Annotated in this window: 37 protein-coding genes and 2 pseudogenes; 27 read left to right on the plus strand and 12 right to left on the minus strand. The window is 66.9% G+C overall.

The annotated features are described in order from the left end of the window. Positions 1-26: 26 nt before the first annotated feature. From GGC64_RS33795 to larB, 18 genes are all read left to right on the plus strand, one after another. Positions 27-1,502 carry a lipase maturation factor family protein gene (locus GGC64_RS33795; protein ID WP_192726952.1) on the plus strand — a complete coding sequence of 492 codons (1,476 nt, stop codon included), beginning with the start codon at positions 27-29 and terminating at the stop codon, positions 1,500-1,502. Between the two features lie 158 nt (positions 1,503-1,660). Beyond that, the gene (locus GGC64_RS33800) at positions 1,661-3,328 is read left to right on the plus strand and encodes a class I adenylate-forming enzyme family protein (RefSeq protein WP_192726953.1); all 1,668 of its coding nucleotides are present in this window, start codon (positions 1,661-1,663) and stop codon (positions 3,326-3,328) included. A 17-nt stretch (positions 3,329-3,345) separates the two neighbouring features. Then, positions 3,346-4,377: a 3-deoxy-7-phosphoheptulonate synthase gene (aroF, locus tag GGC64_RS33805; protein WP_192726954.1), complete on the plus strand. Its 1,032-nt coding sequence runs from the start codon at positions 3,346-3,348 to the stop codon at positions 4,375-4,377. 13 nt (positions 4,378-4,390) lie between these two features. After that, positions 4,391-6,367 carry an FAD/NAD(P)-binding protein gene (locus GGC64_RS33810; RefSeq protein WP_192726955.1) on the plus strand — a complete coding sequence of 659 codons (1,977 nt, stop codon included), beginning with the start codon at positions 4,391-4,393 and terminating at the stop codon, positions 6,365-6,367. Next, positions 6,364-7,755 carry an adenylosuccinate lyase family protein gene (locus GGC64_RS33815; protein WP_192726956.1) on the plus strand — a complete coding sequence of 464 codons (1,392 nt, stop codon included), beginning with the start codon at positions 6,364-6,366 and terminating at the stop codon, positions 7,753-7,755. The genes GGC64_RS33810 and GGC64_RS33815 overlap by 4 nt, the downstream gene beginning before the upstream one ends. Further along, positions 7,752-8,870, plus strand: coding sequence for a branched-chain amino acid aminotransferase (locus tag GGC64_RS33820; RefSeq protein ID WP_192726957.1), 1,119 nt, complete (start codon positions 7,752-7,754; stop codon positions 8,868-8,870). Before GGC64_RS33815 ends, GGC64_RS33820 begins: the two co-directional genes overlap by 4 nt. Next, the gene (locus tag GGC64_RS33825; protein WP_192726958.1) at positions 8,871-9,485 is read left to right on the plus strand and encodes a DsbA family protein; all 615 of its coding nucleotides are present in this window, start codon (positions 8,871-8,873) and stop codon (positions 9,483-9,485) included. A gap of 14 nt (positions 9,486-9,499) precedes the next feature. Next, the gene (locus GGC64_RS33830) at positions 9,500-10,765 is read left to right on the plus strand and encodes an ATP-grasp domain-containing protein (protein ID WP_192726959.1); all 1,266 of its coding nucleotides are present in this window, start codon (positions 9,500-9,502) and stop codon (positions 10,763-10,765) included. Next, a complete protein-coding gene (locus tag GGC64_RS33835) occupies positions 10,762-12,036 on the plus strand; it encodes an ATP-grasp domain-containing protein (protein ID WP_192726960.1) in 1,275 nt (424 codons plus the stop codon). Before GGC64_RS33830 ends, GGC64_RS33835 begins: the two co-directional genes overlap by 4 nt. Before the next feature lie 79 nt (positions 12,037-12,115). Continuing rightward, positions 12,116-12,277 (plus strand): hypothetical protein, encoded by a 162-nt coding sequence (locus GGC64_RS33840; protein ID WP_192726961.1) that lies wholly within the window; start codon positions 12,116-12,118, stop codon positions 12,275-12,277. Further along, positions 12,274-13,533 carry an MFS transporter gene (locus GGC64_RS33845; protein ID WP_192726962.1) on the plus strand — a complete coding sequence of 420 codons (1,260 nt, stop codon included), beginning with the start codon at positions 12,274-12,276 and terminating at the stop codon, positions 13,531-13,533. Before GGC64_RS33840 ends, GGC64_RS33845 begins: the two co-directional genes overlap by 4 nt. Before the next feature lie 23 nt (positions 13,534-13,556). After that, positions 13,557-14,900 carry a hypothetical protein gene (locus tag GGC64_RS33850; protein WP_192726963.1) on the plus strand — a complete coding sequence of 448 codons (1,344 nt, stop codon included), beginning with the start codon at positions 13,557-13,559 and terminating at the stop codon, positions 14,898-14,900. A 27-nt stretch (positions 14,901-14,927) separates the two neighbouring features. Further along, entirely contained in the window at positions 14,928-15,602 is a 675-nt protein-coding gene (locus GGC64_RS33855; RefSeq protein WP_192726964.1) for a cyclase family protein, read from the plus strand. After that, positions 15,595-16,776 carry a DUF362 domain-containing protein gene (locus tag GGC64_RS33860; protein WP_192726965.1) on the plus strand — a complete coding sequence of 394 codons (1,182 nt, stop codon included), beginning with the start codon at positions 15,595-15,597 and terminating at the stop codon, positions 16,774-16,776. Before GGC64_RS33855 ends, GGC64_RS33860 begins: the two co-directional genes overlap by 8 nt. Further along, a complete protein-coding gene (locus GGC64_RS33865; protein WP_192726966.1) occupies positions 16,773-18,146 on the plus strand; it encodes an anthranilate synthase component I family protein in 1,374 nt (457 codons plus the stop codon). Before GGC64_RS33860 ends, GGC64_RS33865 begins: the two co-directional genes overlap by 4 nt. Further along, the gene (locus GGC64_RS33870; RefSeq protein ID WP_192726967.1) at positions 18,143-18,745 is read left to right on the plus strand and encodes an aminodeoxychorismate/anthranilate synthase component II; all 603 of its coding nucleotides are present in this window, start codon (positions 18,143-18,145) and stop codon (positions 18,743-18,745) included. The genes GGC64_RS33865 and GGC64_RS33870 overlap by 4 nt, the downstream gene beginning before the upstream one ends. Next, positions 18,742-19,584, plus strand: coding sequence for an ATP-dependent sacrificial sulfur transferase LarE (gene larE / locus GGC64_RS33875; protein WP_192726968.1), 843 nt, complete (start codon positions 18,742-18,744; stop codon positions 19,582-19,584). Before GGC64_RS33870 ends, larE begins: the two co-directional genes overlap by 4 nt. A gap of 13 nt (positions 19,585-19,597) precedes the next feature. Further along, the gene (gene larB, locus GGC64_RS33880) at positions 19,598-20,278 is read left to right on the plus strand and encodes a nickel pincer cofactor biosynthesis protein LarB (RefSeq protein ID WP_192726969.1); all 681 of its coding nucleotides are present in this window, start codon (positions 19,598-19,600) and stop codon (positions 20,276-20,278) included. Here the strand turns inward: larB and larC are convergent. The 3 genes from larC to GGC64_RS33895 form a co-directional block, all read right to left on the minus strand. Continuing rightward, positions 20,257-21,501 carry a nickel pincer cofactor biosynthesis protein LarC gene (gene larC / locus GGC64_RS33885; protein ID WP_192726970.1) on the minus strand — a complete coding sequence of 415 codons (1,245 nt, stop codon included), beginning with the start codon at positions 21,499-21,501 and terminating at the stop codon, positions 20,257-20,259. The genes larB and larC overlap by 22 nt on opposite strands. Before the next feature lie 101 nt (positions 21,502-21,602). Further along, positions 21,603-23,237, minus strand: coding sequence for a fatty acyl-AMP ligase (locus GGC64_RS33890; RefSeq protein ID WP_192726971.1), 1,635 nt, complete (start codon positions 23,235-23,237; stop codon positions 21,603-21,605). 279 nt (positions 23,238-23,516) lie between these two features. After that, positions 23,517-24,491 carry a 4-(cytidine 5'-diphospho)-2-C-methyl-D-erythritol kinase gene (locus GGC64_RS33895; protein WP_192726972.1) on the minus strand — a complete coding sequence of 325 codons (975 nt, stop codon included), beginning with the start codon at positions 24,489-24,491 and terminating at the stop codon, positions 23,517-23,519. Between the two features lie 91 nt (positions 24,492-24,582). On the opposite strand from GGC64_RS33895, the gene GGC64_RS33900 reads away from it, so the two are divergent. Continuing rightward, positions 24,583-25,380, plus strand: coding sequence for a serine/threonine-protein kinase (locus GGC64_RS33900; RefSeq protein ID WP_192726973.1), 798 nt, complete (start codon positions 24,583-24,585; stop codon positions 25,378-25,380). Here the strand turns inward: GGC64_RS33900 and rsmA are convergent. The 3 genes from rsmA to GGC64_RS33915 all read right to left on the minus strand — a co-directional run bounded on the left by rsmA (position 25,377) and on the right by GGC64_RS33915 (position 28,394). Next, positions 25,377-26,345: a 16S rRNA (adenine(1518)-N(6)/adenine(1519)-N(6))-dimethyltransferase RsmA gene (rsmA, locus tag GGC64_RS33905; protein WP_192727029.1), complete on the minus strand. Its 969-nt coding sequence runs from the start codon at positions 26,343-26,345 to the stop codon at positions 25,377-25,379. The genes GGC64_RS33900 and rsmA overlap by 4 nt on opposite strands. After that, complete coding sequence (locus GGC64_RS33910; RefSeq protein ID WP_225952770.1) at positions 26,342-27,469, minus strand: resuscitation-promoting factor; 1,128 nt, start codon at positions 27,467-27,469, stop codon at positions 26,342-26,344. The genes rsmA and GGC64_RS33910 overlap by 4 nt, the downstream gene beginning before the upstream one ends. Positions 27,470-27,551: 82 nt before the next feature. Next, positions 27,552-28,394, minus strand: coding sequence for a TatD family hydrolase (locus tag GGC64_RS33915; protein ID WP_192726975.1), 843 nt, complete (start codon positions 28,392-28,394; stop codon positions 27,552-27,554). Between the two features lie 24 nt (positions 28,395-28,418). Between GGC64_RS33915 and metG the strand changes: the two genes are divergently transcribed. From metG to GGC64_RS33945, 6 genes are all read left to right on the plus strand, one after another. After that, positions 28,419-29,966 carry a methionine--tRNA ligase gene (gene metG, locus GGC64_RS33920; RefSeq protein WP_192726976.1) on the plus strand — a complete coding sequence of 516 codons (1,548 nt, stop codon included), beginning with the start codon at positions 28,419-28,421 and terminating at the stop codon, positions 29,964-29,966. A gap of 62 nt (positions 29,967-30,028) precedes the next feature. Continuing rightward, a complete protein-coding gene (locus GGC64_RS33925) occupies positions 30,029-31,330 on the plus strand; it encodes an NtaA/DmoA family FMN-dependent monooxygenase (RefSeq protein WP_192726977.1) in 1,302 nt (433 codons plus the stop codon). After that, positions 31,330-32,631: an NtaA/DmoA family FMN-dependent monooxygenase gene (locus tag GGC64_RS33930; protein ID WP_192726978.1), complete on the plus strand. Its 1,302-nt coding sequence runs from the start codon at positions 31,330-31,332 to the stop codon at positions 32,629-32,631. Before GGC64_RS33925 ends, GGC64_RS33930 begins: the two co-directional genes overlap by 1 nt. Positions 32,632-32,633: 2 nt before the next feature. After that, positions 32,634-33,773 (plus strand): 3,4-dihydroxy-2-butanone-4-phosphate synthase, encoded by a 1,140-nt coding sequence (gene ribB, locus GGC64_RS33935; protein WP_192726979.1) that lies wholly within the window; start codon positions 32,634-32,636, stop codon positions 33,771-33,773. Beyond that, positions 33,773-34,954 (plus strand): MFS transporter, encoded by a 1,182-nt coding sequence (locus tag GGC64_RS33940; RefSeq protein ID WP_192726980.1) that lies wholly within the window; start codon positions 33,773-33,775, stop codon positions 34,952-34,954. The genes ribB and GGC64_RS33940 overlap by 1 nt, the downstream gene beginning before the upstream one ends. 131 nt (positions 34,955-35,085) lie before the next feature. Further along, positions 35,086-35,820 (plus strand): GntR family transcriptional regulator, encoded by a 735-nt coding sequence (locus tag GGC64_RS33945; protein WP_370582488.1) that lies wholly within the window; start codon positions 35,086-35,088, stop codon positions 35,818-35,820. An 18-nt stretch (positions 35,821-35,838) separates the two neighbouring features. Here the strand turns inward: GGC64_RS33945 and GGC64_RS34965 are convergent. From GGC64_RS34965 to GGC64_RS33965, 5 genes and pseudogenes are all read right to left on the minus strand, one after another. Next, a pseudogene (locus GGC64_RS34965) lies at positions 35,839-36,927 on the minus strand (MFS transporter); the annotation flags it as partial. Positions 36,928-36,977: 50 nt separating this feature from the next. After that, a complete protein-coding gene (locus tag GGC64_RS33950) occupies positions 36,978-37,961 on the minus strand; it encodes an ABC transporter permease (RefSeq protein WP_255529025.1) in 984 nt (327 codons plus the stop codon). 11 nt (positions 37,962-37,972) lie between these two features. Beyond that, positions 37,973-38,851, minus strand: coding sequence for an ABC transporter permease (locus tag GGC64_RS33955; RefSeq protein ID WP_192726983.1), 879 nt, complete (start codon positions 38,849-38,851; stop codon positions 37,973-37,975). Between the two features lie 26 nt (positions 38,852-38,877). After that, positions 38,878-40,194 (minus strand): NtaA/DmoA family FMN-dependent monooxygenase, encoded by a 1,317-nt coding sequence (locus GGC64_RS33960; RefSeq protein ID WP_192726984.1) that lies wholly within the window; start codon positions 40,192-40,194, stop codon positions 38,878-38,880. Positions 40,195-40,256: 62 nt separating this feature from the next. Next, on the minus strand, positions 40,257-42,206 hold the full coding sequence (locus GGC64_RS33965) for an ABC transporter ATP-binding protein (RefSeq protein WP_192726985.1): 1,950 nt from the start codon (positions 42,204-42,206) through the stop codon (positions 40,257-40,259). A gap of 208 nt (positions 42,207-42,414) precedes the next feature. On the opposite strand from GGC64_RS33965, the gene GGC64_RS33970 reads away from it, so the two are divergent. Then, complete coding sequence (locus tag GGC64_RS33970) at positions 42,415-42,900, plus strand: NADPH-dependent FMN reductase (protein WP_192726986.1); 486 nt, start codon at positions 42,415-42,417, stop codon at positions 42,898-42,900. Then, a complete protein-coding gene (locus GGC64_RS33975) occupies positions 42,855-43,397 on the plus strand; it encodes a flavin reductase family protein (RefSeq protein WP_370582481.1) in 543 nt (180 codons plus the stop codon). Before GGC64_RS33970 ends, GGC64_RS33975 begins: the two co-directional genes overlap by 46 nt. A 1-nt stretch (position 43,398) precedes the next feature. On the opposite strand, the pseudogene GGC64_RS33980 reads toward GGC64_RS33975, so the two are convergent. Continuing rightward, positions 43,399-43,833, minus strand: a pseudogene (locus GGC64_RS33980) (hypothetical protein); the annotation flags it as partial.

Consider the following 43,833-nt stretch of genomic DNA (forward strand, 5'->3'; position numbering starts at 1 on the left):
GTACAACAGATCCAGGAGTATCCGAAATGCACGCGGAATGGTTCGTAGCGCCCGAGTATTGGCTGGCTAGAGAGATCCTGCAGCGCGGCGTTGCGGCGATCTACTTGATCGCCTTCGTCGCCGCTGCGCGACAATTCCGGGCGCTGATCGGTGAACAGGGGATGCTTCCGGTGCCGGCGTTTGTGGCGCGGGTGTCGTTCCGGGCCATGCCGAGCATCTTCCACCTGCACTACTCCGACCGCTTCTTCGCCGCGATCAGTTGGTTCGGCGCGGCGTTGTCGGCGGCCATCGTCGTCGGCCTCGTCGATGTGGTTCCGCTGTGGACGTCGATGGCGATGTGGCTGGTGCTCTGGGTGCTGTATCTGTCGATCGTCAACGTCGGTCAGCGCTGGTACGGATTCGGTTGGGAGTCTTTGCTTTTGGAAGCCGGCCTGATCGCGGTCTTCCTCGGCAACGACGAGACCGCGCCACCGCTGCCCACGATCCTGCTGGCGATCTGGCTGCTGTTCCGCGTGGAGTTCGGCGCGGGACTGATCAAGCTGCGCGGCGACCCGTGCTGGCGCGATCTGACCTGCCTGTACTACCACCACGAAACCCAACCGATGCCGGGGCCGCTGAGCTGGTTCTTCCATCACCTGCCCAAGCCGCTGCACCGGGTGGAGGTGGCAGGCAACCACTTCGCGCAGCTGATCGTGCCCTTCGCGCTGTTCGCCCCGCAGCCTGTGGCGAGTGTCGCCGCCGTGATCGTGATCGTCACTCAGCTGTGGCTGGTGCTGTCGGGCAATTTCGCGTGGCTGAACTGGGTGACGATCCTTCTGGCGTTCTGCGCGATCGATCATTCGTCGTTCGCGACGGTGCTGCCGGTCCCCGATCCACCCGCGCTGCACGACCCGCCGCTCTGGTTTGCCGCCTTGGTGATCGTGTTCACCGTCGTGAGCGTCGTGCTGAGCTACTGGCCGGTGCGCAACATGATCTCGAGCCATCAGCGAATGAACGCGGCGTTCAACCCCTATCACTTCATGAACACCTACGGCGCCTTCGGCAGCATCGGTCGCGAACGGCTCGAGGTGGTGATCGAAGGCACCGAGGAGTCGGAGATCACCGAGCACACCATGTGGAAGGAATACGGGTTCAAAGGCAAACCCGGTGACCCGCACCAGCTGCCACGCCAGTGGGCGCCCTATCATCTGCGCCTGGACTGGCTGATGTGGTTCGCCGCGCTGACCCCGGCTTATGCGCGGGATTGGCTGGGCCCGTTCGTGATTCGGCTGCTGCGCAACGATGGGCCGACGCTGCGGCTGCTTCGGCACAATCCGTTCCCCGAATCGCCACCGCAGTATGTGCGTGCGCAGTTGTATCAATACCGGTTCACCACGTGGCACGAGCTACGACAGGATCACGCATGGTGGCACCGCACGCTCGTCGGTGAGTATCTGCCACCGGTCGCGCTCGGCCGACCTCCGCGAGCAGACGCGAACACCCCCAAAACACCCACGAATTAAGGGATTTCGCGTTGGTCCGGCAGAACTAGCTGACCAGCGACTCTGCTCGCGTCGACGGCATTGCTTACCCGGCGGGTAGGAAAACCTTCCCCATCGACACGTGGAATGTGGCTTCCCGGCGATTACGCAGACACGACTTCACCACGACTATTCCACTCATGACGACGCACAACACAGTCCTCACCCCGGAGCTGCGGGCCAAGGTGGCCGCGGATTCCAGCATCGGCGGCGGAAACCTGCTTCCCTCGATGCTGGCCATCAACCCGTATCCGGACGAGCCGTTCATCCATTCGCTGACGCCGGTGCCCTACACCGACGGCGAGACGCGGACGGAGTTCAGCCTGCGCGACCTCGACCACCTGATCCAAAGCTGGTCGGTGTGGTACTCGGCGCAAGGTGTGCGACCGAAGGACCGTGTCGCGATCTTCCTTCCCGACTCCATCGCGTACTTCGTGCACTACTCGGCCATCGCCCAGATCGGCGCCATCGCCGTGCTCATCAACTGGCGCTCGCCGCGCGAGAGCGCGGTCGCGTTGTGCGAACGCACCGGCGCGATCGGCCTGTACACCGACCAGGAGCGGTTGGACCGGATGGCGCCCGATCTCGACAAGCTGTCGCTGCAGTGGATCAAGACCATGGAGGAGATGCCGAGCCCGGCTTCGGCCACGCTGAGCGACGAGGCACGGTTTCGGCACAGCCCCGACGACCCGGTGGGGATGATGCACTCGTCGGGCACGACGGGCCTGCCCAAGCCGGTCATTCACACGCACCGCACGATTCTCGAAGGCCCCAAGTTCCGTGCCGTCGACTACAAGGAGGAGCCCAACGCCCTGATCATGACTGCACTTCCGCAGTCACATCAGGGCACCATCTCCTTCACCTCCTATGCGGTGCTGACCGGACAGCCTCTGCTGGCCTGGCGGGACGTCAGCGGCGAGGAGCTGGCCGCGGCCATCCCGCAGCACAAACCGACGATGGTGATGGCATTCGGCCACGCCTACCCCGAGCTCGCCGCGCTGGAGACTCCACCTGGCGCCCTCGACTCGGTGAACATCTGGGTCTCGATGGGCGACGCGGTGCACGAGCGGCACCTGAAGAACGTGTTGGCACGTCGCTCGGCACATCTGCCCCCCGCTGCGTTCCTCGACCGCCTTGGCACGACCGAACTGGGCTGGGGCGTGCTGATGAAGCCACGCACGCTGGCGACCGAGCGCAACGACCGCTGCGTCGGCCGCTCGGTCGGCTTCGCAGAGGTCGCCATCCTGCGCGAGAACGGCACGCTCGCAGAGCCGTACGAGTACGGCTTCCTCGGCGCGAAACCACCCTCGATGACCGTGGGGTACTGGGGCAACCAGGACACCTACTACCGGAGCATTCTCGCCGGCTACTGGCTGACCGGCGACATCGCCTACCGCGATGAGGACGGCTACTTCTACCAGGTCGACCGCGCGGTCGACGTGGTGCACACCGCCCAGGGCCCCGGCTACTCGGTGCAGATCGAGGAACTGGTCCTCAACGAGGTCGACGGCGTCAAGGACTGCACGGTCATCGCCGGTGGGTACCGAGACGAAAAGGTGGCCGTCGCCGTGGTGACCGGCGAGGACATCGACCCGGCGAAGGTGCTGTCGGCGGCCAATAAAGCGTTGCGCGCCAACGGAAAACCCGAACTTGCCGTGGTCGAGGTCGCGAACGGCGACGAAGACTTCCCACTCGGCGTCACTGGTAAGTCGCTCAAGCGCTACCTGCGCGACAAGTACCAGGACCTCGTCAGCTACCTCGGTGAAAGCCCAGGCAAAAACCTCGCAACGAGCGCTGCGCTCGCCTAATCCGATCGGAAACCATCGTGACCAATTCAGACACTCTGCTCGTCTTCGACGAGACCGTTAGCCGCGCCGGCGTCGAGGGATGGCTAACGCACCTGGAATCCGCGGGCGCACCCACCGAGATGTACCGGCTGGGCGACACTCTCGTGCTTCCGGTCTCCGATGCGGACCTCATCGACAACGCTGGGCCGGAGCTTCCTGCGCCGACCCACAAGGTGCTGAGAAACACCGAAGTCTGGTTGGGGCGCAAGGAATTACGTCCCAGCGGAACGCAGGTCAACTTCGGCCCCACCACGATTGGGGACGGTTCCGTCGCGGTGATCGCAGGACCGTGCGCGGTCGAATCGCCGGAACAGACGCTGACCACCGCGGCCGTCGTCGCCGAACACGGCGCAGTCGGACTGCGGGGCGGCGTTTTCAAACCGCGGACCTCGCCGCACTCCTTCCAAGGCCTGCAGTGGGACGGCCTTGAACTGCTGGCCGAGGCCAGGGAGCGGACCGGTCTGCCCGTCGTCACCGAGGTCGTCGACCCGGAGCATGTCAAGCGGCTGGCCACGGTGGTCGACGCGCTGCAGATCGGCGCCAGGAACATGCAGAACTTCGCACTGCTGACCGCGGCCGGCCAGAGCGGCCTACCGGTCGTGCTCAAGCGTGGCTTCGGCTGCACCGTGGACGAAACCCTCGCTGCCGCAGAGTATCTGCTGCTCGAGGGCAACGACCAGGTGGTGCTGTGCGAGCGGGGTATCCGCACGTTCGAGCCGTCGGCGCGCTTCACACTCGACCTGACCGCGGTCGCGCTGTGGAAGCAGCGCACCCACCTGCCGGTCATTGTCGATCCCAGCCATTCCGGTGGCCGGCCAGAACTGGTGGAACCGCTGTCGCTGGCCGCGGTCGCGGTCGGCGCGGACGCGCTACTGATCGATGTCCACGTCCAGCCCGAGCAGGCGTTGTGTGACGGCGCGCAGGCGATCCGCCCACAACAGTTCGCGGATCTGATGGGCCGGCTCGCTCCGCTGGCGGCCGGACTCGGCCGCCAGATGAGCAGCGCGTAGATCGGGGCCCGTGGTGTCCACTGAGAAGTTGCAGCTCGCGATCGTCGGACTCGGCCCACGCGGATTGTCCGTCGCCGAACGCCTCTGCGCGAGCGCCGAATCGCTTCTGCCGCAAGGGCGCGAGCTCGTCATCCACCTCATCGACCCGCACGTGGCCGACGGCGGCCAGGTATGGCGCAGCACGCAGGACCGGGTGCTGTTGATGAACACGGTCGCCTGTCAGGTGACAGTTTTCGTCGACGACACCGTCGACTGCGCCGGGCCGGTGGTGACCGGGCCGAGCCTCTACGAGTGGGCACGCTCCATCGCCTTGGTCGGCAGCCCGAATGTGCCGGACGCCGATCGTGTCGAAGCCGCCGCACTCGGGCCCGACGATTATCCGTCGCGTGCGTTCTATGGGAGCTATCTGCAGTGGGCGCGCGATCGCATGATCTGGACGGCACCCCCGGTTGTCAGTTTCGAGTCGCACCCGGCGACCGCCGTCGACGTTCGTGACACCCCAAATGGCTTGCAGGAAGTCGTATTAGGCAACGGGGAGATCCTCGGCGACTTGCAGGCCGTGGTGCTCGCACTCGGTCACATGCCCCATCGCCTCGGGGAGTCGGAGTCGGCCCTGAGTCGGTTCGCGGACCGACACGGCCTGCGGTACGTCGCGCCGAGCAACCCGGCCGATGTGTCGCTGGACGCCATCGCACCGGGCGAATCGGTGATCTTGCGCGGTCTGGGCCTGAACTTCTTCGACTACATGGCGCTGTTCACCCTCGGTCGTGGCGGCACGTTCGTGCGCAAGCCCGACGGGGCTCTGCGCTACCTTCCGTCGGGGCGGGAACCCAAGCTGATCGCAGGGTCTCGGCGCGGAGTGCCCTACCACGCCCGCGGCAAGAACCAGAAGGGCTCGGCAGGCCGGCATCAGCCCCGCTACGTGACACCGGAGGTGATCGAACGGCTGCGGACCCGCGCCGACGCGGGAGCGCCCGCAGACTTCCGTCGGGACATCTGGCCGATGATCGATCAGGAAGTCCGCACGGTGTACTACGCGACCCTGGTGCAGGAGCGTCGATGCGTCTGCGACGCAGACGAATTCACCGCCATGTTCGCCACGGCGGAGCCCGCGGCGGTGCCGATCTTCGGTGATCCACTGGCTGTCGAGGAGAGCGACGCGCAACGCACTGTGCTCGCCAAGTTCGACATCGATCCCGACCAGGGCTGGGACTGGCGCGAGATCGCGGCGCCGTTCACCGACGACGACCTTGTGTCGACTCAACGGTTCCGCACGTGGCTGCGGTCGTATCTGGACCTCGAGGTCACCGAGGCCGGCAAGGGGAACGTGACCGGTCCGCGCAAGGCGGCGCTGGATGTCCTGCGCGACCTGCGCAACGAGATCCGGCTGCTCGTGGACCACGGCGGCCTGTCGGGCGACTCCTACCGGGACGAACTGCAGCGTTGGTACATGCCGTTGAACGCCCACCTGTCGATCGGGCCCCCCGCCGAACGCATCGAACAGTTCGCCGCCCTCATGGATGCCGGAGTGCTCGAGGTGCTCGGCCCGGATGTACGCGTCGAGTGCACGGACGGACGCTTCGTCGCGCACTCCGGAGCTTGTCCGGATCTCGTCGTGCAGGCCACCACGCTGATCGAGGCGCGCCTTCCGGAAACCGACGTGCACCGCACGACCGACCCGCTGTTGCGCACGCTGTTGGACCGGGGCGAGTGCCAGCCGTACCGCATCCCGATCCGCGGCGGTGGTCACTACGTCGCGGGCGGTGTCGCGGTGACTCGGCGGCCGTACCGGCTGCTCGACGCGCAAGATCGCCCGCACCCCCGGCGTCTCGCATTCGGCGTGCCAACCGAGTCGGTGCACTGGGTGACCGCGGCGGGCATCCGTCCCGGCGTCAACTCGGTGATTCTCGGTGATGCGGACGCCATCGCCAGGACCTGTTTGCGCACTGCGGCGGACCACGCCGACTACCTGACAGAGAGAACAGCATGACGGACTACGGAATTCTGGCGCCCGCGTGGGCGGCGACGGGAGCGGCTGACCTCGTCGACGACAACGCGTTGCTGACAGCCATGCTTGCGACGGAAGTCGCCCTGGCCGAGGCGCAGGCCGAGCTGGGTGTGATTCCGCCTGGCGCGGCGAAGGCCATCAGGGACGCCGCCGTGCCCGCTTCCATCGAGCTCGCGGTGGTGGCTGCGGGAGTGCGCGAGACGGCCAACCCCGTCGTGTCGTTCGTCGCGCAGCTCACCGCCGCGGTCTCCGCCGTCGACGCGTCCGCCGCCGAGTACGTGCACCGCGGCAGCACCAGCCAGGACATCCTTGACACGGCGCTGATGCTGCTGTGCGCGGCCACGCTGGACCGCATCGAAAACGACCTGATGGCATGCGCGGAAAGCCTTGCCGCACATGCCGATCGGCACCGCGACACCCCGATGGCGGGTCGCACCCTGACCCAGCACGCCGTGCCGATCACCTTCGGGTTGAAGGCGGCCACCTGGCTGCATGGGGTGCTCGACGCCGTGGAGCGGGTGCGCCGCACGCGCGCCGCGCTGCCGGTATCGCTGGGCGGCGCCGCGGGAACACTTGCCGCGTACCACCAGTACGCGCTGGACACCACCTGGGCGAGTGAAGCGACGATGCGCTTGCCGGAGTTGGTGGCCCGTCGCCTCGGTCTGGCTGAGCAGGCCCTGCCCTGGCACGGAGTACGCACTCCACTCGCCGACGTCGCCGCGAGCCTGATGGTCACCACGGGTGTGCTCGGAAAGCTGGCCGCCGACGTCCTCGTGCTCACGCGCACCGAGATCGGAGAGGTCGCCGAGGAGCATGCGCCGGGCCGGGGTGCGTCGTCGGCCATGCCGCAGAAGCACAATCCGGTGTTCTCGACGCTCATTGCGACCGCCGCACGGCAACTCCCACCGATCGCCCTCGTGCTGTTCGGCTCCATGGCCGTGGAGGACGAAAGGTCCTCGGGCGGTTGGCATGCCGAGTGGCAACCGTTGCGAGAGTGCCTTCGCATCGCTGCCGGTGCCGCCGCCAACGCCGCTCGCCTCGCGGCGACGCTACGGGTCTCGCCCGCGGCGATGGCAGCGAACTTGCGGCTGACCCGCGGGGCCATCGTCTCCGAGCGCGTCAACGTCGTTCTGGCGCCGCTGCTCGGCAGGACCAACGCCAAACGCCTACTGGCCGAAGCGACTTCGACGGCCGAGCGCGACGGTACCGACCTCGCCGACGTTGTCGCCATCGCGCTCGAGGACGCCGGAGTGACCGCTCCCGACATGCACGAGTTGTTGGATCCGTCCGCCTACACCGGGATGTCCGGTCCGCTGGTCGACCGTGCGCTCGAGCGTTTCGGCAAAGTTCGACAAGGAGAGTCCGCATGAATGACGTTGCCGCGCTGGAGTTCACCCGGAAGCGTGCAGAGACGGTCCCCGCCGAACGGCGGGCGGAACTGCTCGCGCGGCCCGGGTTCGGCGACACCTTCTCCGATCACATGGTGACCGTGCGGTGGAGTGCCGAGCAAGGCTGGCACGACGCAAGCGTCGGGCCGCTCGCCGCGTTGCCGCTTCACCCGGCGACCATGGCACTGCATTACGGTCAAACGATTTTCGAGGGTTTGAAGGCGTTTTGGCGCCCGAACGGTCAGAGGGCCCTCTTCCGGCCCGCCGACCATGCGCGGAGGTTCAACAGCTCGGCGCGCCGGATGGCCATGCCCACGCTGCCCGAGGCAGACTTCGTTGCGGCGCTCGAGGTGCTGCTGCGGGCAGACGCCGACTGGGTGCCGCGCGTCAGGGGACACGCTTTCTATTTGCGGCCGTTCATGATTGCGACGGAGACGGGCCTTGGCATACGTCCCGCGGCCGAATACCTGTTCACAGTGATCGGCACCCCGGCGCGGCCCACATCCTCCGTCGACCCGAAGCCCATGCGGTTGTGGGCAGCCACCGAGTACATCCGCGCGGCGCCGGGCGGCACCGGCGGCGTCAAGTGTGGCGGCAACTACGGCGGCTCCTACATCGCCCAGCGACAGGCCGCGGCCAACGACTGCGACCAGGTCGTGTGGCTGGACGCGCGGGAACGCTCCTACATCGAGGAGGCCGGCGGTTCCAATTTGTTCTTCGTGGAGTCGACCGCCCAGGGAACCCGACTGCGCACACCGCCACTGAGTGGAACCCTGCTGGCCGGCATCACCAGGGACTCGATCCTGCGATTGGCGAGCAAGCTGGGCTACCCGGTCGCCGAGGAGCCCCTCACGCTCGACGAGTGGGAGCAGGGCTGCCGAGACGGGCGCATCACCGAGACGTTCGCGTCCGGCACCGCCCGGGCCATCGCACCGGTCGGGCAGGTCGTCTCCGCGCAGCGGGAGTGGCAGGTCGGTGACGGCACCGCAGGCCCGGTCACGTCGCGCCTGCTGGATGCATTGATCGACCTCCAATACGGCCACACTCCAGACGACTTCGGCTGGATGCGGCTCGTCGACACCGAGAGCGAGACCTGAATGACCACGTCTACAACCGCGAAAGTCGACTTCTACTTCGACCCCGCCTGCCCGTTCGCCTGGATCGCCTCCCGGTGGATCCTCGAGGTGGAACCCAGGCGGAACATCGATCTGCGGTTCCGGGTGATGAGCGTGTCCGTGCTCAACGAGGACCGCGAGATCTCCGAGTGGTATCGAGACTTCTGCGACCGTGCGTGGGGGCCCGCCCGCGTCTGCGTTGCCGCCGCCCAGCACCACGGGGACGACGTGCTGCGCGACCTCTACACCGCGCTTGGCACCCGAATCCACAAGGGGCGCAACAAGAATTACCCGGAAGTGATCGAGCAGGCCCTCGCCGAGGTGGGCCTGCCGCTCGATCTTGCTGACGCGGCGCACGCGGCCGAGTACGACGAGGCGCTGCGCAAGAGCCACGCCGCGGCGCTGGAACCCGTCGGCGCGGATCTCGGCACCCCGGCCATCCACATCGACGGCGTCGGCTTCTTCGGGCCGGTGCTGACCGCCATCCCGCGGGGCGAAGAAGCGGCGCGCATCTTCGACAGCGCCAGGACCCTGGCCGCCAATCCGCATTTCTTCGAGCTCAAACGGGCTCGCTCCGGCGACCTGAACTACGACTGAGGGGACCTGTGCACATGAAACACATCGGGTTTGTGGAATCGAACCGCTCCGGATCCGGATTCGACGCGTTACGAGCGGCGCGCAAGCTGGGCTTGCACGTCACCTTCTTCAGCTGCGGGCTGGATCGCTACCACGCGACGCCGGGCGGCACGGAGGTATTGAGCACCTGCATCGACGAGGTCGTCTACTGCGCGACCCACGAGCTGGCGCCGCTGCTGGCCGCGGTGAAAGAGGTCGATGCGACTCGACCGCTCGACGCGTTGCTCTCGGTCGCCGAGTACGAGGTGGTTCAGACCGCCGAGGTGGCACGCCAACTCGGCCTGCCCGGCCCCGATCCGGACGCCATCCGGATCGCACGCAACAAGGCCGAGCAGCGCCGGCGCTGGGCCGAACGCGCCGTACCCATCCCGGCATTCCGCGCCGTGACGACGGCCGAGCAGGCCGCGCAGGCCGCCGAGGAAATCGGGCTACCGGTCGTGGTGAAGCCGGTCGACGAGACCAGCGGGGCCAATGTCGTCCGGTGCACGACCGTGCCCGAGGTGATCGACACCTTCTCGACGGTGCGCTCGGAACCCACCAACCGTCGCGGTCAGGCCCGGACTCCCGAGGTGCTCGTCGAGGAGTGCCTGGTCGGCTTCGAGGTCAGCGTGGAGGTGCTTGCCGAGGCGGGATCCGTTCGCGTGCTCGGGGTGACCGACAAGCTGGTCGGGGGCGGCAACCGGTTCATCGAGCTCGGACACAGTTTCCCGACATCGTTGCCGGCTCCGATCCGAGACGAACTGGAACGGGCCGCGGTGGCCGCGACCATGGCAGTTGGCTTCGACCTCGGCATCGCGCACGTCGAAATCAAGTACACCGCAACGGGTCCCAAGCTGATCGAGATCAACCCACGGCCTGCCGGTGACCAGATCACCGAGCTGATGGACCGCAGCTTCGGGCTGTCCACCATGGCGATGCTGATCCGCCAGTACCTTGGCGAGTCCGTCAGCGCCATCGAGACGAATCCTGTTCGCGGCGCGGCGATTCGGTACGTCACCGCGCCCGAAGGCGTCGTGGACAGCGTCACCGGTCTGGAGATCGCCGCTGCGGTGCCAGGAGTCTGTGAGGCCGTGGTGTCCGTCGAACCGGGCGCGCGCGTCAACCCCTTGCGAGTGAACGAGGACCGGATCGGCCACGTCCTTGCCACCGCCGACGACCCATACCTGGCCGGCCGGATAGCCGAGGCCGCGGCCCAACAAATCGCGGTGCACACCCACCGGGAAGCAGGAGAGACGACATGACGAACCTCGTGATGGTGATGCCCTACCAGGCATACCTACGCAAGGCGCAGGCCGAGGGTTTCCGGATCCACGCGATCTGGGACCCGGCCGAGGCGCAGCGGTTGTTCGGCGCGCAGGCCGCCCAGTACCTGAAGGACGTCGAGGCTCAAGCCGACGGCTTCCGGTTGGTGGATTTCACCGATCACGCCGCCTACGCCGACGCGATCCGGGCGGCCGTGCGGGAAACCGATGCCGACCACGTGTGGCATGTCGGTAGCGAGGAATCGATGATGCTGGCGTACGAGGTGGCCGACGAACTGGGTAAGGCGGTCAACTCACCGCAGTCGGTCGCTTTGCTCAACGACAAGCTCGCCATGCGAACCCTGTTGCGCGACAAGGGCATCTCCGCTGTCAGGTTCGCCATCGCCGAGCACTGGTCGGACGTCGCGGCGCTGTTGTCGGACTTCACGCTGCCGGTCGTCGTCAAGCCGACCACGTTGTCCGCCAGCAGGGGGATCTACCTGCTCACCGACCCGGCCGATCTGCCCGCCTGGGGCGAGGAGCTGGCCGCCTACTCCTACGACGGGCCGGTGCTCGTCGAGGAATACCTGCGCGGCCCGGAGTTCAGCGTGGAGACGATGACTGTGCGCGGCGAGCACCACGTGATCGGGGTGACCCGCAAGCTGCTCGGCCCGCTGCCGCACTTCGTGGAGAAGGGGCACCTGTTCGGCGCGCCGGCAATGGTGGAGACCAGCCGGGTGGCCGCGCTGGCAGTGGAGCTGCTCGACGCCGTCGGATACCAGTGCGGCCCGGCGCACACCGAGATCATCCTGACCGCCGACGGCCCGCGGATCGTCGAGTCGCAGGCCCGGCTCGGCGGGGACAAGATCCCCGACATCATCCAGATCGCTCAGGGTTTCGACATCAAGCAGGCAATGTTCGGCGCCCTCGCCGGGCGGCCGCCTGCGCCCGGCCCGTCGGAGTCCATCGGCCACATCGCGTACTTCAGCTTCGACAGCGGGGTGTTGCAGTCGGTGACGGGCCTCGACGAGGCACGGGCGCTGGATTTCGTTCACACGCTGAGCTTCCCGTTCTCGGTCGGGGACGTGCTGCCAGAGACAGTGAGCTCTAAAACCCGGCACGGCTTCGTCATCCTCACCGCCTCCGAGAACGCCGCACAGGCCCAGGCTCGCGTGGAGCGGGTGCGCGAACTGATCAAGGTCGAGGTGACGGCCGATGACGAAACATCCACGCGCGCAATGGGAACCAACCATGCCTTACCCAGCGGATAGGAAAGCCTTGCCCATTGGCACCCGGAGTCTGGCTTCCCGGCGATTACGGAACCCCTGCTCGATCACAAGAATTTCCCTCATGCCTACACACATGAGCAACGCAGAGGCCGACGCCTTCGGGATCCCCGCAATCGCGATCTGGGAATCGGCCGAAGCCCTGGCTCGCGCGGACTGGATGCACGAACAGATCAAGGCCGAACTGGCGGCCTATGCGTCAGCCGGAAAGGTCGGGGCCCGATGAAGAAGTTCATGGCGCTGCACCGCAACGTCCGGGTCAGGATCGGACTGGCGTTCGTGCACAAGCTCATTGACGCGATGATCCTCACCTTCATCGCGATTTACCTCGCGGCCCACGTAGGCATCGCGACCACAGGCGCCCTGATCCTGATATTCGCCGTGTTCGCGGTCTTCGGCATGCTGGTCGGCGGTCATCTGTCGGAGAAGTGGGGGCGTCGGCCGGTCCTCATCGCCGGTGACCTCATCGGCACCGCCTTCCTGGTGCTGATGACCGTGGCCTACTTCGCCGACTGGGGCCCGCTGGCGGTCTACTTCAGCTACGCCATCGTCAAGTTCGGCACCAACATGGCACTTCCGGCCAACGACTCGACCATCATCGACGCCACCCCGCCCGCAGACCGCAAGTACGTCTACACGGTCAACTACTGGGTGATCAACGTCGCGCTGGGCAGCGGCGCACTGCTGGGCGGCTTCCTCTACGGCGCGCACTTCGGCGCGGTGATCCTGGGCGGTGCCATCGGCATGGGCTTCGCCCTGCTCGTCACCGTGCTGCTGGTGGCCGAGACGAAGCCGGAATCAGCGCAGGCAACCCCACCCACCAAGCTTCGCGGGTTGGCTCAGTTCACCGAGGGATACCGGGTCGTGCTGGCCGATTCGACGTTCCGCCGGCTGATCATTGTCGCCACGCTGGTGCTGACCCTCGAAGGGCAGCTGAGCACCGCGATCGGGATCCGGCTGTCGAACGACTTCGGCGTCCAGCATGTCTTCCCGTTCGGCGACGTGCACGGCGTGCAGATGCTCGGCGTGCTCAAGGCGGTCAACACCGTCCTGGTCGTGCTGCTCGCGCTTCAGGTCAACACGCTGCTGCGACGGCTCTCAGACCGGGTCAGGCTCTATGTCGGCATCCCGCTGTACGTAGGCGGCTTCGCGGTGTTGGCGATCACCAACACCGCATGGGTGCTGCTGGCAGCGGTGGTGGTGCTGACCATCGGCGAACTGATGAACGCGCCGATGCAGCAGTCGCTGCTGGCGGATCTTGCGCCCGAGCAGGGCCGGCCCCGCTACATGGCCGCCTACTACCTGCACATCCGGTTCGGTCAGGTGCTCAACTCGCTGCTGGTCAGCCTGAGCGCGGTGCTGAGCACCCACGGGATGGCCGGGATCTACCTGCTCTTCGGCGTCGTGATCCTCATGCAGTACCGGGTGATCCTGGCCCGCCGCCCCGCGCATGCCGGTGCCCAAACACCGGTGTCCGTCTGACTTTTCACATCTTGGAGGCAATCATGTCGGCACGCGCGAACCAGGTCACGCAGGCCTACCTCGCTGAATGCGCGACCCCGGACAGCAGGCTGCGTGGCGCGCTGGCCCGGCTCTCCGTTTCCGAGACCATGCGGGCGGCCTGGCCGAGGCTGCTGCCCCGCCCTGTCATGGTCGACGAGGCCGAGTTCCGGGCCTTCGGGCAGGATCTCGCCACCATCTTCGATCTGGTCACCTCGCTGCCGCAACGCTGCTTCGACGGGGACTTCGACCGGTTCCGCGCGGACCTCGGCATCGACGACCGGCGCGGTGCGTGGATGCGCAGGCTGCTCGGCGACGGCGCTCCGCCGCTGTACGGCCGGGCCGACATCTATTACGACGGTTCGTCTTTCAAGCTTCTCGAGTTCAACATCGGCAGCGCGCTCGGCGGCGTGGACATGGTCGGCCCGCTGCCGAAGGCCTACCTGCAGATCCCCGCGGTTGCCGAGTTCGCCGCCGAGCACGGCCTCGGCTACCTGGACACCTCGAGGGAGCTGGCCGCGGCACTTCGCAATGCGGGCAAGACAATTGGTGCCGCCGAGCCGGTGGTCGCGGTGTTGGAAGGACCCGGCGGCATGGCCACCTACGGCCACCAACGCCGCGCGATCGGCGAGCTGCTGGCCGAGCAGGGCGTCGAAACCCGCGTCGGCGAGATCAGAGAGCTGACGTTCCGTGCAGGCAAGCCCTACCTGCACGGCACCGCGATCGACGTCATCCTGCGCTACTACGGGCTCGAAGAGATGCTCGCCCATCCCGACGGCGAGGCACTCATGGAGCCGGTCTTTCGTGCCCATGAAGACGGCACCGTCGTGGTGTGGACGCCGACCAATGTGTTCGGGAACAAAGGCACGCTCGCGATGCTGTCCGAGTTCGCCGAGGACGCATCGGTTTTCGACACGCAGGAGCGTGCGGTCATCGAGCGGGTGCTGCCGTGGAGCCGCATGCTCGGCAGACGCGGCGCCGAATCCGATGAGCGGTTCATCTCCGAATGCATGCAACGCCGGGAAAGCCTGGTGTTCAAGCCAACTGGGCTGTTCGGCGGCGAGGGTGTGCTCATCGGACGTGAAGTGGACCCCGGCACCTGGCGGGAGGCGCTGGCGGAGAGCACGCAGACCGGCTGCCTCGTGCAGGAGATCGTACGGCCGAATGTGGAGTCGGTGATCGACCCCCAAACCGGTTCCCGCACGGACTATTTCGCACTGTGGGCCGCCTTCATGACGCCGGCTGGCCTCTGCGGCGGCGGCGTGCGCGCGGTACCGCCTGGCGGCAGCACAGTCATCACCATGATCAACAACACCCAAGTCCGCAACACCTGCCTATTCACCTGCTGATCCATCCACCGAGCAAGGAGCAAACCAATGACCCGATTCGTCGACCTGACCCACGGCTTCTACGACGGAATGCCGTCCTATCCCGCCGACTGGTTTCCGCAGTTCGTCAGCGAAAGAACGATGACCCCGGAGACCGACCCCTACGGCACCAAGCGCACGTTCTCGTACCTGCACGTGTTCCCCCACAACGGGACACACATGGAGTACCGGCTGCACTTCTTCCCCGGCGCCGAGGGCATCGACGAGGTGCCGCTGCACACCCTGATCGGGCGCGCCTGCGTCGCCGACCTCTCCGACAAGGGCGAGCTGGAGCCGGTCACCGGTGACGATCTGGAGCGGGTCCTGCGGCCCGTGTGGCAGGAGGGCGACCGGCTGCTGGTCCGCACCGACTACCTGTACAACAACTGGGGCAGACCCGACTACTGGGACGTCCCGCCGTACCTGACGCCCTCGGCCGCGGAATGGGCAATCGACAACGGCGCCAGCCTGTTTGGGCTGGACTGCCTCACCGAACGGCCCGGAGACGCCGAGTCCCCCGTGCATCACGCGCTGCTGGCCGCCGGCATCCCGCTGCTGGAGTACGTCACCAACATGCATGAGCTCACCAAGCAGGTCGTGCAACTGGTTGCCCTGCCGATGAAGGCCGCAGGCGCCGAGGCGGCTCCCACGAGAGTCATCGCGATGGAGGACACCGATGGCTGACTTATTCCGGCCATCCGTTGCACTGGCGCCCGTCGCGGACGACGCCGCGGTGCCCGGTGTCTTGCAGGGACTGCTCGAGCTGATCGACGAGCCGCTGGCAGGCCTGTCCCCCGGCGCCGAGGTGTTGATCAAGCCGAACCTGTTCCAGACCGAGCCCGGGTTCCACGTGAGCCCGGCGCTGCTGGCGGCCATCGCCCGCGCGGTGGCCGAGCACGGCGCCCGACCGGTGATCGCCGAGCGCACGCACGCCATCTACGAGATCCTCAACGACCACGAGGCCGCCCGATACGCCCGTGTGGTCAGCCTCGACGATCTTCCGTTGCGCATCACCAACATTCCCGGCGCGACGTCGCTGCGGGTGCCGATCGCGGTGCCCGAGCTGATCGAGGACTGCGACTACTTCATCGGGGTGCCGCAGCTGCGCACGCACGCCAGCGTCGTCTACTCCAATGCGATGAAGAACTTGGTCGGGCTGCTCCCCGGCTACACGACCCGCATCGTGCACATGGCCGGGGTCGACGAATCCACCGTCGACCTGAACCTGATGCGCCCGCAGGACCTGGTCATCTGCGACGGAACGACGGTGATCGAGGGCAACTACCCGATGGACGGGCGCGCACGCTGGGTCGGCTTCCTGGCCGCCAGCCGCAACGCGGTCGCCCTCGACGTCGCAGTCGGCGTGCTGGCCGGCTTCGACCCGAACAGCGTCGCCTATCTGCGCGACGCACACCAGCGCGGCATGGGTCCGCTCGCGCTCGAGGACATCGACCTGCTCGGAACGCCGTTGGCGGAGCTCGCTTTTGACATGGTCAAGGCACCGGTCGAAATCGTCGCGCCGCGCGCAGGCATCCACATCCACGCCGAGCACGCCTGCCCGGCGTGCAGCCGGTTCGTCGCAGGCGCGATGCGCGCACTCGCCGACGAACTGCGCGACTGGGACGGCGAGATGACGATCATCTCCGGTCCGCAGGTGCAGATGCCGCCACTGCGCGGTGCGGTGGTCCTGGTCGGCAACTGCCTCTACGAGAGCCGCGATCTCGGCATCTTCATCGAGGGTTGCCCGCCCCGCGCGATCCAACTGGCCGCCTTCCGCTACGCGATGGGCAAGCCCGTCGGCGCCCACGAACGCACCCAGTTCCGGGTGCCGCCCCAGCTGGAAGGTGTGAAGGGATGACGATTCTTCAGAGCAGCACGGTTACCTCGCTTGCGCTGACCGCCGGATCGCGGCTGTACCGCCATGTCATTCCGCTGGCGAATTCGATCAGCCCGGTCGCCGCCGCCGCGGCGCTGCGTGACACCGGGCGAGTCATGCTGACCGCCGGATCCGACGGTCGTCGCGCAACGCTGGCGGTCGGAGAGCTCGCCGTCGTCTCCCATCCCGGTGGCGCGGGCCACGCGCCGCTGGCCGATGCCGTGAATTTCCTTGCCGCACTGGATATCCCAACGGACACCCCGTCTGCCGAGGCGGCCTGGTACGGGCTGCTGGGTTATGACGCAGTGCGCGACTTCGAGAGGTTGCCCAGCCGCCACCCGGCGACCGATCGGCCGGTATACGAGTTCTTCCTGCCCGAGACGCTGATCCAGTTCACCGACGGCCACGGGCAGGTCATCGGGCGGGGTCCGTCGGCCGCCGCCGCGCGCGCCGCGGCCGAACGGGTCTCCAGGAGGCTGAACCGTGCCGGCGCAGGGCTCGGCCTCGTCGCCGTCGGCGCAGGCCGGTTCGGATTCAGCTTCGATGAGTATGCCGCCGCGGTTGACCGCGCGAAGCGACACATCCTCGACGGCGACGTCTTCCAGCTGGTGCTGTCCACCGCCTGGACCGCACCGGCCACTGTGGACGGTCTGGCGATCTTCGAGCGGCTGACCGCGATCAATCCCTCCCCCTACCACTTCTGGTACTCGGGCCCGCGGTTCGAGGCGGTCGGCGCCTCACCCGAACCGTGCCTGACGCTGAACGACGGCCGGGCGCTCATCCGCCCGCTGGCGGGAACCCGGCCGCGTGGCCGCGACAGCCTCGCCGACCAGCGCGCCGAAGCGGATCTGCGGTCGTCGATCAAGGAACTTGCCGAACACCGGATGCTTGTCGACCTGGCTCGCAACGACCTGGGCCGGGTATGCCGGCCGGGCAGTGTTTCCGTCGAGCGGCTGATGGACGTGGAGCGCTACTCGCACGTGATGCATCTGACCTCCGACGTGTACGGCGACATCCGCGGCGACCGGCGAACCGACGAACTGATCCGGGCGACGTTTCCGGCGGGCACGATGACCGGCACGCCCAAGGTCCGCGCCATGGAGATCATCGACGACCTCGAGCCGAGCAGGCGCTGGCTGTACTCGGGCGCGGTCGGCTCGTTCGGACTGTCCCATGTGGACCTGTGGCTGACGATTCGCAGCATGGTGCTGTGCGACGGGGAAATTCGCCTGCAGGCGGGAGGCGGCATCGTGCACGACTCCGACGCGGCGGGCGAGTACGCCGAATGCCTGGCCAAACTCGGCTCGGCCGCCCGGGCCCTTGGGGTAACCCTGAAAGGAGACGCGACATGATCTGCGTCATCGACAACTACGACTCGTTCGTCTACAACCTCGTGCAGTACGTGGGAGATCTTGGCGAAGACTGCGTCGTGTACCGCAACGACGAAGTGACTGTCGAACAGGTCGCCGACCTCGCCCCCGACTTGATCCTCATCTCCCCGGGCCCCGGCGATCCGGCCGACGCGGGTATCTCGATCGACGTGATCCGGCGGCTGGGGCACACCTTCCCGATCTTCGGGGTGTGCCTCGGCCACCAAGCGATCGGCGCGGCGTTCGGCGCCCGCATCCGCCACGCCGCCGCGCCGATGCACGGGAAGTGCTCGGAGATAACCCACGACGGCAGTGGAGTTTTCGCCGCACTACCGAACCCACTGACGGTCGCCCGCTACCACTCCCTGGTGATCGACGCCGACACGCTGCCTGCCGAGCTGATGGCCACCTCTTGGTCGAGCGACGGCGAGATCATGGGCGTTCGGCACCGGACGCTGCCGATCGAGGGCGTGCAATTCCACCCGGAATCGCTGTTCACCGAACAAGGCGTCGACATCGTCGGCAATGCGGTGCGCGGCATCCGCGGCCGCCTGGCCGCGCAGCAGGTCGGGGCCGCATGACCACCTCCGCCGACCGGCTGCTGGCCACCCTTCGATCACTTGACAGTGTGGCTGTCGCGTTTTCCGGAGGAGTCGACTCCACGCTCGTGCTGGCCGCGGCGTTGCGCGCACTGCCGACCAACCGGGTGCTCGCCGTGATCGCTGACTCGCCAAGCCTCGCCCGTACCGAACTCATCGAGGCGCGGCAGGTCGCCGCCGATCTCGGGGCGGAGTTGGTCGAGGTCCGTGTCGCCGAGCTCGACGATCCCGGTTACCGCGAAAACGCGGGCAATCGCTGCTACTTCTGCAAACGCACCGTGTTGAGCGCGGTCAGCGAGCTCGCGCTCCAGCGCGGCATCGCGCACGTGGCCACCGGCACCCATGCCGACGACCATCGGGCCCTGCACCGTCCCGGCCTGCGCGCCGCCCGTGAGCTACACGTGATCGAACCGCTCGCCGACGCCGGGCTCGGCAAGCAGGAGATCCGGATGCTGGCGGAGGCGTGGTCGTTGCCCGTCGCCGACAAACCGGCGATGCCGTGCCTGGCCTCCCGGATCGCCGTGGGAGTACCGGTCTCCATCGGCAGGCTGGGTCTGGTGGAGCGCGCCGAGATCGCGCTGCGAGCGCGGCTGGCCGGAGCCGGTGTCCAGCCGCGTGATGTACGAGTTCGGTTGCTCGGCAACGGCTTTCGGGTTGAGTTGGACTCGTCGGCGCACGCGGCACTCGAGGCGTCGCCAGCACTGACCGCCGAGGTCCTCACGGAAATGAAACACCTTGGCCTGGCCGGTGCCGGGCGGATAGCGACGTACCGCTCGCCCACGCTTGCGCCCGCGGTCGGTGACAGTGCGGTCGCTTCGTGAGATCGTGACCTCGATGACGGAGCCCTGGGAGCCTGATGAGGCGCTGACCGCGTTCGCTGACCTCGATCTCGATCGAGCGGCGCGACGCGGCTATCCGGAGGCCGTGTACTGCCGGGGCAAGACGCCCGAACAGGTCCGGCTGATCGCCAGGGCGCTGCGCGGCCACGGCGCCCGCACATTGTTCACTCGTGCGGACGCTGAACACGCCGCGGCGATCCTTGGCGAGCTGCCCGACGCCGTCCACGACGTGGCCAGCGGGCTGCTGGCGTGGCCACCGGAGCCGCCCGACCCGGTGGGTGGCCGGGTCCTCGTGGTGGCCGCAGGCACGGCCGACGCGCCCGTCGCGCGGGAGGCGCTGCTCACCGCCAGGCACCTCGGCCGTCCCGCCGACCTGATCATGGACGTCGGCGTCGCGGGCCTGCACCGGATTCTGGGCCGCCTCGACGTCCTCCGCGCGGCCAGGGTGATCGTCGTGGTGGCGGGCATGGACGGGGCGCTCCCCGCGGTCGTTGCCGGGCTGGTCGCGGCGCCGGTGGTCGCGGTGCCGACGTCGACTGGCTACGGCGCGGCGTTCGAGGGCCTGGCACCGCTGTTGACGATGCTCAACAGCTGCGCGCCCGGGGTCGCCGTGGTGAACATCGACAACGGTTACGGCGCAGGCCATCTCGCCGCTCAGATAGCCGCGCCGTCCTGATCGCGGGGCGCGTCCGGCCATCGCTCGCCGGGTCGTAGCCTCGCGGCGTCGGCGGCCGCGATCGCCTCGTCGAGCACTTGGCGCACCGGCACATCGCGGGCCCGGGCCAGCGCGGCCGCGTCGTCGAACTCGGGGGTGGCGTGCACGATGCGACCGTCCTGCACCGCCACCTTGATCCCTACCTCGCCGCCGGGCAGCACGACGGGCCGCCATTCCCGGTGCAGGGCCACCCGCGACACCCGCGTCTCCCGCACGCCGATCGTCGAAGTCAGCGCAAAGACATTGTTGCGCAACGCTTCCCGCTCGGCATCGTGAGTGAGCACGCACAGCGTGTGTGCGGGCCGCCCCTTCTTCATCACGATCGGCACCAGCCAGGCGTCGGCGGCGCCTGCCTCGAGCAGCGCGGCCAGCACCGTCGGCCACACCCGTGGATCCATGTCGTCGACGTTCGTCTCCAGCACCCACATGCTGTCGGTCGCGGGCCGGGCAGCGACGGGAGTGCCCAGCGCGACGCGGACAACGTTGGCGCGCCCGGGGATGTCTCGTCCGCCCGCGCCGACGCCGACCGACGTGATCTCCATCGGCCCGATCGGACCGCACTCGTCTGCCAGTGAACGGATCAGCGCCATGCCGGTGGGCGTGGCCAGCTCCCCCTCACCTCCCGCGACGATCCGCCACCCCTTGGCGAGCTCGAGAACCGCCGGCGGTGGCACCGGCACGTCGCCATGGGCCGAGCCGATCCTCCCGGAGCCCACTGCTACCGGGCTGGCCGTGACGCGGGTGACCCCGAGCTCGGCCACAGCTGCGCACACTCCGACGATGTCGGCGATGGAATCCCACGAACCCACCTCATGGAAGTGCACGTCGTCGGTTGGGACTCCGTGCACTCGCCCCTCCGCGTCGGCAAGCCGCGCGAACGCCGCGAGCGCATACGCGCGAACCTCGCTGGGGAGTTCAGCCGCCTCGAGCATCGATCGGATGCGCGCCCACGAACGGTGCGGGTGATCCTCGGCGCGACTTTCGACGTCCAACTTCAGCGCACGCAGACCGGCCCGGTGCACTGTGCTCGTTCGCAGCGCAACCTCGCCGGGGACGACGGCGGACACCGCGGATTCGACCGCGCCCAGCGGGGCGCCTGCGTCGATCAATGCGCCCAACAACATGTCGCCCGCGATGCCCGCGGCGGCGTCGACCCACAAGTGCACACCAGCACTGTGTCCCATATTCGCCACGCTATGGCGAACAGCCGCGAGTGACCGCAAATTGCCATGCTTCAGCGGCGTGTCTATGTACAGACACGGCCGCTCGCGGGTTGGTGCGCCGGTTAGGTGACGAGCGAGACCGAGTTGGACCGGCGCAGCTTGCCCGACGGCGTCTTCGGGATGGTGCCCGGCCCGAGCACGACCACGTTGCGCGGCCGCACGTCGACCTCGCTGACGACCTCGTGGGCGACCTGATGCTCGATGCGACGCACCTCGACCGGGTCCTGCCAGGCGTTGGACTCGACCGCGACGGCGAACGTCTCGCGCGAGTGCCCGGCGTCCAGTCGCACCGCGACGGCGCAGCCGGGCCGAACACCCTCGACGCGGCCTGCGGCGCGCTCGATGTCGGTCGGGTAGATGTTGCGCCCGGCCATGATGATGACGTCCTTGACGCGGCCGCAGACGATGATGTTGCCCTCTTCGGTGATGTAGCCGAGGTCACCGGTGTCGTACCAGCCGTGCTCGTCCTGCGCCGGGATGAATCCGCCCATGGTCAGGTAGCCGGGCGTCAGCGATTCACCGCGCAGTTCGATGACGCCGACACCGCGCGGCGGCATGACGTTGCCGTGCTCGTCGATGATGCGGGCCTCGAGGTCCGTCAGCAGCGGGCCGAGCGAGGCCAGCCGGCGGGTGTTGCCCTTGGTGGCGGGGACGGCGCGACGCAGCGCGGCCAGCAGGTCGGCGTCGACCTCGTCGACCACCAGACCGGCGTTGCACGGGGAGAACGACACCGCCAGCGTCGTCTCGGCCATGCCGTAGGCGGGAAGAATGCAGTCGGGCCGCAGACCGAACGGCTTGCCCGCGTCCAGCAGGTCCTCGACGTCGGCGGGCTCGACGGGCTCGGCGCCCGACAGCGCGAACCGCAGCGTCGACAGGTCGAACTGACCCGGCTCGGCCTGCTTGCGCAGCCGCTTGGCGAACAGCGCGTAGGCGAAGTTCGGCGCCGCGGTCATGGTGCCCTTGTACTTGTCGATGAGCTTGGCCCACAGCAGGGTGTCGCGCAGGAAGTCCATCGGGGTGACCTTGACCAGCTCGGCACCGAAGTACATCGGGATGGTCAGGAAGCCGACCATGCCCATGTCGTGGAAGCAGGGCAGCCAGCTGACCATGACGTCCTTGTCGACGTCGTACTGCGCGCCGATGAACATGGCCTCGGCGTTGGAATGGATGTTGCGGTGCGTGATCTGCACGGCTTTAGGAGAACCGGTGGAGCCGGACGTCAACTGCATCAGCGCCAGGTCGTCCTCGCCGACCTCGACCGGATCGATCGGGTCCGAGGCGAGCAGGTCGGAGACCTTGAGGACCTTGATGCCCTTTTCCTCGAGCACCGGAATGGCAACCAGGAACGGCTCGGAGACGATGACGGCCTTGGCCTCGATCATGCCGATGACGTTCATCGTGTCCTCGGCCCAGATCACCAGGTCGGTGCGGGGCGTCGGCTGGTGCAGCATGGTCAGGCTGGCGCCACGCATCCAGAGGCCCTGCGCCGTCGGCGCGATCTCGACGGGGAAGCCGGCCAGCACGCCGACCGCGTCGCCGAGCCCGATGCCCGCAGCGGCCAGGCCGCCCGCGATACAACGCGCGCGCTCGTGGACCTCACCCCAGGTGTGGCGTACGGGTTCGTGCGGTTCACCGGTGACCATGCCGCGGTTGCTGACGCGGGCGTTGTGGTACATCTTCTCGGTGAATCTGCTCACGACATCCTCCTAGACGGTCCCAGAGCAAATGCCTGAGAGTAATGCTCCCGCTGATAGAGGGCGCTTTCCGGAAGGCGCGCACACAATTTGGGAGCGGTTAGGTCTCGAATCGGGGTTTTGTCTATATATCCGACCAATCCACCGCCGGGGTTACCGGAGGTTGAAAAGATCGCGCCCGATTCCTGACCGCTAGCTTTCACCGTCGATCATCTTAAGCAACTCTTAAGTAACCGCCAAACTGAAGCGGTAATTGCGACCTGGGTCACACCCAGATCGTGATCAAACCGATGTCGACGGGGTGGGCACGACCCTCGCGCCGTGCACCGGCCCACTGGCCACCCGCACGGTGCGGCAGACGCCCCGGCCGGCCAGCTCCGCGCCAACGTCAACGGCCGCCGAGGCCGAGGTGCAGAGGAACGCGCATGTCGGACCGGAACCGGACACGATCCCGGCCAGTGCGCCTGCGTCGGTGCCGGCGCGAAGCGTGCGCCGCAGCCCTGGGTCGAGGCTCACCGCTGCGGCCTGCAGATCGTTGCCAAGCAGCGGCGCCAGTTCGGCCGGATCGCCTGACGCCAACGCGGCCAGTACCGGCTCCGGATCCTCGAGTCTCGGCGGCGCATCCCGGCCCGCGCCCGCGGTGTCGCGCAGTCGATCGATTTCGGCGAACACCGCCGGGGTGGACAGGCCGCCATCGGCGAACGCCAGCACCCAGTGGAATGTATTGCGGGCGAGCACGGTCGCCAGTTCCTCGCCGCGGCCCGTGCCGAGCGCTGTGCCGCCGTGCAACGCGAACGGGACATCGCTGCCGAGTTGAGCGGCCAGCGTGTGCAGGTCGCGACGCGGCACGCCGAGCTCCCACAGTGTGTTGATCGCGACGAGCACCGCGGCCGCGTCCGCACTCCCACCAGCCATCCCACCGGCGACAGGAATCGACTTCTCGATCGAGATCGCGACGTCCGGCGCACGCCCGACGTACTCGGCCATCAACTCCGCGGCCTTCCAGGCCAGGTTGCGCTCGTCGGTTGGCAGCGAATCCACGCCTTCGCCCGCCAGTTCCAGCGACAGCATGTCGGCGGTGCTCACAGTGACCTCGTCGAGCAGCGAGACGGCATGAAAGACGGTCGTCAGTTCGTGGTAGCCGTCGTCGCGGCGATCACCGACGGCCAGATACAGGTTGACCTTGCCCGGCACTCGCACGGTGACCGACCCGGTGGGGACCCACTCGGAGGCGGCGTTTCCGTCGGAGGCAGACACGGCACGACACTATCGCCGCGGCGGGCGGCACACGTACCGAAAGCACCTTTCCTGGCAAGCGAATACCGCCAGCAAACCCTAGGCTGGGGGCGTGGTGACACTCGGCGGCTTCTACGAGGGCTATGTCATCGACGCCGCGCTCGGCCACGGGGGCTATGCGACGGTGTATCTGGCGCATGACGCCACGGCCCCGGATCGCCGTGTGGCGCTGAAGATTCTCGACGATTTTCACCGTCGCCCTGCCCAGATCGCCCGGCTCCAACGGGAATTCGACTTCGCCCACCAGTTCGACCATCCACACATCATCAAGATGTACGAATGCGGCGAGGGTTGGCTGGCAATGGAATTGGTCGACGGCGGCACCGCGACCAAGTTGGTCGGCCTGCCCGACAAGCTGGCTGCGCTGGCCCAGATCGCCGACGCACTGGACTACGCCCATCGGCTCGGCATCGTGCACTGTGACGTCAAGCCTTCGAATATCCTTGTATCGCTGCCCTTTTCGTTACGCGGCGCGGTGCTGATCGACTTCGGCGTCGCGCACGCGGTTGCCGAGGACATGCGCCACAGGCCCTCACACGTTGAGGCGTCGCTGCCCTACTCGGCGCCCGAATTACTGCGCGGGCAGGCGCCGTCGGCAGCAACCGACGAATATGCACTGGCGTGCACTGCTTTCGAGTTGATCACGGGCTCGCCGCCGTTCACCGCGGCTACTTCGATGGAACTGGTTGACGAGCAACTGCACGCTCCACCGCCGAAACTCTCCCGCAAAGTCAGGTGGTTGCCGCACGCCTTCGACTCGATGATGAGCAAAGCGTTGGCGAAAACCCCGGACAACAGGTACGACTCCTGCGCGGAGTTCATCGCGTTGATCACGCGCGCGCTGCGTTAGATCACGCGAAACTGCGGCTGCTGCGCCGGCTGCTCCTGGGTCTGCGGTTCGGCGGGCTGCGTCACGGCGGGCTGTGGCGGCGCAGGCGCGGCAGGCGTGGCCTCCCACTCTCCAGAGCGCTGCAGCAGCCGAACGAAGTCCGCCACCGACAACGTCTCGCCGCGGCGGGACGGGTCGATGCTTGCGGCCAACAGGCGTCGGGCCGACTCGTTGCCCGAACCCGCCCACTCGGCGAACGCGTTGCGCGACGTCTTACGCCGCTGCGCGAACGCGACGTCGATCAGGTTGAACACCTGGGTGCGGAAGTCGGCGTCGGTCGGCCACGGCGAGACCTCGTGCCGGTCGATGCGGACCAGCCCGGAATACACCCGCGGAATGGGCCAGAACACCGTCGGCGACACCATGCCGTAGCGCCGCACGTTGCCGTAGAACCGGACCTTCACGCTTGGCACGCCGTACTCCTTGCCACCGGGTTCGGCGGCCAGTCGCTCGGCGACCTCGGCCTGCACCATCACCATCACCGTCCGGATCGACGGGAACTCGGCGAGCAGGTGCAGCAGGGCCGGAACGGCGACGTTGTAAGGCAGGTTGGCCACCAGCGCGGTGGGCTGCTCTTCGAGGTCGGGCGGATGCACTGTGAGGACGTCGCGGTTGAGCACCGTGAGCCGGTTGATCTCGCTGTGCGAATGCTCGGCGATGGTCTTCGGCAGCTGACGGGCCAGCACGGGATCGATCTCGACGGCCGTCACCCTGGCACCCCTGTCGAGCAGGGCCAGTGTCAACGAGCCGAGGCCGGGACCGACCTCGAGAACATGGTCGTGCCGATTGACACCGGAGGCCGAAACGATACGGCGAACGGTGTTCGCGTCATGGACGAAGTTCTGGCCGAAAGACTTTCGGGGCCTGAAGTCGATCTCTTTCGCCAGGTGTCGTATCTCGGTCCGCCCGAGGAGTCGAATAGTCAGCGCGCTCCAATCCTCCCGCTACACACGGGCCACGCGCCCCAACCTTGTCGCGCCCGAGTGACCTCAGCAATCGCGATCTGTTCTTCTCTTGTAGCCAGATCCGCCCTCGGAGCATACCGCAGACCGCCCTGTCGTTCCCAGGTGTTTTGGTCGAATTGAACGCCACCGTAAAATCCATTGCCGGTATTGATGGCCCAGTTACCTCCGGCTTCGCACCGAGAGAGGGCATCCCAGACAGGTCCGTTTGTTACCGGGGGAACTTCTGTGCCCGGCTTGGCGCCGATGCGAAGCACGCCGTCGCGGGCCGGATTCACAACGACATTGGCTACTGGCAACCTGCCGGTCTCCACTCCGTTGACGGTCGCGACGGCGAAGGTGACGTCTTGGGTGCCCGGCGTCCCCGGGTCCTCGACGACCTGACGGCTCATGTTCAGCGTGGGGTCGGGGACCTGCTTGTTGTCGGGCGGCAACGGCATGCGCTCGGTGACTTTGTCGATCCGGATGCGGGTCACCTGGATCTGCATGTTGTCGACGATCGGGGCCCACGCGTTGGGCACGACGGCATCCTTCTGCATCAGCGGAACACCCGCAGCTTCGAGCAGAGCCGCGACGTTCGGAGCTGCGATGCGCAGCGTGCGAATCACGCCAGCGTCGTTGAGCTGCACCGTTTTTGCGCTCACCACGGGCAGTGACATACCGGCAAGCGGGACGCGACTGCCGCGGGATGCGGCGGCAGGCGCCTTGTCACTCATCCGCAGCTGCGCCAGTGCTTCGTCGACGGTCGACGCGGTGGTCCAGACCTGCCTGCTGTTCTGTCCGTCAAGCGAAATCTGGAGGGGCCGACTGCGGCGAAGCACGATCGATTCTGACTGGTGCACCTCGTCGTTGGCTGCGGGGTAGAGGTCGTCGCGCTCGCCGACGTCGAAGCCGTTCTCCTTGACGACATCGATCACGCGCGACTTCATCGTGGCAACCGTCATTTCGGAGCCGTCGACGGTCAGTTTGACAGTCTTGTGCGCGGCGACGGCGTACCCGCCCGCGAAGCTGAGTGCGAGCAACATCGCACCAACCAGCAGGCGAAGCATCGGCGAGCGCGCTTCGTGAAGCTTATTAAGAGTATTCAATTGCCTGGTCTATCCCCGACTATCGGACGGTCGTCGGCTGGGCCGACCCCCCCGTTCGATCACAGCACGGTAACGAATCGGCCTAGGGGCGGCAACTCTCCAGCCCATACGCACGTAGGGCAGTTGCAGTACTTGCCTGGGCAACATCTTCTGCCGGGCGATCGACGACTTCGGCGAGCGCCCTCACTGTGTAGGGCAGGCAGTACGGCTCGTTCGGGGCCCCACGATACGGGTGCGGGGTCAAAAACGGCGCATCGGTCTCGACGAGCAGCTGGTCAGCCGGGATCAGCCGGGCGGCTTCGCGCAGCGCTTTGGCGTTTTTGAAGCTGACCGTGCCGGACAGGCTGAGCAGCCAGCCGTTGGCCACACATGTGCGGGCCATCGCCGCGTCCGACGAGAAGCAGTGGAAGATCACCGTCTCCGGTGCCCCCTCGGCGGCCAGGACGTCGAGGACCTCGCTGTCGGCGTCGCGGTTGTGGATCATCAGCGGCTTGCCGGTGCGCTTTGCGAGGTCGATATGCCAGGCGAAGGCGTCGCGCTGGGCGGCGGGTTCGGCGCAGCCGTCGAGCTTGCCCGGCCAGTACATGTCCATGCCGGTCTCGCCGATCGCGACGACGCGCGGGTGCCCGGCCAGTCGCTCGATGACGGCCTTGGCCTCGTCGGTGAGCGCGTCGGCACGCGTCGGGTGCAGTGCGACGGCCGCGTAGACGCGTGAGTCGGCGTCAGCGGCCTCGGTCACCCAGCGCGCGGACTCCAGGTCGTCGGCGATGGTGACGACGGCCTGCACGCCCACCGCAGCGGCACGGTCGACGATCGCGGTCACGCTGGCGGCATCGGTGGCACCGCAGGCGTCCAAGTGGGTGTGCGCGTCGATCAGCGGGGTCAGCGGCTCCGGTGCGGGCGGCGCCGGACGCTTCTGATTCACGACAACACCATAAGGTGAGGACAAATGAGTGAGCCGTACTACATCACGACAGCCATCGCCTACCCGAACGGCGACCCGCACGTCGGACACGCCTACGAATACATCGCCACAGACGCGATCGCGCGGTTCAAGCGACTCGACGGCTACGACGTGCGCTTCCTCACCGGCACCGATGTACACGGGCAGAAGATGGCCGAGACCGCGGCGGCCCAGGGCATTCCGGCTGCCGAACTGGCGCGCCGCAATTCCGACGTGTTCCAGCGGATGCAGGAGCGGCTCAACATCTCGTTCGACCGGTTCATCCGCACCTCGGATGCCGACCACTACGAGGCGTCCAAGGAGATTTGGCGCCGGATGAATGAGGCAGGCGACATCTACCTCGACGCCTACAAGGGCTGGTACTCGGTGCGCGACGAGCGCTTCTTCACCGAGGCCGAGACGGTCGTCGGCGCCGACGGCGTGCGCATCGCCACCGAAACCGGGGCGCCGGTGACGTGGACCGAGGAGCAGACATATTTCTTCAAGCTGTCGGCTTACGCCGACCGGCTGCTCGCACTCTACGAGGAGCATCCGGAGTTCATCGAGCCCGAGGTGCGGCGCAACGAGGTGGTCAGCTTCGTCTCCGGTGGGCTGCGCGACCTTTCGATTTCGCGGACGACGTTCGACTGGGGTGTGCCGGTGCCCGATCACCCGGATCACGTGATGTACGTGTGGGTGGACGCGCTGACGAATTACCTGACGGGCGTTGGCTTTCCGGACACTTCATCGGAGTTGTTCAAGCGGTTTTGGCCGGCCGACCTGCACATGATCGGCAAGGACATCATCCGGTTCCACACGGTGTACTGGCCGGCGTTTCTGATGTCTGCGGGAATCGAGTTGCCGCGCAAGGTCTTTGTGCACGGCTTCCTGCTCAACCGCGGCGAGAAGATGAGCAAGTCGGTTGGCAACGTCGTCGACCCGCTGAACCTGATCGACACGTTCGGCGTGGACCGGGTGCGCTACTTCTTCCTGCGCGAGGTGCCGTTCGGGCAGGACGGCAGCTACAGCGAAGACGCGATCATCGGCCGCATCAACGCCGACCTGGCCAACGAGTTGGGCAATCTGGCACAGCGCTCGCTGTCGATGGTGGCCAAGAACCTCGACGGAAAGGTCCCTGAGCCAGGCGAATTCACCGCCGAGGACAAGTCGCTGCTGGAGTTGGCCGATGCGCTGATGGACCGGGTCCGCAGCCATTACGACGCCACCGCAATGCATCTCGCGCTCGAGGCGATCTGGTCGGTGCTGTCCGCCGCTAACAAATACTTCTCCGCACAGGAGCCGTGGGTGTTGCGCAAGACCGACCAAGACCGGTTCCGGACTGTGCTGTACACGACGCTGGAGACGGTGCGGATCGCGACGCTGCTTTCCCAGCCGGTGATGCCGGAGTCAACGGGCAAGCTGCTCGAACTGCTGGGCCAGGCCGAGGATCAGCGGAGCTTCGCGGCCATCGGCACGCGGTTGGCGCCGGGCACCACGCTGCCCGCCCCGGTCGGGGTGTTCCCGCGTTACGTCGCCGCCGCCGAGCAGGCGTAGCGCAATCTCGGCGGTACCACGCCGACACGTTGAGGTAACGCGTCCCGACTTCCCTTGAGGGCATGACCAACATGTTCCATCTGGGATGGTTTCTGAACTTCGTCGCCGACGAGTGGAACGGAAACTGGGGCGACGGTGGCCGCGACTTCACCGGCGACTTCTACGTCGAAATGGCCAAGGATCTCGAGCGCGCCAAGTTCGACTATGTGCTGATCGAGGACAAGCTCATGGTGTCGACCGCCTACGGCGGCACCATGGAGCACGACCTCAAGCACGGTGTGAATCCCAAACACGATCCGGTTCCGCTCGCGGTGCTGATGGCCGCCGCCACCACCCGACTCGGGGTCGTCCCGACGATGTCGACCAGCTTCTATCCGCCGTTCCTGCTGGCCCGGCTGTGCAGCACCATCGACCACATCGCGCGCGGCCGGTTCGGCTGGAACGTCGTCACCTCGGGAGAGGATCGCGCCGCGCAGAACTTCGGGCTCGACAAGCTCTACGAGCACGACGAGCGCTACGCAATGGCAAGCGAATACCTGGAATTGGTGAGCAAGCTGTGGGAGTCGTGGGAGCCCGATGCCATCGAACGCGACTACATGACCGGGACCTACGCCAACTACAAGAAGGTCCACACGATCGACTTCGAGGGCAAGTACTACAAGTCGCGAGGTCCGCTGAACACCGCACCGTCACCGCAATACCGCCCAACCATCGCCCAGGCGGGGGCGTCGCCGCCGGGACGCGAGCTTGCCGCGCAACACGCCGACACGATCGTCGCGCCCGCCAACGGCGTGGAAGCGATGAAGGCCTACCGCGACGACATCCACGCGAGGATGAAGGCCAACGGCCGCGACCCGTCACACTGCAAGCTGCTCTATCTCGTCACCCCGATCGTCGCCGATACCCACGAGGAGGCGCTGGCCAAGCGGGAGCGGTGGTTCAACGATCCGCTCTACATCGAGTACATGCTGGCCGAGATCTCGTCGATCACCGAGATCGACTTCGCCCAGTTCGATCTCGACGAACCGGTGCCCTCAGACGTGTCGACCAACGGCGAGCGCGGCGCGCTCGAGAGCTTCCTGGCCCGCGGAAAGGGCAAGACACTGCGCGAAATCGTCACCGGCAGCGGGCTTTCCGGCAATGTCCCGTTCATCGGCACGCCAGCAGAGGTCGCCGATGAGATGGGGGCGGTGATGGACGAGGTCGGAGGTGACGGCTACCTGATCACCAGCCCGGTGATGCGACTGAACCGCCGCTACGTCACCGAGATCACCGATGGCCTGATCCCGGAGCTACAGAAACGCGGCCTTGTCCGCTCGGAGTACACCACCACCATGCTTCGCGACCACCTGCGTGAGTTCTGATGACCGACAAGCGATTTCACCTCGGCTGGTTCATGAACTTCACGGCGAACGAGTGGAACTCTCCGTTCGGCAACGACGGAAACCCCTGGAACGGGAAGTTCTACATCGAGATGGCCCAAGCGATGGAGAAGGCCTGCTTCGACTACATCATGATCGAGGACACGCTGATGGTGTCCGAGGCCTACGGCGGCAACTCCGAGGCGTACCTGAAGTACGCGACCATGGCGCCCAAGCACGACCCGGCACCGCTGGCCGCGATCATGGCCGCGGCCACCTCGAAAATGGGCGTCGTCGCAACCATGTCGACGACCTTCTACCCGCCGTTCCTGCTCGCCCGGCTTGCCTCGACGCTCGACAGCATCGCCGAGGGACGCTTCGGCTGGAACATCGTCACCTCCGGTGAGGACGGTTCGGCGCAGAACTTCGGCATGGACAAGCTCACCGAACACGACCTGCGCTACGACATCGCCGACGAGTACGTCGACCTGGTCTGCCAGCTGTGGAATTCGTGGGAGCCCGACGCGGTGATCCGCGACCGGGAGACCAACACCTACGCCGACTTCAAGAAGGTGCACGCAATTCACTTCGCGGGCAAGTACTTCAAGTCCCGCGGCCCGCTGAACACGGTGCGCTCCCCGCAGGGCCAACCCACCTTCGTGCAGGCCGGGGGATCGCCAAAGGGACGTCAGTTCGCGGCGAAATACGCAGACTCGATCATCGCCGTCGCCAACGGAGTGGAGGGGATGAAGTCCTACCGCGACGACGTGCGGGCCAGGGCCGCGGCGCAGGGCCGCAACCCCGACGACATCAAGGTGCTGTTCGTCGTGAGCCCGACCCTCGGCGAGACCGAACAGGAGGCGCTGGCCCGCAAGAAGGCCGCCTCGGAGGACCCGGCGTTCTTCGAGCAGTCGTTGGCCAGCATCTCGTCGGTCACCGACATCGACTTCTCGGTCTACGACCTCGACGAGCCGCTTCCGCCACTGGAGACCAACGGCGAGCGCGGCTCCCTCGACAAGTTCGCGCAATGGGGCAGCGGTAAAACACTGCGCCAGTTGGTCCTTGACGCAGGCGGAACGTCGGACTCCATCGAGTTGGTCGGCACCCCCGACCAGGTCGCCACCAAGATGGGCGAGGCAATGGAAGCCGTTGGCGGCGACGGCTTCCTCATCAGCACCAACCGGGTGAGCAGGGCCTACATCACCGAGATCTGCGAAGGACTCATCCCCGCGCTGCAGCGCCAGGGACTGGCCCGCACGCAGTACACGCACGCGCACCTGCGAGACACTCTGCGCGAGTTCTGAGCATGGGTGTCATCGGGATCCGCAGGCGCGCACACCGCGCAGGCGATCCTGTCGGAGCAGCGGTCAGCGCGTTGCGCGCAGGCCGGATGGTCATCGTCGTCGACGCCGAAAACCCGCACGACGACGGCGATCTCATGCTCGCCGCCTCGCACGCAACGCCCGAGCGGGTGGCGTTCATGGTGCGCCACACGGGCGGCATCCTGTGCGTGCCCATGCCGGCCGCCGACCTCGACCGCCTGCAGCTGCCGCCGATGGTCGCGGTCAGCGAGGACTCACGCGGCATCGGATACGCGGTTTCGGTGAACGCCCGCACGGGCATCACCACCGGCATCTCGGCCGCCGACCGGGCCCGCACGATCTCACTGCTCGCCGACCCCAACACTGAACCGCGCGATCTGATTCGGCCCGGTCATGTGTTTCCGCTGCGGGCCGTGGACGGCGGCGTGCTGCGCCGGGCGGGTCACACCGAGGCGGCCGTCGACCTGACACAAATGGCCGGACTGCCGCCCGTCGCGGTGATGGGCGAAGTAGTCGACGACGACGGCACGGTGGCGCGCGGCGCACGATTGCGCGCCTTCGCCGCCAAACACGGCCTGGCGATCGTGACGATGTCCGAGTTGATCTCCTACCGGCATCGCACCGAACGACTCGTCGAGTGCAAGGCAAGCAGCAGGCTGCCGACGGAGCACGGCGAGTTCCAGGCCTACGGCTTCAGGTCCGTGCTGGACGGACGCGAGCACATCGCACTGGCGATGGGAGACGTTGCCGGACAAACTATTTCGCCGCCGCTGGTACGGGTGCAAGTGGAGTGTCTGACGGGCAATGTCTTCGCATCCGCCGGCTGCGATTGCCATGGCGAATTGCAGCGCGGGATGCAGATGATCGCCGCCGAGGGTCGCGGCGTCGTGGTATACCTTCGCGGTCACGAGCGCAGGCACGCGCATCATCTCGAGGACGCCGGCGCAGATGCGCGCGACTACGGTCTTGGCGCACAGATCCTCGCCGACCTCGGGGTGCGGCGGATGCGGCTACTGACGAATCACCCGGTCAAGCGCATCGGGCTGGAGGCGTTCGGCCTCGAGGTCGCCGAGACGGTGGGTCTGCCGTTCGCCGCCTCTTCGCGCCTCGCATCGACATCCTGATGACGCAGGCACGGTGCGGGCCGATCCCGCGGTCGCGATGGTTCCTGCCCTTGATGGCCGCGAGCGGGGTCGCCATGAGCCTCACCGCCCCGCTGGAAGTCCTTTTCGTGCGCGAGTTCTGGCACAACAGCATCTACATCGGCGTCTTCATGCTGAGCGCGGCGTTGGGCGTGATCGTGATCGACGTATTCGGCACCAGATTCGTCCCGCGGCTTGACTCAAGGGCAGCGCTGACCATCGGACTGTGCCTGTTCGGCGCGGCGTGCATCGGCATGGGCCTGGCGTCCGGCGGCGTCCTTCTGATGGCGTCGCGAGTCATGCAGGGCTTTGGTGGCGGCGTGGTGCTCGGCGCCGGACTGCAGGCCGCGGTTCGCGTCGATAGTGCCACCGGCGACATCGCCCGCTCGCTCGGCCGCTTCAACGCGGCCTTCCTGTTCGGCGGCGCTGTCGGCTCACCGGGTGGCCTGTTGGTTGCGGGTCTCATCGCGGGACGGGCCGGCTATCAGATCGCGTTCGTCGTCACCGGCGGGCTGGCCGTGGTCGTCGCTGCCGCGCTGGCCGCCGCCCTGCCCAGCCTCGCCGCGCCGCCCGAGTCACCGCCGCCGCGAATCAGCCTGCCGAAGTTGGACAGGACACCAGGCAGCGGTGCCGCGCTGATCCTGGCGATGAGCGGCGACTTCTTGCGTGGCGGCGTGTTGTTCACCGCGCTCCCGCTGGCAGGAGCCGCCCGCGAGTACCCGACGATCACGATCACCGCGGCCATCGCACTGATGTCAGGTGTCGAGATCGCCGTTCTTGCAGTGGCTTATCGCATCATCCGGCACATCGGGGTCGTCGCGGTGCTCATCACGTCATTCGCGTTGGGCATGGTGTGCGCGACGCTGCTTGCCCTGATCCCCGGCGCGACAACGTATCTGGTGGCATCGGCATTGTTCGGTGTCAGCCTGGCGGGAGCGACCGCAAGTCTTCCCGTAATGGTCGTAGCCCAGGTCGGCGAGTCCTCGGCGGGTCTTGCGAAGTTCCGGATTTCAGCGGGCATCGGTTTGCTCGCGGGCTCGGTCGGCTGCGCGGTGCTCGAGGCTCAGATCGGGATCGCAGCGCTGTTCGCCCTCATCGCGATCGTTTTGTTAGGTAGCGCACAGTTGGCCCACGTGGTCGGCCGCAGGATGCCCGCAACGTAACTCGGGCGAATCAACGACGCCCGGATCCGTTAACAATCGCGGTGTCCAATGAACGCGTGTCAACACGTGAACCATCCTCATATGCAGCATGTCGTGCGCGGTTGTTGCCGACCGGTCAGGTCCCGCCGGAGGTGCTCTACCAACGTCAGCGGCAAAGCCCGGACCGGCTGAACAACTCGGCAAGGCGCACCTATGACCTGCTGCGCTCGACGCTGGTCAGCGGCGGCAGGCACATGCCCCTCGTTGAACGAGACCTCACCGACGCACTGTCCGCGAGCCGCAACACCATCCGGACCGTGCTGCAGCAACTCGCCCGCGAGGGGCTTGTCACCCGCGAGCCCAAGAACGGGACACGGGCCACCGGTTCGTTGCTGTTGCGCATCGACCAGCTGAGCCCGGTCGCGCAATTCGCCACCGAACCGTCCAGCACGGTGGAGGCGCGCACCCTGGAGCGCCGACTGCTGGGCTGCCCGCCGATGGTGCGTGACCGGCTACGGCTGCCTGTCGGCTGGACCGTGCTGATGATCGAAAGCCTGGTGCTGGAAAACGGTCTGCCGCTGGGATTGTCGGTCAATTACATCGCCCTCAGCGAGGACGAGTCGCCGGACTTCGACATCGAGGAGCCCGACGTCATTTTGATCCTCGAGCGCCAGCTCGGGGTTCGCATCGGCGGCAGTCAAACCACCATCGGCGCGGTCGCCGCCGACGAGCAGACCGCCGAGCTCATCGGGGTCGACGTCGGCGCTCCGCTGGTCTGGCTCGAGGACGTCATCGAGGATGAGAACGCCCAGCCGCGCGCGCTCGCCCAGCTCCGGCTGCGCGGCGATCGAGTCGCCTTCTCCGCCAACGCTTATCGCTCCGCGTGAAGTCAGCAGCGTGACGACGAGCGCGACCAGCCCGATGAAGGCCGACAACAGCATTGCCAGCTGCGCACCGAACAGACTGGATGTCACGCCGAGGATCACCATGCCTGTCGGTAGCGCGACGCCGATGGTCGTGGTGATGAGCCCGAGCGCGGCGGCGCGTTCGTGCGGTGCGACCGCGGTGAACGGCAACGTCGCCTGCGTCGAGCCGAAGAGCGCCTGGCCGATCCCCGCCACACCCAAGGCAAGCAGGGCGACGGTCAAAACCGGTGTGTAGGACAGTATCCCGAGGCCGAACAGGCACAGCACGACGCCGGCGGTGTACGTGGGGATCGGATGCCGCGCCGGCCGGACGATCAGTGCCGCGGCGATCACCAGTTGCACAATGCCTGCGGTCGCGCCGATCAGCCCTGCCATCGCCGGGCCCGCGCCCAGGTGCTTGGCGATCACCGGTACCAGCGGTGTGAACGCGAAGTAGCACAGATTGCAGATCAACGTCACCAACAGAATCACCGCGAGCGGCCGCGAGGTGCGCAGCAGTCGCCAGTGGCCGCTGCCCACGGGTGTCGCCGCGGTTGCTCCGCGTGGTTGGGCGGGCAGGTGGCGTGTCGAGAGCCACAGCAGCGGCGCCGAACAGGCGAGCAGCGCGGCCGGAACGCCGAATGCGACGCCGAGGCCGAACTTCGCGATGGTGATCCCGCCGATGAGCGGCCCCAGCATCATGGCGCTCGCCATGCCCGCGAGTTCGGTGTTCAGCACGCGCATCGAACGAAGCGGACCTGCCATCCCGAACAGCAGTGCGCGCTGCGCGGTCATGTTGACCATGCCACCGAATCCGAATGCCAATTCGTACGGGAAGACCATCCACGTCGCGACGGCTCCACTGCAGACGAGCACGGCCATCAACACCGAAATGGGCAGCAGCACAAGCTCGGTGACCAGAACCAGTCTGCGGTGGTCGAGGTCGACCCGAGTGGACACGTAGGTGCCGAGCAACATCGGGGCGAACATGGCGACGCCGACGAACTGGTTGGCGATCGGCTGCCCACCCAGGTGGGTGACCAGGTACGTCCCCAGGAACAGGCCGCCCCACCGCGTGAGATGCCACATCCACGAGCTGATCAGCAGCCAAGGCAACGAGCCGCCCAACTGCTCGCGTGTCAGAGTGCCACCCGCGGATCCGCGATCGACTGCATGAGGTCGACGGCGATGTTGGTCAGCACATAGAGCAGTCCGACGGCCAGCGTCACCCCCGCGATCGCGTTGAAATCGGCCTTGTCGATGGCGCGGGAGATGTACAGCCCGATACCCGGTCGGGCGAAAATCAGCTCGACGAGAATGCAGTTGCCGACCATCAGCGCGAGCTGCAGGCCGATCAACGCGAACACCGGGCCGACGGAGTTGCGCAGCGAATGCATGATCAGGATCTGCTTCTCCCCCAGCCCTTTTGCGCGCGCCGTTCGGGTGTGGTCAGCCCGCTGCGTCGCCTCCAGGCTGCTGCGCAACACCCGTCCGACGGCCGCGGCCGGTGTCAACGCCAGGCAAAACGCGGGCAGCACAAGGTGGTACAGGTCGTCGAAGAACACTTCGGGTCGTCCGGCCAATAGGCTGTCGACCAGCAGGAAGTGCGTCGGGCCGGTCGGGGCGTCGATGTAGGACGTTTGATCGGTGACCGGCAGAATGTTGAGCCAACGGTAGAACACCAGCATGCCGAGCAGGCAGGCCAGAAACACCGGCACCGACGCGCCGGACACCATCATCACTCGCAGTACCCCGGACCCGCGCCAGCCCTGCGCCGTGGCCAGGCCCATGAAGAAGCCGATGACCACCGTGAAGACGAGCGCAACGAAGAGCAACTCGAGCGTAACCGGCAGGAACTGCGCGAGGTCGGCCAGCACGGGGGTGCGGGTGACGCTCGACTCGCCGAGATCGCCCCTGACCGCATGCGTCAGGTACTGCCAAAACTGCACGGGCAGTGGGGAATCCAGGCCCAGCTTGTGCCGCGCCGCCTCGTACACCTCCGGCGAGGCCTTGGCGCCGACGAGCGCGGCGACGGGGTCCACCGGCGCCACCTTCTGCAGCGTGAACACTGCAAGGACGAGCACGAGCAGAACGGGGATCGCGCCGAGCAGACGCCTCGGCAAGACGGTCAGCATCAGCGGTCGCGGATCCGGTCGCGGATCGCGTCGCCCGCGAAGTTCGCGACGATCGCGATGACCGCAACGGCGAAAGCAGGCACGATCGGAATCCACCAGGCGCTGAAGATGTAGGTGACGCCCTGCGCGCTCATCGAACCGAGTTCGGGTGCAGGCTGCGGCGCACCGAGACCGAGGAACGACAGGCCCGCCACCATCAGGACCAGAGCCGCGATGTCGAGGCTGGCTGTCACGATCGTGACGGGTATCGCGCCTGGCAGCAGATGGCGGTACATCAGCCGCCACCTACCGGCACCGCCCACCTTCGCTGCTTCCAGATGCGGCGAGGCTTTCAACCTCCGGACCTCCGACCGCACGATCCGCGTGTAGAGCGGCCACCAGACGATCGCGACGCCGATCAGCGTATGGGTGTAGGACCGCCCGATCGCGGCCACCACCGCCAGCGCCAGGATCGGTCCCGGAAGCGAGAGGAACGCGTCGGTCACGCGCATCAGCACGGCGTCGAACCAACCGCCGCACGCTCCGGCGATGAGCCCGACCAGACCACCGAACAGCACCCCGAACGCGCACACCGCAAGTGCACCGAACCAGCTGCTCTGCATGCCGGCCAGGACCCGGCTGAGCACGTCCCGTCCGACGGTGTCGGTGCCGAGCAGGTTGACGGCGTTCGGGGCCGTCATCGGCTGCCCGACGGCGGCCAGCGGGTCGTAGGGCGCGATCTGCCTTGCGAAGATCGCGATCAGCATCACCGCGGCCAACGCGCCGAACGCGACGTAGCTGGGCACCGAGGTGCCGTGGAAGTATTGCCTGACCGAAAAGCCGATGCGGCTTCGGTGCCGCACAAGTGGTGCGGGTACGTAGTATTCCGCGACCGCCATTGACGCCTCCTTGTGGTGTCTTGTGGTTAGAACTCGCGCAGTGTCTGCCGCAGCGTTGACTGCGTGTATTCGGTCCTGGTGAGGCCGAGCCGCTGCAATTCGGGCACCAACCCGTCGGTGATCGACGAGATGTAGTTGCGGTTCAGGTCCCAGCCCGGCTTCATGATCAGGAAGCCGTCGCCGCCGATCTCCTCCATCGTCTCGCCCATCTTGCGGGCGACCTGCTCAGGCGTTCCGACGAACTCGACGCCGGTGGTGGCCCAGTCAATGGCCAACTGCCGCAACGTCTTCGGACCCGGACTGCCGTCGCCGCGCATGAAGTGCTCTAGCGAGCCCCGCTCCCCGTTGGTGGTCAGGCCCTCGGGAAGTGGCTCGTCCCAATCGAACTGCTTGAAGTCGATCTCGGTGTTGGACGAGATTGCGGCCAACTGCTTTTCGATGTAGCTGTCGAGCGCGGTGAGCCGGTCGATCTGCGCCCTGGCCTCATCCTCGCTGGCGGCGACGACCGGTGACACGCAGAACATGAGCTTGACGTCGTCGGGATTGCGTCCCGCCGCCTCGGCGCGGGCCCTGATGTCGTCGCGGTAGGCCTTCATGCCTGCGGTGCCGGTGCCGACGGCGACGATCGCATCGGCGGCGCGGGCTGCGAAGGCCCGACCCCGCGGCGATGCCCCCGCCTGCAGGATCGTCGGCTTGTGTTGCGGGGAGGGCACCGTGTTCAGCGGTCCCCGCGACTTGAAGTATTTGCCGACGAAGTCGATGGTGCGGACCTTCTTGAAGTCGGCATACGTATGGGTCTCGCGGTCCATCACCACCGCGTCCGCATCCCACGAATCCCACAGTTCGCAGACGAGGTCGTAGTATTCGTCAGCGACGTTGTAGCGCTCATCGTGCTCGGGCAGCGCGTCGAGGCCGAAGTTCTGAGCGGCCCGGTCCTCGGCCGAGGACACGATGTTCCAGCCGAAGCGGCCCTCGGCGATCGAGTCCACGGTCGATGCCAGCCGCGCCAACAGATATGGCGGATAGAACGACGTCGACATCGTCGCCACCACACCGAGTTTCGACGTGTTCGCCGCGATCAACACCGCCAACGGGATTGGATCGTGCTTCGGTGCGAACACCGAGTTCTTCAGCGAGCCCTCCATGGTGCCGCCATAGGAGTCGGCCACCATAACGGTGTCCTCGATCATGATGTAGTCGAAGCAGGCGCGCTCCATGCTCTTCGCCATGTCGACGTAGAACTTGCCGTTGGGCCAGTTCGCCACATCCGGCGACGCCCACGGCGTATCCCATTCCGGGGGGATGAAATTCATGAACCAGCCCAGGTGGAACTTTTTCGTCATCTCCATCTCCTCATCACAGGCGCGCTCTATGTCTCATCGGATTCACTTGCGTAGCAATGGCATTACGCCACCTGACCGGCAGACGAGTCGTCGGTGGCGACCAGCAGGCACGACGCCAGATGCAGGCTCGTTCCGTCGGTGGAGACCAATGTCGGCACCTTGCTGTCACAACCGTCCACCCGTTCTGCGCACCTGGGATGAAACGAGCAGCCGGTCGGGATCGCCAACGGGCTCGCCGGTTCGCCCGGCAGCCGCACCGGATCGGTTCCAGGAGTCGGCACCGCGGCGAGCAGCGCCTTCGTATAGGGGTGTTTCGGGTTGTTGATCAGTTCCTCTGTCGGTGCCACCTCGACGATCTGGCCGAGATACATCACCGCGATTCGATCCGAGATGAACCGTGCCGCGGCGAGGTCATGCGTGACGAACATGACGGCCATCCCGAGTTCGCGGCGCAACTCCTGAAGGAGGTTCAGCACCGACGCGGCGAGTGACGCGTCGAGCGCCGACGTCGGCTCGTCGCACAGCAGCAGCCGTGGCGGCACGATGATCGCGCGCGCCAACGCAACGCGCTGACGCTGCCCCCCGGACAGGCTGGTCGCCTTGACGCTTGCGACGTCCGGCGGCAGGCCGACTTGGCGAAGTGCTTGATCGACGCGGTCGCGACGCTCGGTGCGACCTGTCGTCTTCAGCAGCCGCTCACCGACGATCTCGCCGACCGTCATCCACGGTGTCAGCGACGCGCCCGCATCCTGGAACACCATCTGGGGGCGCGACCCGAGATAGCTGACAGTCCCGTCCTCCGGGCGCATCAGCCCGGCCACTACGCGCAGCAGCGTGGACTTGCCTGAGCCGGATTCGCCGACCACCGCGATCGACTCACCGGCCGCGACGTCGAGGATGACGTGGCGCAGCGCGTGCAAGCTGTCACGCTTCAGCCAGCCGCGCCGCACCGCGAAGCGCTTGTCGATCCCGGTGATCTGCAACGCCTTTCGGCTGTCGTCCACCTCGACCATCGGCGCGAACAGCGGAGTGTCCTCGCGAGTGCCCGCCTCAGTTGTCGCATTGTCGACAATGCATGCCGCCACACCGGAATGCGTTGCGGCGGGCGTCGGTTCGGGCAGCGCGTCCGAACAGGCGAGCACCGCGGCCGGACAGCGCGGTGAGAACGCACATCCCTTCGGATGGTCTCTGGGGTCGGGCGGCTGACCGGGCAGAGCGTGAATCGCGCGACCGAGCGGCAGGTCGAGATCCAGCCGCGAGTTGAGCAGCCCGACGGTGTAGGGGTGCGACGGCGCCTGCAGCACCTCGTCCATCTCACCGAGCTCGGCGACCCGTCCGCCGTACATCACCGCGACCCGGTCGGCGATCTGGGACGCCACCCCAATGTCGTGGGTGACGACGATGAATGACGTCCCCAGTTCGTTGCACAGGTCACGGAGCAGGCCGAGCACCTGCGCCTGCACCGTGACATCGAGAGCGGTCGTCGGCTCGTCGGCGATGACCAGATCCGGCTTGCCTGCCACTGCCATCGCGATCATCACGCGCTGCCGCAGTCCTCCGGACAACTCGTGCGGGAAGGCTTTCATGCGCCGCTTCGGGTCGGGCACTCCGACGATTTCCAGCAGCCGCCTTGCCTCTTCGGAGTCCCCGGTCGCCTCGCTCACCTGCCTGCCGACGCGCATGGTCGGGTCCAGCGAGGTCATCGGATCCTGAAACACCGCGCCCAGGTGAGCCTTTCGCACCCGACGCCGTTCCTCTGGCGAGGCGGCGACCATGTCGATGCCGCAGACCTCTGCCCTGCCGCTGATGACTGGTGCTGGCTCCCCTGCAAGCAGGCCGAGCAGCGCAAGACCCATCACGCTCTTGCCGGATCCCGACTCGCCGACCAGTGCGAGCACCTCGCCCGGCTGGACGTCCATGCTGACGCCCCGAAGCGCGTGCAACGGGACTCCGCGCCGCTGGAAGGTGACGCGCAGATCGTGCACTCTGGCGCGGGGGGTGTGCTCGCTCATGGTTACCCTCGATTCCCGTTGGGGTTCGATCGGGCGCCGGCGCCACGCAATCTCTTGGCATGAGCAAAGCCGCAACGGATGACGGAGTCACGTCGGAACTGTGTCGGTGAGATTGCGCCGATCAACGGCGTCCGGCGTCACCGCGGCGCAATGAAGGTGTTACCCGCGGGCCGAAGCCACGAAATCCACGCCTTGTTGACTGCACGGCATGACTGTTGTCGTGGTAGGAAATCCCAAGCCGATGTCGAGGACGCGGGCCGCGGCCGAGTTGGTCGCCGAAAGGTTGACCGGCGTTGCGCCTCAACATGTTATCGACGTCGTCGACCTAGGTGCCGGCCTCCTCGGGTGGGGTGACCCCAAGGTGGCCGAGGCCAAGGAGATCGTGAAGGCCGCGGACTCATTGGTGGTCGCCTCCCCGACGTTCAAGGCCACCTACACCGGGTTGCTGAAACTGTTCCTCGACCAGTTCGGGGCAGGCGAACTCGGTCAGATCACGACGTTTCCGCTCATGCTCGGCGGCTCGTACGCGCATGCGCTTGCCCCCGAATTGACCTTGCGCCCAGTGCTTGTCGAGATCGGTGCCAGCTGCCCCGCACCAAGCCTGTATCTGCTCGACTCCGACTACGAGACATCCGAGGATTTGGAGAAGTGGCTCACGGTCGCCCGTCGGTTCGTCGCGGCGGTGTCGTCGTGATCGCGGCGGTGGACGAGAGGTTTGACCAGGCTCTGCTGCGTCAGGCGTTCGGCTGTTTCCCGAGCGGGGTGACAGCTTTCTGCGGCCTGCTCGACGGCGTCGCCGAGGGGATGGCGGCGAGTTCCTTCACCTCGGTTTCGCTCGACCCTGCACTGGTGTCGGTGTGTGTGGCCAAGTCGTCGACCACCTGGCCGAAACTGGCACGGTTGCAGCGTCTTGGGCTCTCCGTGCTGGCAGGTGACCACGCGCCGGTGGCGCGTTCACTCGCGTCGAAGACCGGCGACCGGTTCAGCGAAGTCGACTGGATGGCGACCGACAGCGGCGCGGTCTTCGTTCACGGTGCGACGCTGTGGCTGGAGTGCGCACCGTACAAGCGAGTCGACGCCGGCGACCACGAGATCGTGGTGCTCCGGATCGTCTCACTGGCGATGTATCCCGATGTCGCCCCGATGGTCTTCCACCGCAGCAACTTTCACGAGCTGGCCTCGACGGGTTAGGTCAGGCCGCGCCGTCTTCTGGACCTGCCCGACTTTCGTTGTCGCCGTTGGGGCTTGGCGTATCTAGATCGTCTTCGGGTGGTCGGTGGAGTCGTTCGGGGCGGTGGTAGTCGTTGGTGCGGGCTTGGCCGGTGTCCAGGTGTGGGGGTGGGATCCATTCGACGTCGTTGGTCGCGTTGATGCGGGTGCTCCAGCCGTCGGGGCCGACCATGCGGTTATCGGGTCCGCACGCTAGGGCGAGGTCGTTGATGTTGGTTTGGCCGTCATCGGCCCAGTCTTGGGCGGCGTGGTGGACTTGGCTGCCGTAGGCGCCCACGGTGCAGCCGGGTTTGGTGCAGCCCCCGTAGCGGGCGATGAGCATGATCCGCTGCGCCGCCGAGGCCACCCGCCGTGAGCGGAACAGGTCCAGTGCCGATCCGGTGGCCTTATCGAACAC

The organism is Mycobacterium sp. OAS707 (genome assembly GCF_014873705.1).
Classification (GTDB): Bacteria; Actinomycetota; Actinomycetes; order Mycobacteriales; family Mycobacteriaceae; genus Mycobacterium.

Bases quoted from the DNA above. Each gene is read 5' to 3' on its own strand.
- GGC64_RS33865 (WP_192726966.1), top strand. From the start codon at position 16,773: ATGACGATTCTTCAGAGCAGCACGGTTACCTCGCTTGCGCTGACCGCC.
- larE (WP_192726968.1), top strand. From the start codon at position 18,742: ATGACCACCTCCGCCGACCGGCTGCTGGCCACCCTTCGATCACTTGAC.
- GGC64_RS33855 (WP_192726964.1), top strand. From the start codon at position 14,928: ATGACCCGATTCGTCGACCTGACCCACGGCTTCTACGACGGAATGCCG.
- GGC64_RS33815 (WP_192726956.1), top strand. From the start codon at position 6,364: ATGACGGACTACGGAATTCTGGCGCCCGCGTGGGCGGCGACGGGAGCG.
- larC (WP_192726970.1), bottom strand. From the start codon at position 21,501: ATGGGACACAGTGCTGGTGTGCACTTGTGGGTCGACGCCGCCGCGGGC.
- GGC64_RS33845 (WP_192726962.1), top strand. From the start codon at position 12,274: ATGAAGAAGTTCATGGCGCTGCACCGCAACGTCCGGGTCAGGATCGGA.
- GGC64_RS33860 (WP_192726965.1), top strand. From the start codon at position 15,595: ATGGCTGACTTATTCCGGCCATCCGTTGCACTGGCGCCCGTCGCGGAC.
- ribB (WP_192726979.1), top strand. From the start codon at position 32,634: ATGGGTGTCATCGGGATCCGCAGGCGCGCACACCGCGCAGGCGATCCT.
- GGC64_RS33870 (WP_192726967.1), top strand. From the start codon at position 18,143: ATGATCTGCGTCATCGACAACTACGACTCGTTCGTCTACAACCTCGTG.
- metG (WP_192726976.1), top strand. From the start codon at position 28,419: ATGAGTGAGCCGTACTACATCACGACAGCCATCGCCTACCCGAACGGC.
- GGC64_RS33830 (WP_192726959.1), top strand. From the start codon at position 9,500: ATGAAACACATCGGGTTTGTGGAATCGAACCGCTCCGGATCCGGATTC.
- GGC64_RS33930 (WP_192726978.1), top strand. From the start codon at position 31,330: ATGACCGACAAGCGATTTCACCTCGGCTGGTTCATGAACTTCACGGCG.
- larB (WP_192726969.1), top strand. From the start codon at position 19,598: ATGACGGAGCCCTGGGAGCCTGATGAGGCGCTGACCGCGTTCGCTGAC.
- GGC64_RS33850 (WP_192726963.1), top strand. From the start codon at position 13,557: ATGTCGGCACGCGCGAACCAGGTCACGCAGGCCTACCTCGCTGAATGC.
- GGC64_RS33840 (WP_192726961.1), top strand. From the start codon at position 12,116: ATGCCTACACACATGAGCAACGCAGAGGCCGACGCCTTCGGGATCCCC.
- GGC64_RS33795 (WP_192726952.1), top strand. From the start codon at position 27: ATGCACGCGGAATGGTTCGTAGCGCCCGAGTATTGGCTGGCTAGAGAG.
- GGC64_RS33825 (WP_192726958.1), top strand. From the start codon at position 8,871: ATGACCACGTCTACAACCGCGAAAGTCGACTTCTACTTCGACCCCGCC.
- GGC64_RS33820 (WP_192726957.1), top strand. From the start codon at position 7,752: ATGAATGACGTTGCCGCGCTGGAGTTCACCCGGAAGCGTGCAGAGACG.
- GGC64_RS33965 (WP_192726985.1), bottom strand. From the start codon at position 42,206: ATGAGCGAGCACACCCCCCGCGCCAGAGTGCACGATCTGCGCGTCACC.
- GGC64_RS33925 (WP_192726977.1), top strand. From the start codon at position 30,029: ATGACCAACATGTTCCATCTGGGATGGTTTCTGAACTTCGTCGCCGAC.
- GGC64_RS33960 (WP_192726984.1), bottom strand. From the start codon at position 40,194: ATGACGAAAAAGTTCCACCTGGGCTGGTTCATGAATTTCATCCCCCCG.
- GGC64_RS33940 (WP_192726980.1), top strand. From the start codon at position 33,773: ATGACGCAGGCACGGTGCGGGCCGATCCCGCGGTCGCGATGGTTCCTG.
- GGC64_RS33800 (WP_192726953.1), top strand. From the start codon at position 1,661: ATGACGACGCACAACACAGTCCTCACCCCGGAGCTGCGGGCCAAGGTG.
- GGC64_RS33970 (WP_192726986.1), top strand. From the start codon at position 42,415: ATGACTGTTGTCGTGGTAGGAAATCCCAAGCCGATGTCGAGGACGCGG.
- GGC64_RS33835 (WP_192726960.1), top strand. From the start codon at position 10,762: ATGACGAACCTCGTGATGGTGATGCCCTACCAGGCATACCTACGCAAG.
- GGC64_RS33955 (WP_192726983.1), bottom strand. From the start codon at position 38,851: ATGGCGGTCGCGGAATACTACGTACCCGCACCACTTGTGCGGCACCGA.